This window comes from Paenibacillus sp. FSL R10-2788, assembly GCF_038003885.1.
Classification (GTDB): Bacteria; Bacillota; Bacilli; order Paenibacillales; family Paenibacillaceae; genus Paenibacillus_AQ; species Paenibacillus_AQ odorifer.
Genome location: NZ_JBBOQA010000001.1, coordinates 6,919,017 through 6,973,943, shown reverse-complemented (window position 1 = coordinate 6,973,943; position 54,927 = coordinate 6,919,017). Strand labels below are relative to the sequence as shown.

At 44.0% G+C, this 54,927-nt stretch carries 54 protein-coding genes and 1 tRNA gene (1 of these 55 cut by a window edge); 47 read left to right on the top strand and 8 right to left on the bottom strand.

From position 1 onward, the window contains the following. The first annotated feature begins 675 nt into the window (after nucleotides 1–675). From rpmH to NSQ50_RS30915, 12 genes are all read left to right on the top strand, one after another. Nucleotides 676–810, top strand: coding sequence for a 50S ribosomal protein L34 (rpmH, locus tag NSQ50_RS30970; protein WP_036677745.1), 135 nt, complete (start codon nucleotides 676–678; stop codon nucleotides 808–810). A 289-nt stretch (nucleotides 811–1,099) separates the two neighbouring features. Beyond that, nucleotides 1,100–1,450: a ribonuclease P protein component gene (gene rnpA / locus NSQ50_RS30965; protein ID WP_036677842.1), complete on the top strand. Its 351-nt coding sequence runs from the start codon at nucleotides 1,100–1,102 to the stop codon at nucleotides 1,448–1,450. An 86-nt stretch (nucleotides 1,451–1,536) separates the two neighbouring features. Further along, nucleotides 1,537–2,406 (top strand): YidC/Oxa1 family membrane protein insertase, encoded by an 870-nt coding sequence (locus NSQ50_RS30960; protein ID WP_036677747.1) that lies wholly within the window; start codon nucleotides 1,537–1,539, stop codon nucleotides 2,404–2,406. After that, nucleotides 2,403–3,137: an RNA-binding cell elongation regulator Jag/EloR gene (gene jag / locus NSQ50_RS30955; RefSeq protein WP_036677749.1), complete on the top strand. Its 735-nt coding sequence runs from the start codon at nucleotides 2,403–2,405 to the stop codon at nucleotides 3,135–3,137. The genes NSQ50_RS30960 and jag overlap by 4 nt, the downstream gene beginning before the upstream one ends. Nucleotides 3,138–3,246: 109 nt before the next feature. Then, complete coding sequence (gene mnmE, locus NSQ50_RS30950) at nucleotides 3,247–4,623, top strand: tRNA uridine-5-carboxymethylaminomethyl(34) synthesis GTPase MnmE (RefSeq protein ID WP_076099801.1); 1,377 nt, start codon at nucleotides 3,247–3,249, stop codon at nucleotides 4,621–4,623. 39 nt (nucleotides 4,624–4,662) lie between these two features. Next, nucleotides 4,663–6,549 (top strand): tRNA uridine-5-carboxymethylaminomethyl(34) synthesis enzyme MnmG, encoded by a 1,887-nt coding sequence (gene mnmG, locus NSQ50_RS30945; RefSeq protein ID WP_036677754.1) that lies wholly within the window; start codon nucleotides 4,663–4,665, stop codon nucleotides 6,547–6,549. A 3-nt stretch (nucleotides 6,550–6,552) separates the two neighbouring features. Next, nucleotides 6,553–7,278, top strand: a complete 726-nt coding sequence (gene rsmG, locus NSQ50_RS30940; protein WP_036677757.1) for a 16S rRNA (guanine(527)-N(7))-methyltransferase RsmG — start codon at nucleotides 6,553–6,555, stop codon at nucleotides 7,276–7,278. Nucleotides 7,279–7,691: 413 nt separating this feature from the next. Continuing rightward, entirely contained in the window at nucleotides 7,692–8,507 is an 816-nt protein-coding gene (gene noc, locus NSQ50_RS30935) for a nucleoid occlusion protein (protein WP_036677760.1), read from the top strand. A gap of 178 nt (nucleotides 8,508–8,685) precedes the next feature. Continuing rightward, complete coding sequence (locus NSQ50_RS30930) at nucleotides 8,686–9,447, top strand: ParA family protein (protein ID WP_036677762.1); 762 nt, start codon at nucleotides 8,686–8,688, stop codon at nucleotides 9,445–9,447. Next, a complete protein-coding gene (locus NSQ50_RS30925; RefSeq protein WP_036677764.1) occupies nucleotides 9,440–10,282 on the top strand; it encodes a ParB/RepB/Spo0J family partition protein in 843 nt (280 codons plus the stop codon). Before NSQ50_RS30930 ends, NSQ50_RS30925 begins: the two co-directional genes overlap by 8 nt. Before the next feature lie 197 nt (nucleotides 10,283–10,479). Then, nucleotides 10,480–11,625 carry an aminotransferase class V-fold PLP-dependent enzyme gene (locus tag NSQ50_RS30920; RefSeq protein ID WP_038573968.1) on the top strand — a complete coding sequence of 382 codons (1,146 nt, stop codon included), beginning with the start codon at nucleotides 10,480–10,482 and terminating at the stop codon, nucleotides 11,623–11,625. A gap of 36 nt (nucleotides 11,626–11,661) precedes the next feature. Next, the gene (locus NSQ50_RS30915; protein ID WP_038573966.1) at nucleotides 11,662–12,162 is read left to right on the top strand and encodes a DUF4446 family protein; all 501 of its coding nucleotides are present in this window, start codon (nucleotides 11,662–11,664) and stop codon (nucleotides 12,160–12,162) included. Here NSQ50_RS30915 and yyaC read toward each other — a convergent pair. Next, entirely contained in the window at nucleotides 12,134–12,742 is a 609-nt protein-coding gene (gene yyaC / locus NSQ50_RS30910) for a spore protease YyaC (RefSeq protein ID WP_036677770.1), read from the bottom strand. The genes NSQ50_RS30915 and yyaC overlap by 29 nt on opposite strands. 119 nt (nucleotides 12,743–12,861) lie before the next feature. Here yyaC and NSQ50_RS30905 point away from each other — a divergent pair, with 119 nt between their 5' ends. The 4 genes from NSQ50_RS30905 to NSQ50_RS30890 all read left to right on the top strand — a co-directional run bounded on the left by NSQ50_RS30905 (nucleotide 12,862) and on the right by NSQ50_RS30890 (nucleotide 14,515). Continuing rightward, complete coding sequence (locus NSQ50_RS30905) at nucleotides 12,862–13,107, top strand: DUF3343 domain-containing protein (RefSeq protein ID WP_036677843.1); 246 nt, start codon at nucleotides 12,862–12,864, stop codon at nucleotides 13,105–13,107. Between the two features lie 21 nt (nucleotides 13,108–13,128). Further along, nucleotides 13,129–14,169 carry a mechanosensitive ion channel family protein gene (locus NSQ50_RS30900; protein ID WP_051490990.1) on the top strand — a complete coding sequence of 347 codons (1,041 nt, stop codon included), beginning with the start codon at nucleotides 13,129–13,131 and terminating at the stop codon, nucleotides 14,167–14,169. Continuing rightward, nucleotides 14,169–14,381, top strand: a complete 213-nt coding sequence (locus tag NSQ50_RS30895; protein WP_036677772.1) for a DUF951 domain-containing protein — start codon at nucleotides 14,169–14,171, stop codon at nucleotides 14,379–14,381. The genes NSQ50_RS30900 and NSQ50_RS30895 overlap by 1 nt, the downstream gene beginning before the upstream one ends. Before the next feature lie 43 nt (nucleotides 14,382–14,424). Further along, a tRNA-Ser gene (locus NSQ50_RS30890) sits at nucleotides 14,425–14,515 on the top strand. 368 nt (nucleotides 14,516–14,883) lie between these two features. On the opposite strand, the gene NSQ50_RS30885 is transcribed toward NSQ50_RS30890, so the two are convergent. Further along, nucleotides 14,884–15,081 carry a YjzC family protein gene (locus tag NSQ50_RS30885; protein ID WP_036677774.1) on the bottom strand — a complete coding sequence of 66 codons (198 nt, stop codon included), beginning with the start codon at nucleotides 15,079–15,081 and terminating at the stop codon, nucleotides 14,884–14,886. A 217-nt stretch (nucleotides 15,082–15,298) separates the two neighbouring features. Here NSQ50_RS30885 and rpsF point away from each other — a divergent pair, with 217 nt between their 5' ends. The 21 genes from rpsF (at nucleotide 15,299) to NSQ50_RS30780 (ending at nucleotide 38,919) form a co-directional block, all read left to right on the top strand. Continuing rightward, nucleotides 15,299–15,583 (top strand): 30S ribosomal protein S6, encoded by a 285-nt coding sequence (gene rpsF, locus NSQ50_RS30880; protein ID WP_036677776.1) that lies wholly within the window; start codon nucleotides 15,299–15,301, stop codon nucleotides 15,581–15,583. Between the two features lie 48 nt (nucleotides 15,584–15,631). Next, the gene (gene ssb, locus NSQ50_RS30875; RefSeq protein ID WP_036677780.1) at nucleotides 15,632–16,138 is read left to right on the top strand and encodes a single-stranded DNA-binding protein; all 507 of its coding nucleotides are present in this window, start codon (nucleotides 15,632–15,634) and stop codon (nucleotides 16,136–16,138) included. A 21-nt stretch (nucleotides 16,139–16,159) separates the two neighbouring features. Next, entirely contained in the window at nucleotides 16,160–16,432 is a 273-nt protein-coding gene (gene rpsR, locus NSQ50_RS30870; RefSeq protein ID WP_036651767.1) for a 30S ribosomal protein S18, read from the top strand. Between the two features lie 516 nt (nucleotides 16,433–16,948). Then, on the top strand, nucleotides 16,949–18,898 hold the full coding sequence (locus NSQ50_RS30865; RefSeq protein WP_076222432.1) for an endonuclease MutS2: 1,950 nt from the start codon (nucleotides 16,949–16,951) through the stop codon (nucleotides 18,896–18,898). 193 nt (nucleotides 18,899–19,091) lie between these two features. After that, nucleotides 19,092–20,810, top strand: coding sequence for an oligopeptide ABC transporter substrate-binding protein (opp4A, locus tag NSQ50_RS30860; protein ID WP_036677787.1), 1,719 nt, complete (start codon nucleotides 19,092–19,094; stop codon nucleotides 20,808–20,810). Nucleotides 20,811–20,894: 84 nt separating this feature from the next. Further along, a complete protein-coding gene (locus tag NSQ50_RS30855; protein WP_036677789.1) occupies nucleotides 20,895–21,839 on the top strand; it encodes a D-alanyl-D-alanine carboxypeptidase family protein in 945 nt (314 codons plus the stop codon). A 323-nt stretch (nucleotides 21,840–22,162) separates the two neighbouring features. Next, nucleotides 22,163–23,188: an LCP family protein gene (locus NSQ50_RS30850; RefSeq protein WP_038573960.1), complete on the top strand. Its 1,026-nt coding sequence runs from the start codon at nucleotides 22,163–22,165 to the stop codon at nucleotides 23,186–23,188. A gap of 194 nt (nucleotides 23,189–23,382) precedes the next feature. Further along, the gene (locus NSQ50_RS30845; protein ID WP_036677795.1) at nucleotides 23,383–23,808 is read left to right on the top strand and encodes a CBS domain-containing protein; all 426 of its coding nucleotides are present in this window, start codon (nucleotides 23,383–23,385) and stop codon (nucleotides 23,806–23,808) included. Nucleotides 23,809–24,031: 223 nt separating this feature from the next. Beyond that, the gene (locus tag NSQ50_RS30840) at nucleotides 24,032–24,334 is read left to right on the top strand and encodes a MazG-like family protein (protein WP_170914153.1); all 303 of its coding nucleotides are present in this window, start codon (nucleotides 24,032–24,034) and stop codon (nucleotides 24,332–24,334) included. Nucleotides 24,335–24,340: 6 nt separating this feature from the next. After that, nucleotides 24,341–25,258 carry a DUF2232 domain-containing protein gene (locus NSQ50_RS30835; RefSeq protein WP_036677800.1) on the top strand — a complete coding sequence of 306 codons (918 nt, stop codon included), beginning with the start codon at nucleotides 24,341–24,343 and terminating at the stop codon, nucleotides 25,256–25,258. Between the two features lie 11 nt (nucleotides 25,259–25,269). Then, a complete protein-coding gene (locus NSQ50_RS30830) occupies nucleotides 25,270–27,276 on the top strand; it encodes a DHH family phosphoesterase (RefSeq protein WP_036677802.1) in 2,007 nt (668 codons plus the stop codon). Further along, nucleotides 27,273–27,719: a 50S ribosomal protein L9 gene (gene rplI, locus NSQ50_RS30825; protein ID WP_036677804.1), complete on the top strand. Its 447-nt coding sequence runs from the start codon at nucleotides 27,273–27,275 to the stop codon at nucleotides 27,717–27,719. The genes NSQ50_RS30830 and rplI overlap by 4 nt, the downstream gene beginning before the upstream one ends. Before the next feature lies 1 nt (nucleotide 27,720). Then, entirely contained in the window at nucleotides 27,721–29,082 is a 1,362-nt protein-coding gene (gene dnaB, locus NSQ50_RS30820; RefSeq protein ID WP_036677807.1) for a replicative DNA helicase, read from the top strand. 211 nt (nucleotides 29,083–29,293) lie between these two features. Further along, nucleotides 29,294–30,580, top strand: a complete 1,287-nt coding sequence (locus NSQ50_RS30815; protein ID WP_076105178.1) for an adenylosuccinate synthase — start codon at nucleotides 29,294–29,296, stop codon at nucleotides 30,578–30,580. Nucleotides 30,581–30,770: 190 nt separating this feature from the next. Continuing rightward, on the top strand, nucleotides 30,771–31,415 hold the full coding sequence (locus NSQ50_RS30810) for a hypothetical protein (RefSeq protein WP_076124311.1): 645 nt from the start codon (nucleotides 30,771–30,773) through the stop codon (nucleotides 31,413–31,415). A 316-nt stretch (nucleotides 31,416–31,731) separates the two neighbouring features. Next, nucleotides 31,732–33,279: a M23 family metallopeptidase gene (locus NSQ50_RS30805; protein ID WP_076222431.1), complete on the top strand. Its 1,548-nt coding sequence runs from the start codon at nucleotides 31,732–31,734 to the stop codon at nucleotides 33,277–33,279. 190 nt (nucleotides 33,280–33,469) lie between these two features. Further along, nucleotides 33,470–34,201 (top strand): response regulator YycF, encoded by a 732-nt coding sequence (gene yycF / locus NSQ50_RS30800; RefSeq protein ID WP_076124308.1) that lies wholly within the window; start codon nucleotides 33,470–33,472, stop codon nucleotides 34,199–34,201. Beyond that, entirely contained in the window at nucleotides 34,201–36,030 is a 1,830-nt protein-coding gene (gene walK / locus NSQ50_RS30795; protein ID WP_076222430.1) for a cell wall metabolism sensor histidine kinase WalK, read from the top strand. Before yycF ends, walK begins: the two co-directional genes overlap by 1 nt. After that, a complete protein-coding gene (locus NSQ50_RS30790) occupies nucleotides 36,027–37,319 on the top strand; it encodes a YycH family regulatory protein (protein WP_036677820.1) in 1,293 nt (430 codons plus the stop codon). Before walK ends, NSQ50_RS30790 begins: the two co-directional genes overlap by 4 nt. A 38-nt stretch (nucleotides 37,320–37,357) precedes the next feature. Beyond that, nucleotides 37,358–38,098 (top strand): two-component system regulatory protein YycI, encoded by a 741-nt coding sequence (yycI, locus tag NSQ50_RS30785; RefSeq protein ID WP_036677823.1) that lies wholly within the window; start codon nucleotides 37,358–37,360, stop codon nucleotides 38,096–38,098. Between the two features lie 14 nt (nucleotides 38,099–38,112). Then, complete coding sequence (locus NSQ50_RS30780) at nucleotides 38,113–38,919, top strand: MBL fold metallo-hydrolase (RefSeq protein WP_036677825.1); 807 nt, start codon at nucleotides 38,113–38,115, stop codon at nucleotides 38,917–38,919. On the opposite strand, the gene NSQ50_RS30775 is transcribed toward NSQ50_RS30780, so the two are convergent. Beyond that, nucleotides 38,888–39,094 carry a hypothetical protein gene (locus NSQ50_RS30775; protein ID WP_036677826.1) on the bottom strand — a complete coding sequence of 69 codons (207 nt, stop codon included), beginning with the start codon at nucleotides 39,092–39,094 and terminating at the stop codon, nucleotides 38,888–38,890. The genes NSQ50_RS30780 and NSQ50_RS30775 overlap by 32 nt on opposite strands. 388 nt (nucleotides 39,095–39,482) lie before the next feature. Here NSQ50_RS30775 and NSQ50_RS30770 point away from each other — a divergent pair, with 388 nt between their 5' ends. The 8 genes from NSQ50_RS30770 to NSQ50_RS30735 all read left to right on the top strand — a co-directional run bounded on the left by NSQ50_RS30770 (nucleotide 39,483) and on the right by NSQ50_RS30735 (nucleotide 48,211). Beyond that, nucleotides 39,483–40,730, top strand: coding sequence for a S1C family serine protease (locus NSQ50_RS30770; protein ID WP_036677827.1), 1,248 nt, complete (start codon nucleotides 39,483–39,485; stop codon nucleotides 40,728–40,730). 419 nt (nucleotides 40,731–41,149) lie between these two features. Beyond that, nucleotides 41,150–41,350: a cold-shock protein gene (locus tag NSQ50_RS30765; protein WP_019914582.1), complete on the top strand. Its 201-nt coding sequence runs from the start codon at nucleotides 41,150–41,152 to the stop codon at nucleotides 41,348–41,350. Nucleotides 41,351–41,442: 92 nt separating this feature from the next. Then, nucleotides 41,443–41,670 carry a cold-shock protein gene (locus NSQ50_RS30760; protein ID WP_036677829.1) on the top strand — a complete coding sequence of 76 codons (228 nt, stop codon included), beginning with the start codon at nucleotides 41,443–41,445 and terminating at the stop codon, nucleotides 41,668–41,670. A gap of 222 nt (nucleotides 41,671–41,892) precedes the next feature. Then, on the top strand, nucleotides 41,893–43,296 hold the full coding sequence (locus NSQ50_RS30755; RefSeq protein WP_036677831.1) for a cytochrome ubiquinol oxidase subunit I: 1,404 nt from the start codon (nucleotides 41,893–41,895) through the stop codon (nucleotides 43,294–43,296). Beyond that, nucleotides 43,283–44,299 carry a cytochrome d ubiquinol oxidase subunit II gene (cydB, locus tag NSQ50_RS30750; protein ID WP_038573947.1) on the top strand — a complete coding sequence of 339 codons (1,017 nt, stop codon included), beginning with the start codon at nucleotides 43,283–43,285 and terminating at the stop codon, nucleotides 44,297–44,299. The genes NSQ50_RS30755 and cydB overlap by 14 nt, the downstream gene beginning before the upstream one ends. Further along, complete coding sequence (gene cydD, locus NSQ50_RS30745) at nucleotides 44,299–46,065, top strand: thiol reductant ABC exporter subunit CydD (RefSeq protein ID WP_076143950.1); 1,767 nt, start codon at nucleotides 44,299–44,301, stop codon at nucleotides 46,063–46,065. Before cydB ends, cydD begins: the two co-directional genes overlap by 1 nt. Further along, nucleotides 46,062–47,813, top strand: coding sequence for a thiol reductant ABC exporter subunit CydC (gene cydC / locus NSQ50_RS30740; protein ID WP_076140572.1), 1,752 nt, complete (start codon nucleotides 46,062–46,064; stop codon nucleotides 47,811–47,813). Before cydD ends, cydC begins: the two co-directional genes overlap by 4 nt. Nucleotides 47,814–48,043: 230 nt before the next feature. Further along, entirely contained in the window at nucleotides 48,044–48,211 is a 168-nt protein-coding gene (locus tag NSQ50_RS30735) for a CxxH/CxxC protein (protein WP_063829780.1), read from the top strand. 98 nt (nucleotides 48,212–48,309) lie between these two features. On the opposite strand, the gene NSQ50_RS30730 is transcribed toward NSQ50_RS30735, so the two are convergent. Next, nucleotides 48,310–49,722, bottom strand: coding sequence for an MFS transporter (locus NSQ50_RS30730; protein ID WP_076140574.1), 1,413 nt, complete (start codon nucleotides 49,720–49,722; stop codon nucleotides 48,310–48,312). Between the two features lie 142 nt (nucleotides 49,723–49,864). On the opposite strand from NSQ50_RS30730, the gene NSQ50_RS30725 reads away from it, so the two are divergent. Then, on the top strand, nucleotides 49,865–50,215 hold the full coding sequence (locus NSQ50_RS30725; protein ID WP_038573939.1) for an ArsR/SmtB family transcription factor: 351 nt from the start codon (nucleotides 49,865–49,867) through the stop codon (nucleotides 50,213–50,215). Nucleotides 50,216–50,472: 257 nt separating this feature from the next. Further along, nucleotides 50,473–50,952: a 23S rRNA (pseudouridine(1915)-N(3))-methyltransferase RlmH gene (gene rlmH / locus NSQ50_RS30720; protein ID WP_076222429.1), complete on the top strand. Its 480-nt coding sequence runs from the start codon at nucleotides 50,473–50,475 to the stop codon at nucleotides 50,950–50,952. A 333-nt stretch (nucleotides 50,953–51,285) separates the two neighbouring features. Here rlmH and NSQ50_RS30715 read toward each other — a convergent pair whose 3' ends face one another. The 4 genes from NSQ50_RS30715 to NSQ50_RS30700 form a co-directional block, all read right to left on the bottom strand. Then, nucleotides 51,286–51,837: a VanZ family protein gene (locus NSQ50_RS30715; protein ID WP_076222428.1), complete on the bottom strand. Its 552-nt coding sequence runs from the start codon at nucleotides 51,835–51,837 to the stop codon at nucleotides 51,286–51,288. A 36-nt stretch (nucleotides 51,838–51,873) separates the two neighbouring features. After that, nucleotides 51,874–53,730, bottom strand: a complete 1,857-nt coding sequence (locus NSQ50_RS30710) for an FtsX-like permease family protein (protein WP_076222427.1) — start codon at nucleotides 53,728–53,730, stop codon at nucleotides 51,874–51,876. Then, on the bottom strand, nucleotides 53,720–54,475 hold the full coding sequence (locus tag NSQ50_RS30705) for an ABC transporter ATP-binding protein (protein WP_076222426.1): 756 nt from the start codon (nucleotides 54,473–54,475) through the stop codon (nucleotides 53,720–53,722). Before NSQ50_RS30705 ends, NSQ50_RS30710 begins: the two co-directional genes overlap by 11 nt. 90 nt (nucleotides 54,476–54,565) lie before the next feature. Further along, nucleotides 54,566–54,927 carry the final stretch of a sensor histidine kinase gene (locus tag NSQ50_RS30700; RefSeq protein WP_340949892.1) on the bottom strand. The gene runs 463 nt beyond the window's last position, so 362 of the gene's 825 nt are visible here — the last part of the coding sequence; its start codon lies off the right edge, out of view; the stop codon is at nucleotides 54,566–54,568.

The following is a 54,927-nucleotide window of genomic DNA, read 5'->3' as shown; positions in this document are numbered from 1 at the left end:
AGACTGTCACTCCTTTAAATCTTCCAAATGTGGCATCAGCCATGAAGTGGAAATGTCGAAGAAAATAGGTTGGTGCTGATATTTATCCCCAGTAGGCAATATGAAGAGACAAAAAAATATGGATAAATTTGATTTGTTCACAACTTTATCCACAGCTTGTTGATAATTAAGAGAACAAACAAATCTATTCACATTCAAAAGTAATACCATCATAGCAAAACGCCCCTTATTTTTCAATGAGCAGGGCTATTTTATCCACAAATTCAAGCACTTGTGTACAATTATTAGGAACACCACTACATATTGTTGATAATTTGTTTACGGTTCGACACTTTACGCCAAAGGTTCGATAATTTTATACACAGGTTGTGCTCAACTGTGAGCAGTCGACTTTATTTTTTGATCACAGGTGGATAACTGTCATATCTTGTGGATTACTTTTTTTCTGGGGAGAGTTGTGGATAAACACCTGAGCTTGAGGGGGAGGAACAAGCCGGTTACTAGGTTGACTTTTGCTCATAAAATGTGTTTAAATATATAAAGGTGTTTTCTGTAAGGATATGTCTCGATATATAAAAATGATGATTCTTGTAGATACTGTCCCTACTATAAGGACGGCTTAGTCCGTTTCTGCTTATATGACAGTAATTAAGTTCCTGTAAGGGAGGTGCAATTATGAGACCGACATTTAGACCAAATGTGAGCAAACGTAGTAAGGTTCACGGTTTCCGTAAAAGAATGAGCACGAAAAACGGCCGTAAAGTGCTGGCAGCTCGCCGCTTGAAAGGCAGAAAAGTTTTGAGTGCGTAAGTTAGGCCACTAAGGGACCACTGCGGTGGTCTTTTTTTACTGCTTTTTATTATTATTGCTCTGCAAAAGTCTAGGATCTCGCTTAATGCGCTAGCTACACTTTGCGGGGCTATTTAACGTATATTGAGAAATATTTTGTGAGAAGTTGAAATTATTTTTCCTACTATATATAGAAGCTTAATTTCAGCACAGTGAATGTGGTCGTTTATGGCTGCTTGCAAATGCCTATACTATTAGAAGAAAAAATTCGGAGGGACACTTAAACCGGATTTTTATGAAGGAGATTCCCGTGCACAAAAAGTTACGTTTACGAAACCGTGCCGACTTCAGTCGTGTATACCGCCATGGGAAGTCATTTGCGAATCATCAATTTGTAGTGTATTGGTTTGGCAAAAAAGAGGTAGAACGATTTAGAGTAGGTGTGTCTGTTAGCAAAAAGGTCGGAAACGCGGTTGTCCGTAACCGTATGAGAAGATTAGTTAAGGAAATCGTCCGTCACCATGAACCCGAGATTGCAGGTGGCTTAGACATGGTGTTTATCGTAAGAAAAGGAGCGCTTTCCATGGAGTATGCAGAGCTCGAAAAAAGTGTGCTGCATGTGCTTCGTAAAGCCAAGCTACTCAAGGCTTCCCGCAAATAAAGGGTGCTTAAGAGGCTTGTTTATTTGTATTCATAATTATGGTATGATTTACGGTGGAATGGAATGTTTAAGAGAGGGGTTTTGAAGTGTCTCTAATGAAGACTAGACGAGGAAAATGGTTTCTCCTCATCACGGTAATGGTGTTGTCGTTAGCTGTTCTGTCGGGATGCGCTCCGTCGACTGCTGTTACGCACACTACGGAGGATTTGAAGAATGGAGGCTTCTGGCAAAGTAATGTAGTGTATTATTTCGCCATTGCCTTGGACAAGTTTGCAGATTGGTTTAACGGAGAATATGGTTTAGCCGTACTTGTGATGGTTATTATTGTCCGCACGTTGATTCTTCCGCTTACTATTAAACAGGTGAAGAGCTCGCGTGCAATGCAAGCCATTCAGCCGGAACTCCAAAAGATCCAGAAAAAATATAAAGACACACCTGAAAAGGTGCAGCAAGAAACAATGCGTTTGTTCCAAGAAAACAAGGTTAACCCAATGGCGGGTTGTTTACCGCTGATCGTTCAAATGCCTATCTTTATCGCTCTCTACAACTCGATCTACTATAATCCACATTTGCGGGAGCACACCTTCTTGTGGCTGGAGCTAGGTAAACCGGATCATCTGTTTATCTTACCAGTGCTAGCAGCATTAACAACATTTATTCAAACTAGAATGATGACCAAAATGAATCCAGTGCAACAACAAGGGCCAATGCAGTTCATGATGATGATCTATCCAGTTCTGATCTTCGTTATGTCGTACAACTTCCCTGCAGCCTTGCCACTATACTGGGTGTACAGTAACCTTTACACTATTATTCAGAACTACTTCTTATACCGCAACAATGATAAACACAAATTGGCAATCGCAAGTGCTGTAAAAAGTACAGATGACTCCAGTCCTGCTCCGAAGAGCAAAGGCGGTAACAAGTCATCGAAGGGAGCCAAAAAGTCAAAATGAGCAAAGTCGTCGCAACAGGGAAAACCATTGAAGAAGCTGTAGAACGGGGACTAACCCAGCTTGGAGTTCAAAAGGACCGGGTAACGGTCAACGTACTTGAGCAGCCATCAAGAGGATTCCTGGGATTGATCGGTGCGAAAGGTGCCAAGGTTGAACTAACCTTGATAGCCGAAGCCGCACCGGCATCAGCGGCGAGTGCTCCGTCACTGCCTCAACAGTCAGCAAGAGAGAGCAAACAGGAGGCCATCGGCGGTGTGCCACGCCAAGATTCCGGACAACCGGTGGAGGAAGCTTACCAAGAAGCCGTTCATTTCATTGTGGATGTCGCTAAGAGCATGGGGCTCGAAGTGGAGGTGGAAATCGTCCACACCAAGGAATCCACGATTCTGCAAATTTCCGGTCCAGATTTGGGACTGTTAATTGGCAGAAGAGGACAAACTCTCGATGCTCTACAGTATTTGGCTAATATTGTAGCTAACCGTTATTCCGACAGTTTTATACGGCTTGTGTTAGATGCAGAGAACTTCCGTGAGCGCCGTAAAAAAACGCTTGAAGAGCTGGCTGATCGTTTAGCCGGACGTGTAATTCGCACTCGTAAAGAGGTTGTATTGGAGCCAATGTCTCCTCAGGAGCGCAAGATTATCCACTCCAGGTTACAGGATCATCGGCAAGTGAGTACCCTCAGTAAAGGCGAAGAGCCAAATCGCCGCGTCGTTATAACCTTGAAGTAAAGACTATATGGATGCAATGACTCCTTGACCAATGTAAGGGGTCATTGTTTTTTTAAAAATAAAAGAACGTTTCTATTCAAAAAATATAAGTTTTGGGGTGAAAAACAGCATGCTTAGTGACACCATTGCTGCCGTATCGACGGCATTAGGCGAGGGAGGAATTGCTATTATTCGGGTAAGTGGCCCACAGGCTATTTCCCAAGTGGCACCATTATTTCGCAGCCGAATTCCATTAACTGAAGCGGAATCGCATACCGTTCATTACGGACATATCGTCAGTCCTGATAACGGAGAGAAGATGGAAGAAGTGTTGGTAACCGTTATGAAAGGACCACGTTCTTTTACGACCGAGGATGTAGTAGAGATCAGTGCTCATGGCGGTGTAATTTCTGTAAGAAGAGTGATGGACTTACTTCTGCAGCAGGAGATAAGGTTAGCCGAGCCGGGGGAGTTCACCAAGCGTGCTTTCTTGGGCGGACGTATCGATTTATCGCAGGCTGAGGCTGTTATTGATCTGATTCGCTCTAAGTCTGACCGGGCTTTTTCTGTAGCTTTAAAACAGGTTAGCGGATCCTTATCGGATCGAATTCATGCTTTACGCCACACACTTATTGAGATGCTGGCTCATATTGAAGTGAATATAGATTATCCAGAACATGATGTAGAATCCATGACAGCTGAATTTATTAAAGATAAAAGCAGTGAGGTTATGGAGGGAATAACAAAGCTGCTTAAGACATCTAATGAAGGAAAAATACTTCGTGAAGGGATTACGACAGCTATTGTCGGACGTCCGAACGTTGGTAAATCATCATTGCTAAATGCATTAGCTCGTGAGAATAAAGCGATTGTAACAGATATTCCGGGAACAACACGTGATGTAATAGAAGAATTTATAACGATAAATAATATACCGCTTAAGCTGCTCGATACTGCGGGAATTCGTGAAACGATGGATGTTGTTGAGAAAATTGGGGTGGAGCGCTCCAAAGCGGCAGTTAGTGACGCCGACCTGATTCTACTTGTGCTGAATGCTAATGAAGAGCTGCATGAGGATGAATTGGCATTGATGGAACAAATACACGGTAGACAGTGCCTAGTAATCATGAATAAAATGGACTTACCGTCCAAACTGGATAAGGATAAGTTGCTCTCGTTTTTTGAGGAGTCTAACATTGTACCGATGTCCGTTCTGGAAGAGGAAGGTCTAGACAAACTTGAAGATGCCATTTCGACACTCTTTTTTGGTGGAAAGCTGGAATCGGGTGACTTGACATATGTGAGTAATGTGAGACATATAGCCCTGCTCAAAAAAGCCTATAAATCACTTCAAGATGCATACGATGCTGCAGAACAGTATATACCGATTGATATGATTCAAATCGATGTACGGCTCGCATGGGAACAGCTTGGGGAAATAATTGGCGATACTGCAGCTGACTCTTTGTTAGACCAAATATTCTCACAATTTTGTTTAGGAAAATAAGATTCACGATTTAATATAATTTCAAGGGGGAAACAGGACATGAGTTATGATGGAGGCAACTATGACGTTATCGTCATTGGCGCTGGTCATGCTGGCTGTGAAGCAGCACTGGCTGCAGCCCGGATGGGTTGCAGTACGTTAATGATCACAATTAACCTGGATATGGTTGCATTCATGCCCTGCAATCCGTCCATAGGCGGACCTGCCAAAGGACATGTAGTGCGTGAAATTGATGCGCTTGGCGGAGAAATGGGCCGCAATATAGATAAGACATTCATTCAACTGCGTATGCTGAATACAGGTAAAGGACCAGCAGTACATGCTTTACGTGCACAAGCTGATAAATTCCTTTATCAACATACAATGAAGGAAACTATGGAGAAAACGCCTAATTTGACACTTCGTCAAGGGATGGTTGAGCGTTTAATCGTTGAGGATGGACGTTGTGTAGGTGTAGTTACGAAGACTGGCACCGAATACCATAGTAAGACTGTTATCCTGACAACAGGTACTTACCTGCGCGGTAAAGTGATTATGGGTGAGCTAACATATGAAAGTGGACCTAACAATCAACAGCCATCCGTGAAGCTTTCTGAGAATTTGCGGGAGCTTGGGTTTGAATTGGTGCGTTTTAAAACAGGTACTCCACCACGTGTACATCGTGATACGATCGATTTCTCTAAGACAGAAATTCAACCAGGTGACGATGAACCGAAATTCTTTTCGTTCGAAACGAAATCATCCGATAACGAACAACTTCCTTGTTGGTTAACGTATACCTCTGAGGTTACTCATCAGATTATTAATGATAACCTTCATCGTGCGCCAATGTTCACAGGTATTATCGAAGGAACTGGCCCACGTTATTGCCCTTCTATAGAAGATAAGGTCGTAAGATTCAGTGATAAATCTAAGCATCAGATCTTTTTAGAGCCAGAGGGAAAAAATACATCGGAATACTATGTACAAGGTCTGTCCACTAGTCTTCCTGAGGATGTACAGCTAGCTATCTTACGTTCCATCCCCGGTATGGAAAAGGTAGAGATGATGCGTAACGGCTATGCTATTGAATATGATGCAATGGTTCCTACACAGCTATGGCCATCTCTTGAAACTAAACGTCTTCCAGGTCTGTTCACTGCTGGACAAATCAATGGCACTTCCGGTTATGAGGAAGCAGCAGGCCAAGGGGTTATGGCTGGAATTAATGCAGCACGCAAAGTGCAAGACAAAGAACCCGTAATTCTAGATCGTTCACAGGGATACATTGGTGTACTCATTGATGATCTCGTGACTAAGGGAACGAATGAACCTTACCGTCTGCTTACTTCACGTGCAGAATATCGTTTGTTGCTTCGCCATGACAATGCAGATCTAAGACTTACACCTATCGGTTACGACATTGGTTTGATCACACAGGAGCGTTTCGATAACTTCACAGATAAGAAAGAACGGGTGGAGCGTGAAATTGTTCGTCTGCAAGAAACAAAGGTTAAACCTGTTGATGTAAACCAAGTACTAGCGCAATATGAATCGGCACCTATTGTAGATGGCAGTAATTTGCTAGTTCTGATGCGGCGCCCAGAGCTTGTATATAGTTTTGTTGATCAAGTATCACCATCACCAGAGATGCTGGATGCAGAAATGAAAGAGCAAGTAGAAATCCAAATTAAATATGCCGGATATATAGAAAAACAACTTCAACATGTGGAGCGCCTGCAAAAGATGGAGAAGAAAAAAATTCCAGATGACATTAATTATAATGAAATCCATGGATTAGCGATGGAAGCGCGGCAGAAGCTGACTAAGATTCACCCGATCTCTATCGGGCAGGCTTCTCGGATTGCGGGAGTTACACCTGCTGATATTTCCATTCTTCTTGTATATCTTGAGCATTACAACCGGGTAACCGCGGCGAAAGGATAAGCTATGGATAATACGGAAGTTCAATTCACACAACTATTACAGGAACGAGGCATATCCCTTACAGCAGAACAGTTAGCACAATTTGATCTGTATTATAAGGAACTCGTATCCTGGAATGAAAAAATGAATCTCACGGGTATAACTGAGCGAGAGCAGGTATATACAAAGCATTTCTATGATTCTATTTCATTAGCTTTTTTCCTTGATATTAACGAGGTCACCAATCTCGCAGATATCGGTTCAGGAGCTGGTTTTCCAGGAATTCCACTTAAAATATGTTTTCCTCATTTGAAGCTAACGATTGTTGATTCGCTCAATAAACGAATTTCATTTCTGCAGCATGTAAGTACGACATTGGGATTAACTGATGTACAATTGATCCATGGGCGGGCAGAGGATGTCGCGCGCAAGTTCACTCATCGTGATGCCTATGATTTGGTTACAGCACGTGCGGTAGCAAGACTGTCTTTATTGAATGAATTTTGTCTTCCCTTCACACGCAAAGATGGGGTGTTCGCTGCAATGAAGGGCAGCGATCCTTCAGAGGAATTAAGCGAAGCTAAGTACAGCTTAAAAGAGCTTCGTGCTGAACTCAGCAAAGTGGAGTCGTTCAGCTTACCAGTGGAGGAGTCGGATCGACATATTGTTATGATCCGTAAGACAGGAGCAACACCAGCTAAATATCCAAGAAAAGCGGGAATTCCTGCCAAAACGCCATTGATGAAATAATGTTTCACGTGAAACATTGCCGATACTCAAAGTTCCTTTAGGAGCATTCCCTTTGAACAAAGGGAATGCTCTTTTTTTATGAAGATGATGATAACAAAAATCGATAAATATCAATTTAGATGAAAATTAGATTTATAAGCTGATTTGGTTGTGCACCTGTAAAAATGCAGGAAAAATAGGTCTTTACGGAGAATATGATTATGTAGAGAAAAGTGATAGAATAGCATAGTAGACTTTAATTTTGTATATAACTCCTTCTCTGTACTCTTGTTCGAAAGAAGGAGAGATTATGATGCCTGTTCATTACAGGTAATTCCATAATATCAGAATGTTTTAGATTGCTGTACGATATGCTTTCCGTGAAGAAGGTCAAGAAGATCGTACTATAACGAAATTAGGTGGTTATGAACGGAATGAAAGAACAATTTACCAAGCTATTTGGGTTTAACGAGCGGAGCAGCGGAGAAGAAATCAAACAAATACCAGTTCATGAGGTCGTTAGCAGTCCTTACCAACCACGGACTATATTCGATGATGACAAAATTGATGAGTTATGTCAGACAATTAAAACTCATGGTGTCATTCAGCCTATTGTTGTACGTATGCGAGATTCTATATATGAGATCATCGCAGGTGAACGGCGCTGGCGGGCAGTTAAAAAGCTTGGTTTAGAGACGATCCCTGCTATTGTCCGTGAGTTCAATGATTCGCAGGCTGCATCTATTGCGCTCATAGAAAATCTACAGCGTGAAGGTTTGACCTCCATAGAAGAAGCTGTCGCTTATCAGAAGTTAATTGATCTTCATCAATTAACACAAGAAAGCTTAGCACAACGCTTAGGCAAGAGTCAGTCGACTATAGCGAATAAGATTCGTTTACTCCACTTACCTGAAGAGGTTAAGACAGCATTGATGGAACGTCAGATTTCCGAAAGACATGCGCGTTCACTCTTATCACTGGATAGTGTGGAAATGCAATTAAAAGTTTTGGCAGAGATTATTGCAAAAGGATTAAATGTTAAACAGACGGAAGCTCGTATTGCTTTCTATAAACAAGTCTCACAAACTAAAAAGTCAAAACGGGTCTCCTATACCAAGGATGTTCGTCTAGCTCTTAATACAATTCGTCAATCTATTGATATGGTGTCAGGCTCAGGTATGGAAATCAAAACGTCAGAAAATGACCGTGGTGACCATTACGAGATTGTAATCCAAATCCCCAAAAGATAAATTGTTTCAAAAGCTGAAGGCGGCCTTAAAGTGATTGGCCGCCTTTTGTGTGACTTGAACCAGGATGTATTGCTCAGTCCTGCATTTTAGAGTTTTAGCCTATATAAAGTAACATAGTTTGGCCGTTTGTACTTGCGATCTACGAGAAGATTCTTCCTAACTATTCGAGGTGAAATTAGTGTCCAAGATTATTGCCATAGCAAATCAAAAAGGCGGTGTCGGTAAAACAACATCCTCTGTGAACCTAGGTGCCGGTATGGCTACATTAGGAAAAAGAGTGCTTCTAGTTGATATCGATCCTCAAGGCAACACTACCAGCGGCGTTGGCATCAACAAGGCGGACGTAGCGAATTGTATATATGACATTCTCATTAATGAAGTAAATCCTCTAGAAACGATACTTGAAACTCAAAATGAAGGACTGCACATCATTCCAGCGACTATTCAATTAGCAGGGGCGGAGATCGAATTAGTATCAACGATTTCCAGAGAGTTGAAATTGAAAAAAGCCTTAAATGCGGTTAAAAATAATTATGACTATATCATCATTGATTGTCCTCCATCCCTTGGGATTTTGACGATCAATTCCCTTACAGCTGCTGATTCGGTAATCATTCCGATTCAATGTGAATATTATGCGCTCGAAGGGTTGAGTCAGCTTTTAAACACCGTGCGTCTAGTGCAAAAAAATCTTAATCCGCATTTGAAAATAGAGGGAGTATTATTAACCATGTTGGATGCCCGTACGAATTTAGGGATCCAAGTCATCGAAGAGGTTAAAAAGTATTTTCAGGAAAAAGTTTACAGAACTATCATTCCTCGGAATGTCCGCTTAAGTGAGGCACCGTCTCATGGACAATCCATTATTACTTATGATCCTCGCTCAAAGGGAGCAGAAGTGTATTTAGAGTTGGCAAAGGAAGTGATTTCTTATGAGTAAACGTTTAGGGAAAGGTCTGGATGCTCTGATTCCTTCTTTATCTATTAATGAAGATGATAAGGTAGTAGAAATCCCATTAGCTCAATTGCGAGCTAACCCTTATCAACCACGCAAGGATTTCAATGAAGAAGCAATCCAGGAATTGGCTGAGTCTATCAGACAACATGGCGTGATTCAACCGATCATTGTACGGAGTGTTTTGAAGGGGTATGAAATCATTGCCGGGGAACGCAGATTCCGGGCTTCGCAATATTGTGGTAAACCTACGATTCCAGCAGTCGTAAGAAATCTAAGTGATCAACAGGTTATGGAGATCGCCCTGATTGAGAACTTGCAACGTGAAAATTTAAACGCCATGGAAATCGCAGTTGCTTATCAAGGTTTGATGGATCAATTTTCACTCACACAAGAAGAGCTATCTCTGAAAGTTGGGAAGTCCAGATCACACATCGCTAACTTCCTAAGATTGCTTACTTTACCGGAAGAAGTAAAAGAATATGTTTCACGTGGAACAATGTCTATGGGACATGCGAGAGCTATTGTTGCCTTGAAAGATCCGGAAGTTATTAAACAATTGGCTGAACAATGCGTGGAACAGCAATGGAGCGTAAGAGAGCTTGAAGAAACGGTGAAAAATCTGGATCGAAAGCCGACGAACGGTACAAAGATTAAAGTTGTTAAACGTGATCCCTATATTGATAATGTAGAGGAAGTATTGCGTGAACGGTTTAAAACAACGGTTAAGATAAAACAAGGTAAGGAAAAAGGGAAGATTGAACTGAATTACTACAGTGCGCAGGACTTAGAAAGACTGTTGGAATTATTGGGTAACTAAATGGGTATCTATGCCAAGAACATATCCTGAGCTATCCGTAATCGGATAAGTAGGGGTATGTTTTTTCAAAATATAAGGATGTATAAAGTAGAGCTGAATATTATCCTTATATTTTCTACAGATAAGGTTATTATCAATAAAGGGTGACAACGTTATTTCTTCTTAATGAAAAAGAGTATGAGACGAGGAGCGGGGTTATGGAAGACTTCGTATATTTGGATCATGCGGCTACGTCCTGGCCTAAACCTCCAGAGGTGGCAGCTGCGATGATGAATGCTTTGCAGTCGGGAGCAAATGCTGGTAGAGGAAATTATTCGCTGGCCATGGGAAGCGGACGGGTGTTGGTGAGAGCCCGGAGTTTGCTGGCGGAGTTGTTTGGGGTTTCTAATGCACAAGACATAGCGTTTACCCAAAACACTACGATGTCATTAAATATGGCGATTAGAGGTACGCTCAAAGCAGGGGACCATGTAATCTCCACAATGACTGAACACAATTCTGTGCGGAGACCTTTGGAATATTTACGTAAGTCACTAGGAATAAGTGTTGATTATCTGAAGGTGGATCGGGCGGGTCAATTGGATTTGAAGGAATTGGGCAAAACGTTTCGACCAAACACTAAAATGGTAATTTGTAATCATAGCTCCAACTTACTAGGTAGTATACTTCCCATTGGTGAAATCGGAGATCTAACTAAAGCAAAGGGTGCTATATTTCTAGTGGATGCTGCTCAAAGTGCAGGCTCGCTTGATATTGATGTAAAAAAGATGAATATTGACTTATTAGCTTTTCCTGGGCATAAAGGATTGCTTGGACCACAAGGGACTGGTGGACTCTATATATCACCTGAATTGGATCTCGAGCCCTTAATGCATGGAGGCACAGGCAGTCAATCTGAGAATAGTGAACAACCCTCCGTTCGCCCAGATCGGTATGAAGCGGGAACGCAAAATGCGGTAGGAATTGCTGGTTTACTAGCCGGTGTTCAAAAGGTAAAATCGATAGGGACAACCGTTATCCACGAAAGAGAGTGGAAGCTGACTCAACTGCTGATGGAGGGGTTGTCCCATATTCCAAACATTAAACTATTAGGACCCACATTAGGGGCTCCGAGAACTGGAATTGTGTCGTTTGTAGTGGATGGGGAAGAATCGGCGAATATAGCTCACCGTCTAGATCGTGAGTATAAAATAGCCGTCAGAGCGGGTATGCATTGTACCCCGCTGGCACATAAGGCTGTTGATACACTAGAAAGTGGTGCTGTTCGGGCGAGTGTAGGCGTAGATACAACAGAGCATAATATAAGCAGAATGCTAGCTGCTATGGATGAGTTATATGGCTGATGCCCGCAGCAGATAAATAAAAAGGATGGTCCATTCATGTCTGAAATGAATCAATTAATTAATGAACAGTTGCAGTGGTTTGTGTTTGGTTTCGTAGTAATTATGCTAGTACTGATAGTGACTGTAATCGCCCAGGGAGCTAAGCTGCGGACTATACGGCGCAAATATGAGGCCATGATGGCAGGAAGCGGTGTGGAGGATCTGGAAGGCCTTCTGGTTGATCTGAAGAACCAAAGCGACATGCTGGAAGAAGAACAACGTGAGCAAAAAGCGTTGATAGAAGCTACCCAAGTCAAAATCCGCAGCATGAAGTCAAATATCGCTCTCAAGCGTTATAATGCCTTCGGTGAACGTGGTAATGATTTGAGCTTCTCGGTGGCTATTCTGGATGACAATAGCAGTGGCATTGTATTAACCAGCCTTCATAATCGTGAAAACTCATATATTTACTCCAAGCCTATGCAAAATGGGGAGTCACAATATGCCTTATCGCCGGAAGAGAAAGAAGTTATAACTCTCGCGTTGCAGCAGAAGTAGCATGTAGGTTCCATTGTTTTAAAGCAGAATATAGACTTGTAGCGATAATATCAGATAATCGCATGACTAGACTTAGCCGTGTATTCTGCAATACGAAATACTCCATAAAGCCGCCGACATTAACGATTCCAGTCAAATGGATATCCCCAACCGGCGGCAATTGTTTATTTACGCCAGCTCCTGGTCTGAGGGGGCCTTCAACGACTTGGATGCAGCCAACACTAGTAGAGTGACCTAAGCAGGCATCTATTCCGATGACAAACGGGTTATTATATTTTTCATTAATTAGCGACAAAGTCTCTTCAAGATTGACGGCATGAACCGGTTCCTCAAGGGTACCGTATAAATGAAACAACGGGCTATGAAAACGGGATAATGCAGTACCAACAAGAGGACCGAGAGAATCTCCGGTGGAGCGATCAGTGCCTACACAGATGACGATAATTTGAGTCTCTGGACGCGTGCGTGAAAAGTGAAAAAGTAGCCGATGAGTAATTGCGGAATAGATATCGGGATCTGTATGTGATATTTTTAAACAGGACGTTTCTTGCGCTGCTGTAGCCTTGGATGAGGAGTTCATACCATCTTCCTTTCTAAAGGTGATTCTATTTGTTGGTATCTAGTATATGGATAGAAGAGGGGTTTTATACTACAGCAGCAAGAGATAGGACGATAAACCTATGGAGAGGCTTGACGTATATGCAGGATGAGATGTTAATAGCGTTTGACTCCACCCAGCAGGCGCTTCGTGCTGAAATGCTGCTTGAGTATGCTGAAATAGAAATTGATATATTTCCAACTCCGAAGGAAATCACCGCAGGCTGTGCAATTTCAATTCAGTTTTTTCAAAATGCGCTGGAAGAGGTAAAAAAGATTATAGTTGAGCAAGAAATAGAAATACGCGGCATCTACGGAAAACACAACGAGAACTACATACTGATTTAGGGGTAGGGAGGAGTACATGCGATGAATATGTGGATACTGGAGGCTGATACACCCGGTGCGGATACATTAAAAGATGCCATTCGCTTTAAAGATAAGGTGTGGAATTGGTTTACCGATGCTGATATGTGGGCGGATGTATTATTTGCGGGTCTACGGATTCTTGTTATTTTTCTCTTAACCCGGGTTATTATTAAAATTGTTTCTAATATTATTGATCGTTCGCTTGAGCGTAAAACCGGTGGCAGACTTCTGTCCAACACACGAAGGTTTACTACGGTTGGGGAATTGATGAAAAATGTAGTGACAGTTATCTGTAATTTTGTGATGATCATGCTCGTGCTTTCTGAGTTCCACTTCGATTTGGCACCATTGTTGGCTGGAGCGGGTGTACTTGGTTTAGCAGTAGGTTTTGGGGCACAAAGTTTGGTGAAGGATGTTATTACAGGTTTCTTTATTATTTTAGAGGATCAATTTGCAGTGGGTGATGTGATTCAAACAGGTACCTATAAAGGAACTGTAGAATTAATCGGACTGCGAACAACCAGGCTGTTAAGCACAACTGGAGAAGTATTTATTATCCCGAATGGATTAATCACGAACGTGACCAACTATTCTCTCTCGAATGCATTGGCTGTAGTTGATGTTCCTGTAAAAATGGAGCGCAGCTTGGAGGCCACGCTAGGTTTGATTGGAGAAGCGTTAAAGGGAATAGAAGAGCGTAACTCTAATGTGCTTGCTTATCCTAATGTGCTCGGTATACAGTCCATGAGTACTTCGGAATATGTAATTCGTATAGCGGCTAGCTGTTTACCCAATGCAAAAGAGGTTGCGGAGAGACAGATTCAGAATGATATTAAGCAGGCACTAGAGAAACTAAGCAGTCTAGAGCAGGCTCAAGCTGCTCAAGCCGAAGAGGAAGCTCGTTTGAAGGCAGAAGAAGAAGCAAAGGCTGAAATTGAACTGGGAAAAACAGAAAATGAGCAGGAAGTATCGGATACGCCTGACACTGGATCAAGACGCCAAATCGCAGCTACACAAGAGGGGAAAAAGGGGGAAGGGTAGTGGAACGTAAAGTTTTTCAGCTTGGAGATATTGTACAGATGAAGAAACAGCATCCTTGCGGATCTAATGAGATGGAGATCATTCGTATGGGGATGGATATCCGCATTAAGTGTACAGGATGTCAGCACAGTGTTCTGATTCCCCGGGCGAAATTCGAGAAGAATATGAAGAAGGTACTGCGTTCTGCAGAGGGAAATACAGACAATAATTAAGCTTGCAAATGGCATGTCTGCATGATACAATTATTTTTGCTGCGGAGAGGTACCCAAGAGGCCCAAGGGGGCTGACTCGAAATCAGTTAGGCGTGTCACAGCGTGCGTGGGTTCGAATCCCACCCTCTCCGCCACTTCAGCATAATATAACATTTTAATGAATCCTTCGTTCCTGTAACGGAGGTTTTTTTGTGTCCAATGAGCTGTTTGCAAAAGATCATAACATGCAAAAAGAAGGGCCCTTTCGGGTCCTTCTTTAAGAGGCAGTACATCAATGATGTTGGAATTTCTCTGTATATAGCGACTAAAGTGATTTAGGCGTTGCTGAGGTTACTGCTTTTTAGACAATAACCCACTACTATTCCCAGCTAACAATAGATGCTGAATCAGATATCCTGTGATTGTGTTCGTCTACGACGGCCAACGGAACCACACCTCTCTTTTGTACTGCCTGAGAATAGTATGGTGTAATGTCGGTTTTTTTATACACATTTATTATTAATTAATGTACACGTGCTTTTTCAACCTTTTTCCACTTCCGATTTTTGTTACTGGTCTCGGGGAAGGTGTCCCCTTTTTCCATTTTAATATGCTGTGGATTCTGAATTTCGGTATGGAAGCTTCGCGCTTCACCTACCTCTGTATACATGCCTGGATTGGGGGCTTTGTCGCCTTTTTCATATTCTGTCTTTTCGCCCATCATTATCGCTCCTTCCTTAAGTGCAGATGAATTCACTGATTATTGTGCGCAGGTAGGGTTTTTTTCATGTAAAAAGAGGGTGGAGGGTTGTCCGGTATTAATATTGCTTGCACTCTGCTGCTCGTTTTGGTATATTAATCAGGTGCGAGTCTATGTTTGTGCTCGTTCCTTGCTCCTGACGTGATTAGGGGCCTCAGACCATAAGGAGGTGAAAATTATGCGCAAATATGAAGTGATGTACATTATTCGTCCTGACATTGAACAAGAAGCTGTTCAAGCAGCAGTCGATAAATTCCAAGGCATCATCTCCAATGGCGGGGAAATTACAAAGCACGAAGTGCAAGGTAAACGCCGTCTTGCGTATGAGATCAAGAAATTCCGTGATGGCGTTTATGTTTTGGTTAACTTCAATGCAGAACCTGCAGTAGTTACTGAATTAGAACGTCTTATGAAGATTTCTGACGAAGTTATTCGTTATCTCATTACGAACGACGTTGCTTAAGATCTTGACAAGCTTTGTAATGAATCGCTCTAAAGGAGGGGACCAGAATTGTTGAACCGTATCATTTTGATCGGACGGTTGACCCGTGACCCGGAACTTCGTTATACTCCCGCTGGTGTTGCCGTAACTCAATTTACGCTTGCCGTAGATCGTAACTTTACGGGCCAGAACGGTGAACGTGAGGCAGACTTCATCCCGGTTGTTACCTGGAGACAGCTAGCAGAAACCTGTGCCAATTATTTGCGCAAAGGTCGTCTGACAGCAGTGGAAGGACGCATCCAAGTGCGGAACTATGAGAATAACGAAGGTAAACGTGTATACGTAACTGAAGTTATTGCTGATAATGTTCGTTTCCTGGAATCTTCACAAAGCCGTGAAGGTGGAAATACTTCAAGTGGTGCAAGTAGTATGCCTGAAGAGCCAGCATATGGTGGCGGTGGTAACGCTGGACGCGGAAATAACAACAATAATTTCTCGCGTAACAACAATACTCAAGATCCTTTTTCGGGCGATGGTAAACCGATTGATATATCGGATGATGATTTGCCATTTTAATTAGGAAGGACTGAAAAGAATATGGCTTTTAAACCAAGAGAAGGCGCTGACAACGACAAAAGACCAGCACGTCGTGGTGGACGCAACAAGCGTAAAAAAGTTTGCTTTTTCACTGTGAACAAGATTACTCACATTGATTATAAAGATACTGAACTTCTTAAGAAGTTCATCAGCGAACGTGGAAAGATTTTGCCACGCCGTGTAACAGGTACAAGTGCAAAATACCAACGCGCTCTTACCATTGCTGTAAAACGCTCGCGTCAAATCGCGTTGCTTCCTTACACAACGGAATAGGACGTTTTATAGAAGCAGTCGGGAAACCGGCTGCTTTTTTTGTTGTGAAAAGCCAGCGTGCGGATTACGTTTGACGTTCAATCTGGAATGTGTTAAATTACAGCTATCCTATAATAAAAGGGGAAATATTGATGTTGGTGACCGTTCTTAACTAGCAATTTCATAACACTGGATTAGGAAGGCTTTAGCAGGCTCGTCTTTTGGCGTTTACGTGCTCTATTTGAGTCCGTCTCGCACAGATGTCTGTTGTTCCTAACGGTGGATGATTTAGTTAAGAACACACGAAGCGTCATATGGCCTCTTTACGGCTATTGTTCTCTTTGTAATTAACCGTGCTCTTAGAGCACGGTTTTTTTGTTTTTCGGCCACCCTGGCTTTTATAGGGGGACCTTAAAACGCCAGAGAACAATAGTATAAAAAGAAGGGCAAGGACTGCCATAGTGGCATTCTTTGTCCTTTTTGCGTTAGGGAGATTTTGTTCCAAAAAAATAGTTAGATCAATAAGGAGGATTTGCTGTGAATTTACAAAGTCTAAACACGTTGGAATACGAAATTATTAAAACCGAGCTTAGCCGTCATGCGGTATCTTATGTAGGAAAGAAAACTGTAGAAGAGCTTATGCCTATGACCTATTTGCCTTCCATTCAAAGAGCGATGGAGGAAACGTCTGAAGCTAAAGAGCTGCTGGAGCGGGGGTCCAGTGTACCGATTCCTTCATTAGAGGGGATTGAGTGGATCATGTCACTAATGGGGACTGGATATCTGTACAGTGAGCAAGACTTCACTGCAGTGGCTACATTTCTAAAGAGCTGTAGTCAATTGCGCAAATATATGGCTTCTAAAGAGCAAAGTGCTCCCCGGATTGCTGCTTATGCCTCCTCGCTGCTGGAATTAAATCATGTGCGGGAAGCAATTGACCGCTGTATCCGCTTTGGGGGAATTGATGATGGAGCTAGTAAGGGGTTAGAGCGGGTTCGTAAACGGATTGGCGTAGCTAAAGAACGTCTTCATAAAAAAATTGACGGGATCATGTCGCGCCATCAATCGATTTTGCAAGAGAATATTTATAGTCAGCGTGGTGGACGTTACGTTATCCCCGTAAAGCGGGAGTATCATAAGCAAATAAAGGGATCGGTACTTGATCAATCCACAAGTGGACAGACGGTGTTCATCGAACCAGATGAGATCGCCTCCATGCAGATTGAGCTGGATTTGTTATTAGGAGAAGAGGCACGTGAAGAAGCTGTGATCCTCAGTATGCTGACCAGCATGGTAGAACAGGAACAAACTGCACTGCGCCTAAATATCGAGGTTACAGGCACCTATGATTTTATTTTTGCCAAAGCAAAATATGCACGAACGCTGGGAGCATCTGAGGTTACTCTAAATGATAGGGGTTTTCTAAGGATGAACGGAGGCAGACATCCCATGCTGCAGGGCATGATTCCAATTAGCCTGGAGATAGGGAAGGGATATAAATCCCTAATCATTACAGGTCCAAATACAGGCGGGAAAACGGTGGTGCTCAAGACCCTCGGGCTGCTGACCCTCATGGCTCAATCGGGGTTGTTGATTCCGGTCGAGGAGGGGAGTGAGTTTACGGTCTTTACGGATGTGATCAGTGTAATCGGAGACGGACAAAGTTTGGCCCAATCACTCAGTACATTTTCGGCACAAATGAAGAGTATTGAGGGAATGCTGAGAGATGCCTCTAAAGGGGTGCTGCTGCTCATTGACGAGCTGGCGGCAGGTACAGACCCTGGGGAAGGAATCGCCCTCTCAATCGCCGTTCTGGAAGAGCTGAGCCGTAAAGGGGCGAATATTATCGTCACAACCCACTTTAACGAGCTAAAAGCCTTTGCCGCTGCGACAGCCGGTTTTCAAAATGCACGAATGGAATTCGACAAAGAAACGCTGCAGCCGTTGTATCGTCTGACTATCGGAGAAGCGGGGGAGAGTTATGCTCTGCAAATTGCTAAAAAGCTGGGTATCCAGGATAACGTTATCAAGCGATCGTGGGAGATCGTTGAGGCGCAGCAGCAAAGGCTGCAGAAAGGTGATGGGTCGGCATGGGCAAGTCTTTTTAGCAAAGAGGGAGAGAAAGGGAAGACTGCACCTGTTATAGAGGATTTTGAAAAAGAAGAAAAGTCTGTGGAATCACTGAGCGATAAGGAGAAGCAGACCCAGTATGAAATTGGTGATGCCGTTCTTGTAACTTCACTGGGGCGGATAGGAATTGTTTATGAGAAAAAAGATCACTTAGGAATGGTCGGAGTGATGATCCAGAAGCAAAAAATGCGGATTAATCATAAACGTTTAAAGCCATATCTATCCAAAGATGAGCTGTATCCTGAGGAATATGACTTTGATATAATTTTTGAGAGCAAGGATACCCGTAAAAAGCGTAAATTGATGCAGCGTAAGCATGTCGAAGGCCTGAGAATTACGCATAAGGATGAAGAATAATGTAATAAAAGGATCTGCCTATGAGGTAGGTCCCTCTTTTTTTATAAATACTATGAAATATGCGTAAATTCAAGCAGGAGTATAGGCCTAAAGCTTAGAAGTTATTGTAACCATTCTAAAACTTTGTTACAGTAAATATTTATTCCATAGCTTAAATGTAGATATACGTTCAACTAGAGAAGGGAAGGAACACATGAAGAATAAGAAGATATGCGGGTTCTTGTTAACAATGCTCGTGATGACTACTGTATTGTCAGCATGCAGCAGAGCAGGTACCAGCAGTAATTCATTATCTTTACATCACAATGAGGTGGTCGAAAAGCCACAGACTGGCGGAGTAGTTACTTATGGATACTCATCGCCGTTTATGGGCTTCTTTGAGCCTGCTTTTTATGAAGGTGAAGATGATTTTCATGTGCTGGAGTTTATTACTGAGGCCATGTTTACGATAGATGATGATTTATCAACGGTTCCTAATATCGCCACTTGGCAGGAGTCCGAGGATCATAGAATATTTACCTTTAAAATCAAACCGGGAATCCGTTGGCATAATGGAGATGAACTGACCGTAGAGGACTGGAAATTTGCGATGGAGACTATTGCTAGTCCAGACTACACCGGATCACGTTATTATAGTGTGGAAATGATTCAAGGTGCGGAAGCCTATCATAAAGGTGAGGCGAAGAATATAACAGGTCTTAAGGTTATAGATCCTTATACTTTGAAAATAACAATGACAGCTGCCCGCGTAAATACGATTGATAATCTATGGCCGTATCCGATGAATAAAAAATATTATACTGGAGTCGCTGTTAAGGATATGCCTGAGAGTGATCAGATGCGAAAAAATCCGATAGGGATTGGTCCCTTTGAGGTGAGCCTTATTGAACCTGGCCAGCGGGTGGAGATGAAGCGCTTTGATCAATACTATAAAGGTAAGGCTTTATTGGATGGTGTGTTGTATAAGGTATTTGATGACAAGGAAATCATCAGCCTGTTTGAACAAGGCGTAATTGATATAGAGAATGCCCCACGAGATACTTATGAAAAGTTGAGTAAACTCGATAATATTAATATTTTACAATCAAATGAGCTTGCTTATGAGTATATAGGGTTTAAATTTGGGTATTGGGATAGTGAAGCTGAAAAAATCGTAATGGATAACCCTAAATTTGCGGATAAAAGATTACGTCAGGCGATGTATTATGCACTTGATCGGGAGGGGATCATTCAATCATTTTCTCATGGGTTAGGCAAGCCTATAGAAACTCCGGTTTCCAGTGCAAGCTGGGCGAAGATCCCTGATAGTCAGATTAATACGTATCCCTATGATCCGGAAAAAGCGAAGCAGCTGCTTGATGAGGCTGGTTTTGTAGATGTTGATGGAGATGGGCTGCGTGAGGATCAAAAAGGAGAAAAGTTAGTTATTCATTATGATTCTATGCTAGGCAGTCATTCAGCGGAGTTACGAACTGCTGCTATTCTGGAGGATTGGCGAAATGTGGGACTTGATGTGCAGCTTAATGGTGGGGCGTTAAAAGAGCTCAACACCTTCTACGAAGCAGTGGAGGCTGATGATCCGTCCATTGAGTTGTTTAACGGGGTATGGGGATTAGCTAATGATCCTGATCCTTCAGGTCTCTGGAGAGAGAATGATTTGTGGAACTACCCACGTTGGTCCTCGGAGCGGAATGAAGAATTGATTCGCGATGGCACAAGTATGAAGGCGTATGATAGAGATTATCGACAACAAATCTATTATGAATGGCAGAAGCTAGTGAATGAAGAGGTTCCAATGATCTTTTTTGCGGAAAGAGAAAGCATTACTGCTGTCAATAAACGTCTACAAGGTGTGCGTGTTGATTCTTTGGGCTCCATAATTGAGCCTAATAAATGGTGGATAAAGGACTAAATTAAAAAAAATAAAAAAAATTACGCAAAAAGTGAAATCAAATTGCTGTTTCATTCGTCATATATATTATGGAGGATGACAACGATGAAGAGACGGATATTAATATGGGCTGGTGCAGCTTTGATAGTCGTTGTCTTAATTACGGTGTGGAGGCCTATCGAGTTGGGCTTTAAACCGGATATTGACGCGGGTTCAGCAGTGCTGCTAGATATGGATAGTGGAGACATATGGGTCAATATAAACGGCGATGTGCCTATGCCACCGGCCAGTGTGTCTAAATTAATGACTGAAATGATTGTGCTGGATCACATAACCTCTGGAACCCTTAGGTGGGAGGATAGAGTCCCTATTAGTGCTTACGCCAGTCAAATGGGAGGTATGAGTCTCTCATTAAAACGAGGAGATTTCTATACAGTAAGGGAGCTATTCGAAGGCATCACCATATATTCTGCTAATGATGCTGCAGTTGCATTGGCAGAATATATGGCAGGATCAGAGGATTCTTTTGTACTTATGATGAATGATAGAGCACGTAGTTTAGGTTTATCTCCTAATACGGTATTTACCAACGCCTCTGGATTGTCGAGCAAGGATCTTGGTATCATTCGTCAGCCTACGCATATCGGTGGCCAGACGATGATGACAGCGAGGGATACAGCCAAATTGGCAGCTGCGCTAATCCATAATCATCCTGATGTACTGAATATTTCCGGTCGTACACAGATGCAATTAAAGGATAAAGGGTTATATGTTAGTAATAGCAACCTTATGCTTCCAGGTATGGGCGGCGCTTACGCATACGATGGAGCAGATGGGTTGAAGACTGGATATGATAGCCAGACGGGATATTGTATTGCGGGATCAGCCCAGAGGGAGGGGCACCGGCTTATTGCGGTCGTTATGGGGGCGGAGACTTATGGCAGCCGATTTGAGGGTGCTGCTAAATTGTTCGATTATGGGTTTTTCCGCGGTTTACATTATGGAGAACGGGTAAAACATATTATACATGCCCTTGGGATTCGAAGTTAAATTTGGAGCATCATACCAGTAATTATTACTTGGTATGGTGCTTTTTCCCTATTCATGTCGGTATTTGTTGTTTCTTTTTATCAATTTAGTGATTACAATAGAAATATTGTTTTATCCCATATTATTTTAGAAACACAAAAAAACTTTTTTTCTATAATTTAGAATGACCCGAATTTCCTGAAAGGGGGGACAATAAGATAATGGAATAAGGGACAGTAAATTCGCCGCCGAGAGAAATAAAACCATGACTGCCTGAGAACGATCAGGAGGCATTGTAAATATATGGTACGTGCAATTATTCTACAATAAAGAAGGAATCAAAGATGAAAAAAATAAAGAAAAGATACATTGCGCTAATTGTTCTCGTCGTTATTATAGCGGGAGGTTTTCTCTTTCGAAATTCTTTGGCCGTATTAGCTTTTGACCTCTTTTTGTCCGATCGGGTAGAAAGCAAGCTGAAAGAAGAATCTTACCAGCCACTTAAGGATGAGAATAAGGTTAAGCCAGAGCCGGTTGTATACAAAAGCGATCCATTCTCGCTGATGCTGCTCGGGACTGATCAACGCGACAATGAAACCGCACGTTCGGACACGATGATGTATGCTGTTGTTCGCCCAGAGGATTACAAAATTCTGCTTATTTCTATTCCACGTGATACGTATACCGAGATTATTGGGCATAACGATAATAAAAAAGATAAGATTACCCATGCTTATGCTTTTGGTGGGCAGCAAATGGCTAAGGATACTCTGGAAGCACTGCTGGAGCATGATATTCAGTATTATGCCACCATTAACTTTCAAGGGCTCAAGGATGCCGTTGATGCTATTGGAGGCGTTCCGCTGCCAATCAAGAAGGACATTGTAAACAAGGGTAAGGACCATGAAAAGTTTACGATCGAGGGTGGAAAGTCGAATTATAACGGTCAAGAAGCACTTAACTATACACGCTACCGTGAAGATAGTGACTTTAACCGGACCAAACGCCAACAGGTTTTTATTGATGTTGTAGCTAATAAAATGTTATCGATCAGCCAAATCGGCAATATTCCAAAGCTGCTGGATATTATGGGCGATAATTTTAAGACCGATATAGAGCCTTCAATGATCATTAGTCTGGCCAAGAAATTCATGGGCGGCAAAGACATGGATATCTCAAGCTTTACGGTAATGGGCGAAGGAAAACGTATTGACGGACTTTATTATGATATCGTTGATGAAGAGGATTTGCGTGAAGCTAAGGCGCTGATTGATAATTGGATGAATGCAGGAACACCAGTAGATCAACTGATTGAGCCGGGAAAAGCAAGTAATGCACTCGAGCCCAAAGCAACAGCAGTTACGCAGTAATTCTAATTGGAAAGCTAAACTCATATAAATAAATTGCAGCAGCCATAAACATTCTCATGGCTGCTGCTTACTGTCTTCATGTTATAATGAATTGGAACTATTATTTAGCTGCTACGTATAATCACATTGGCATGGCAGTAAAAGGAAGTTAAAGAACCGTAATTCCTTCGGAACTCTTTGAGGAGGATCAAGAGATGAATATTGCATTTTTTTTACTTCCGAAACAGGAGGTGGCCTGCGTAACGCTCGATTCTACGCTGCGCCAAACGCTTGAGAGGATGGAGTTTCACCGCTATACAGCAGTCCCGATTCTTAACCGTAATGGAGAGTATGCCGGCACGGTAACGGAAGGTGATCTGCTCTGGTACATGAAAGAGTCGGAGGGCAAGGTTTCGTTTGAGAACGCTTCAAAATTTTTGCTGAAGGACGTTCCATTACGTATGAATAACAAGCCGGTCTCGATTGATGCGGATATGGAAGATCTAATTAATTTGGCTAAGGTGCAGAACTTTGTACCTGTGGTCGATGATATGAACCGGTTTATTGGAATTGTTCGCCGGAGTCAAGTCATAGAGTATTGCGAGAAATTTGTAACAAGACAATCACAGGAATCATTATAGTCCCAGTGTATTCGCGGTTATAGAAGCTATCGGAACAAGGCCTGTATTTCCGGCGATAACGGAATGCGGGTCTTTTTTAAAGAAAGCTCCTCTCCAAAAAGAGGCATAGTCAGCATGGATTGAAGCATACTTAAGGGGCGCGGGGCGTCCAGTGTGACACCGAATTTTTTATGCTATAATGGAGAATAAAGCTTTTTGCCGGAGGTAGAGAGACGTGTCCAATGTGCCGAAGGATCTGGATGTAGCCAAGCGCGCCAAGGTAATTGAATGGCTGAAAACCGAAGTGATTGATCAAGTTTCACGGTTATTTAAAGCGTTATGGGAAGGCAGTACTACCCGTGTCGGTGACAGTCTGGCTAGCTTGATTATGAGCTCTTATATTTTGGGCCGCAGACTAGGGATTCCTTATCGTTCTTTAGATGACTTGCTACTGGAGAAGCTTAGAAAGCACAAGCAGGAAGGGCATCAACTGGAAGATTGGTACCAAGATATATCTGCTTTAGAAGAACATATGCGTAAGAGGTGAATACTGTTGAAATTTCGCTGGTCATCTGTGGCTTGGAGCGTAGCATACTTACTTTTGCTGCTTAGTTTAACGACTCCACTCCTCATCATCACTACCCTGTTTATGATTGTTCCGGCAGTAGTGTTGTTTACTACACTGAACACGAGACAATTTGTGCTGCATGTATTGCCGGTGTTGCTGATTGTAGGCTTGATTACACCAATTTATCTGTTGATAGCTGCGTATTTCTTAATACCGGCTCTGGTTATGGGGCGCTGGTATAAAAGACATGCCCCGGCCATGTCTACTGTGATCGCAGGTACGGTTACGATTCTTGCACAGTTCCTGCTGCTTTTGCTGCTGGGTACGGCATTATTTAATTTTGACCTGTCTACCTATGTGAACGATGTATTACAAATGGTTAATTCACCTCTGTCCGAGCTCGGAACTACCAATCCTCTGCTCACTGATATTGGATTTTCAACTGAGGATGTAAACAAGATAAGTCATATGACGGTCCAAATGATCCCTATGACTCTAATCGTAAGCTCCTTCATGATTGCTGTGATTACGCATGCTATTGCCCGCCCGATTCTGAACAGTATGAATTATGCAGTGCCTAAGATGAAGCCTGCACGTGAATGGAGACTTTCGAGATCGTTTATTTGGTACTATCTGATTGGTGTTGTTCTACAGCTCTTCTTCTCAGGGTCGGAGAACAATTTCATCCTCATGATTTCTGCCAATCTTCTGCCATTGCTGCGAATTGGCTTTATGATTCAGGCCATCGGATTTTTCTTCTTCCTGGCGCATGAACGCAAATGGAACAAGATGTCTGCCGTTTTGTTAGCGATACCGGTTATTTTACTGCCGCCGCTGCGCATTATTGGTATTATTGATCTTGCGTTCCCACTGCGGGAGTATGTGACCAAATCGAAACGATAGGGTGAGAGTTCATGCCTAAATTTCTGCAAAGACGCTGGCACGGCTATCATACCGTATGGGCGTTCATGCTGCTGTTGGTCCTTATTATAATTGTCAGTGTCTATAACTGGGCGCTTGGGGTCGCCGGCCTGTTTCTGTCAGGTACTTTATGCTTCTATATGTTGAAAGCGGAGATCTCGTTCCGTCGTAATCTGGTGGAATATATTAATGGGCTGTCTTTCCGCATTAAGCGGGTAGAGGGCGAAGCAGTCAGCATGCTGCCGCTTGGAATCATTCTGTTTAGCGAGGATCGAACGGTGGAATGGAATAACCGCTATGCCGGCGATATTTTCGCACGCAAGTCTTTAGTTGGGGAATCACTGCAAGAATTATTGCCTGATATGCAGTCTTTTTTTACAGGTGCTGCAGCGGGTAAGCGGGAGGTCGGCAAAGAAGGTGTGCTCCATGACACCCGCCTTGAGATCACCGTGGATGAACGATTTTATCAAGCTGTCATTATTCCGAGTGAGCGTATTCTTTACTTGTATGATATCACTGAGCTTGTGGTGTTACGTGAGCGGTATGAGGATGAGAAGCTGGCGATCGGCATAGTGATGATGGATAACCTGGATGAATCCGCTCAAGGAATGGATGATCAACAGCGAACCTCGCTGATTGCTAAGGTGACGAGTGAGATCACTGAATGGAGTAAGCAGTTTGAGGTTTATCTGCGGCGGTTGTCCTCGGAACGTTATCTAATGCTGCTTAATCATCGTAGCCTGCAAGCGTTGGAAGAGAGCCGCTTCGTGATTCTAGATGAAGTCAGAGAAATGACTGCTGATCTCAAGGTACCTATGACACTGAGTATTGGTCTGGCCTTTGGCGCAGACTCTGCAAGTGAATTAGGGGCATTGGCCCAATCCAGTCTAGACATGGCGCTGGGCCGAGGTGGTGATCAGGCGGCTGTAAAAGCAGGCCAACGGTTATCCTTCTACGGTGGCAAGAGTAATGCTGCTGAGAAGCGTACCCGAGTGCGGGCGCGGGTCATTGCGCATGCTTTGCGGGATCTGATGCAGGAGAGCGATCGTGTGCTGATCCTAGGTCATCGGACACCGGATATCGATGCTGTGGGTGCTGCAATCGGCCTGTTAAGGGCTGCGCAGATGTATAATGTAGAGGCTAGCATTGTGATGGAGACTCCAAATCCATCGATAACTAACATGATGGAGCAGATTCGTAAGGATGACGATTTGTATAAGTCATTCATCACAACGGAGCAATCCCTACAGATCATGACAGAGCATACCCTGCTTATTGTTGTGGATACACATAAGGCGTCTATGACGATGGAGCCGCGGCTAGTACAATATGCCAGCAGAATCGTAGTGGTGGATCATCACCGCAGAGGTGAAGAGTTCATTAATGATGCTGTATTGGTATATTTGGAACCTTACGCTTCATCGACCTGTGAGCTGGTGACAGAGCTGCTTCAGTATATCCATGAGAAGGTAAAGATCAGTCCGCTGGATGCTACAATGTTGTTAGCGGGGATCACGGTGGATACAAAGCACTTTGCGCTCCATACGGGTTCGCGTACCTTTGAGGCGGCAGGCTTCCTGCGCCGGAATGGTGCCGATACCGTACTTATTCAGCGCATGCTGAAGGAGGATTTACAGGAGTATATTTCCAAAGCCGAAATTATCAAACATGCGCGAATGGTGTATGACCAAATCGCGCTCGTAGTTACGGCACCAGGCATGAAAATCCCGCAGCTTCTTATTGCTCAGACTGCGGACACGCTGCTTGGGATGACCAACGTAGTCGCTTCATTCGTCATCAGCGAGCGGCCTGACGGCCTGATTGGCATTAGTGCCCGATCACTCGGACGTATGAATGTACAGGTCGTGATGGAGAAATTAGGCGGCGGTGGGCATCTGTCCAATGCCGCAGTACAGCTTGAAGGAACATGTAAAGAAGCAGAAGCCAGATTACTGCAGGTGCTGGCGGAAATCGAATCGAAAGAGGGGTTATTCGAATGAAGGTCATTTTCATAAAAGATGTTAAGGGTCAAGGTAAAAAAGGTCAGGTTAAAGAGGTATCCGAAGGTTATGCTTCCAACTTCTTATTGCCACGTGGATTGGTTCGTCCGGCAACGGAAGGCAACGTGAAGACGCTGGAGAATCAAGCAGCTGCTGAACAACGCCGTAAAGATAACGAAAAAGAAGAAGCACAGCAATTGGGTAAGAAGCTTGACGAGTTAACACTGACAATGAAAGCAAAATCAGGTGAAGGCGGACGTTTATTCGGCGCTATTACAAGCAAACAGATTGCTGAGACACTGGCTTCCACCAAAGGAATTACTATTGATAAGCGCAAGATTGAATTAGGTGAGCCAATTCGCCATATAGGAGTATTTCAAGTAAGCGTAAAATTGCATACTGAAGTAAAGGCCACACTTAAGGTTGAGGTAACGGAGGAGTAACATGGGTGGAGATCTCTTTTTCGATCGGGTTCCCCCGCAGAATCTTGAAGCCGAGCAGGCGGTAATTGGTGCGGTTCTGTTGCAGGATGAAGCGCTCATTACTGCAATGGAACGGGTGAATACTGAAGACTTCTACGATAAAGCGCATCAAATGATTTTTGAGGCGATGGTGCAGCTCGGAGAAGAGAGCCAGCCGATTGATCTTGTTACACTTACGTCCAGACTGCAGGACAAAGGAGAGCTTGAAGATATTGGTGGTGTTAGCTACTTAGCTAAGCTGGCGCATGCCGTGCCTACTGCTGCTAACGTAGAATACTACGCCCAGATTATCGAAGAGAAAGCCATGCTGCGCCGTTTGATTCGCACAGCCACGCAAATTGTGAGCGAAGGTTATACTGGCGGTGAAGATGTAGCCGATATGCTGAGTGATGCAGAGCGGCGTATTCTTGAAATCTCCAACCGGCGGAGCGGCAGTGGATTTATTGCGATCCGCGATGTCTTGATGGAAGTGTTCGACAAGGTTGAGTTGCTTCATCAAAATAAGGGGGGTACCTCAGGTATCCCAACCGGATTTGTGGATTTAGATCATATGACTAACGGATTCCAACGTAACGATCTGATCATTGTTGCGGCTCGTCCATCTGTTGGTAAGACTGCATTCGCCCTGAATATTGCACAGAACGTGGCAGTACGCGCTAAAGAAACTGTTGCGATATTCAGTCTGGAAATGTCAGCGCCACAGCTGGTACAGCGGATGATTTGTGCTGAAGCCAACTTAGATGCCAATATTATGCGTACCGGTGACTTCAAGAGTGATGATGATTGGTCCAAGCTGACGATGGGCATTCAGTCTCTATCTGAAGCGGAGATTTATATCGACGATACACCAGGTATCACGGTAACCGATATTCGTGCAAAGTGCCGGAGACTGAAGAAGGAAAAAGGACTTGGCATGATCGTCATCGACTACTTACAGCTCATTCAGGGCCGCGGTAAAGGCGGAGAGAACCGTCAGCAGGAAGTATCGGATATATCTCGTACATTGAAGCAGATTGCTCGTGAGCTGGATGTTCCGGTTATTGCTCTGTCGCAGTTAAGCCGGGGTGTAGAGCAGCGTCAGGATAAACGTCCAATGATGAGTGACTTGCGTGAATCGGGTTCTATCGAGCAGGATGCCGACATTGTTGCGTTTCTGTATCGTGATGATTATTACAATGCGGATACGGAGAAGAAGAATATTATTGAGATCATTATAGCTAAACAGCGTAATGGTCCCGTAGGTACGGTAGAACTGGTCTTTCTTAAAAATTTCAACAAGTTCGTTAACTACGAGCGAGCACATGCGGAACCCTTTGCTGGTTAAACCTGACATGTATAATTCCCGAACGATTGCACATTTCTTTGTGTAATCGTTCGTTTTATTTGACTTTGAAAAAAACCGCTGTTACACTGAGAATTGTCCTTTAGCGGGTTAAATCTGCTTGGCGTCCGGAGGGCCACGTACATAAGAATGACGTATAGGGCCCATATTATGAAAAATAATGGTGCTAAGTAGCACCTACGGAGGAATGAACATGTCAACGGTAGTCGTCGTGGGAACACAATGGGGAGACGAAGGTAAAGGGAAAATCACTGACTTTCTAGCGGAAAGTGCAGATGTGGTCGCCCGTTATCAAGGGGGCAATAATGCCGGTCACACGATTCTGATTGACGGTGAGAAGTTTAAGCTCAGCTTGATCCCTTCGGGTGTATTTTATAAAGAGAAAACTTGTGTAATTGGTAACGGAATGGTTATTAATCCGGCTGCCTTGATCCAAGAAATTAATTATATTCACGAGAACGGTTTTGACACTAAGAACTTAGTGATCAGTGATCGTGCTCATGTCATTATGCCATACCATATGGTGCTGGATGCTCTCGAAGAAGACCGTAAGGGTCCGAACAAGATTGGTACTACACGTAAAGGTATCGGTCCTTGTTATATGGATAAGGCAGCACGCAACGGTATCCGTATTGCTGACTTGATGGACGCTGAGGAATTCGAACTGAGACTCCGCCCCTTGATGCAAGAGAAGAACCAAGTGATTACGCAGGTCTATGGTGCCGAAGCTCTTAACGTAGAAGAGATTCTGACTCAATACCTGGAATATGCAGAAGTGCTGCGTAATTATGTAACAGACACCTCTGTTATTCTTAATGATGCCATTGATGCGGATCGCAAAGTGTTGTTTGAAGGTGCGCAAGGAGTAATGCTTGATATCGATCAAGGCACGTATCCGTTTGTTACTTCATCCAACCCATCTGCCGGTGGGGTGTGCATAGGTTCTGGTGTGGGACCGTCCAAAATCAAACAGGTTATTGGGGTTGCAAAAGCCTATACCACTCGTGTTGGAGATGGCCCGTTCCCTACAGAGCTGAATGATGCAACAGGTGATTATATCCGTGAAACAGGTCATGAATATGGCACAGTTACCGGACGTGCACGCCGTGTAGGCTGGTTCGACAGTGTAGTTGTGAGTCACGCTCGTCGTGTAAGTGGAATCACAGGGCTATCTCTTAACTCGCTGGATGTACTTAGCGGACTTGAGACTGTGAAGATCTGCACAGGCTACAAATACCGTGGTGAGGTAATTACTCATTACCCTGCTAGCCTCAAAATGCTGGCAGAATGTGAAGCGGTATATGAGGAGCTTCCAGGCTGGAGCGAAGATATTACTTCTGCAAAAACGTTGGATGATCTTCCAGCAAATACACGCAGATATGTTGAACGTGTATCTGAGCTTACAGGTATTCCGATTGCTATCTTCTCAGTGGGTCGTAACCGTGAGCAGACGAATCAAGTATTGCCAATTTATATCTAAAACCTAGTTATACTAAGGAGCCCCGTTAGAGGCTCTTTTTTTTGTTCTGAGGACTATCTCTCTCTCTTTTGGTGCCTAGATTTATACCTAGACGTTTCCCAAGGCCGGTTCTAGTCAATACTGGATGTATAGAAGAACATGTACATGATCTACCAGATAGACTTGAACATAGGTGAGAGGAGAAATGAAGATGAAGATCGTGAAGCGTGCACTTAGCGTATGTCTGATTGTGGTACTTGCCAGCACTCTTTCAATTCTAACAACGGGCGTGGTTGTAAATGCTTATATTCAGTCGGTACTGGCTAGCTTCGATATTAAAGTGAATACTCCCGGTCCGGGATTTGGAGGAATGATTCGGAGCATCATTGGCATGGATAACAAATCTGACTCGGATACAGCCAATAAAGAAGTAACCACAGGGAGTACAGTTAGCAAGGAGACCGACAAAAGCACGGATTCGCCAGCTAAAGGCAAGGGCGAGCCCGTAGATGATAATACTCCGACTGATGCCTTACCAGTTATGGGGCAAGTTACAACCGAAAGTTCAGCTGATAACGGAAGTGGAAGTGTTGGTGACCAACAATTAGTAATGACACCTGAGGCACTCAGTGACTTCAAAGATAATCTTCCATCGGAAGAGAAGGTAAATATATTCAATATTTTGATGTCCAAACTACCACAGGATGAGATGGCAAAAATTTCAACAGCGATGGAGGATGGATTAACAGAAGATGAGGTTAAAGAGCTGCAACAGGTAATTGCAAAATATGTTGATGCAGACGAATATGAGAGCATAATGAAAATGCTTACACCAACTACACAATCTACGCAATAGCTTTTATAATTGTCACTTTATAGACACAAGAAAAAGGTTAAAATTTCATATTTGCGCAAAAAACCCGCGTATTTGGCGGGTTTTTTGTCATGTCTAAAGTTGAAATTTTTCTCTAAGCTATGGTACAGTAAACAAGGACCTCAAGAGGTTAAATTTTTGTAACCTCCTTAACAACCTTTTTATAGGTTCATTAGAAGCAGGAATTAAGCACTAGTATACGCAGAAATTTACATGGACGTAATCTATATAATCGAGGTCGTACAATTAGCTTGGCCGCTTTTGTCGGAAGTAAAAGCGGACTGAAAGGGAGAGTTTCATGAAGGGATTTAAGTTCATGCGTCGGATGGGCAAGCTGCAGGATGGACATCCAGCAGAATCCGAGGCGAATGTTCAACAGAGCCACAATTTCGATCACGACTCCAAACACTTTCAACAAGAGAAAGGTACTCGCAGATTTCGGCGTGCTTGGATTTTGGGATCTGTCGGCCTTGTGCTTCTAGCTACGGTGTTGGTTGGAGCAGAGAAAAAGTATGTAGCCGCTAACACGGTTACCTATTATCAAGTGTTGGTGAAGGGTGAAGAAGTCGGAAGACTTACCGATCAGACGCAGCTTAACCAGCTATATGATAAGAAACAACGAGAATATCAGGAGAAATATCCGAATTCAACCATGGTGCTGCAAACAGAGGGCATAACAATAGAAGAGCAGAAGGCATACAAGCCAGAAGTTGATAGTGAGGCGACACTTACTAAACTAGATGGAATGCTGAAAGCTTATGCGGTAGGCGTGCAATTGATGGTAGATGGCAAGGCCGTTGGCATAGTTAAGGATCAGGAGACTGCTAATGCTGTGCTCGAAGGGGTAAAAAATCATTATGTCCCACAAGCAGAAGTAGCAACGACGGCTAGTAAGCTAACGAGAACAGCTGCTTCCAGCTCATCTGCTGCAAAAGCGAAGGCTCCAGAGCAAGTAGAGTCGGTAGAGATTAGTGAAGATATTTCTATCGTTCCTATCAAAGCAGATCCTAATAAAGTGTTGGATGTGGAGGCAGCGGTCCAGACACTTACCGAAGGCAAAGAGGCGCCTCTTCTTTATACCGTTCAAGAGGGTGATACGATTTCGGGGATTGCCAAACGGTTTGAAATCACCCAAAAAGAGATTTATAGTAACAACCCTAACGTGAAAGAGCTGACGTTGAAGATTGGAGATACACTGAAGCTGAAGGTACCCCAACCAGATGTTACAGTAGTAACTGTGGAAAAAGTGACTGAGCAGATAGTGACTGAGCCGGAAGTGGTTGTGCGTTCGAGCGATCAGCTAGCGGCAGGCAAAAGCAAAGTGGTTCGTCCAGGACAAACTGGACTTAAAGAAATGGAGTATCGGGTAACAAAGGAAAATGGCACGGTTGTTCAAGAAGAATGGTTAGGCCAGACCGTTATAAAAGCCTCGCTGCCAGAAGTTGTTTATCGGGGAACGAAGGTTGTTGGTGAAGGAACAGGCATGTTCAGTTGGCCGGTAAGCGGGGCAACCCTGACAAGTAGCTTCGGTGAGCGTTGGAGCCGTGCCCATAAGGGTATTGATATGGTATCTAGCAATCGGAATATAAAAGCTTCTGATGCCGGGACCGTAATCTTTGCAGGGGTGCAGAATGGATACGGGAATGTAGTTATTGTGGATCATCGCAACGGATACCAGACCTATTATGGTCATTTAAAAAGCATCTCGGTTTCTACAGGCCAACGCTTGGAGCAGGGTGGCAAGATTGGCGTAATGGGCAGCACTGGACGTTCGACGGGTACACATCTGCATTTTGAGATTCGGAAGAATGGCACTGCTGTAAATCCAATGAAGTATTTGCAATAATTCATACTTTATCCTTTAACTGCTCGATTTCAATCGGGCGGTTTTTATTTTTTTAATCTACGAGTGACGGCAAAGCCGTTTCTTTTTGCTGGGCAGGGGGATTGCTTATTTCGTAGGATGTGACGGTTAGACAGGTATGTTAAAATAAAGGAATGATCATTAAGTAAGGATAGGAAGGTGAAGCTGGGACATGCAGATGGGAACGATTCTGGTAGTAGATGATGAACAGCCTATTGCTGATATATTGAAATTTAATTTAGAAAAAGAAGGCTACGAGGTTATTTGTGCTTTTGATGGCAACAGTGCAGTGGAGCTGGCATTGTCCAAAAGGCCCGATCTTATGCTGCTTGATCTTATGCTGCCCGGCAAAGATGGCATGGACGTCTGCCGCGAGGTGCGTTCTGCGCACTTGGACATTCCTATCATTATGCTTACAGCCAAGGACGGAGAGATTGATAAGGTACTTGGCCTGGAGCTTGGTGCTGATGACTATGTGACCAAACCTTTTAGTACACGTGAATTGCTGGCCAGAGTTAAAGCCCAGATGCGGAGACAGCATAAACCGTCACCACAGGGGATGGCGAGTGAACCAGCAGAGAATAAGCAGGGCATTTATCATTTTGATCTGTTTATAGATACAGATATGTATATGGTCTATAAGGGCGGGGAGCCGCTTGACTTGACCCATCGTGAATATGAGCTGCTCTACTATATGATCAAACATGCCGGTAAGGTGATGACTCGGGAGCATTTGCTGCAGGCAGTGTGGGGATTTGAGTATTTCGGTGATGTGCGGACCGTTGACGTGACGATCCGTCGTCTAAGAGAGAAAATTGAGGAGAACCCCAGCAAGCCCGAATATATTTATACTCGGCGTGGACTCGGCTATTTGATGCATAGCCCTAAAAATGGAGGACTGTGATGAAGTGGCGGTCCTTTATCCGGACAATTCAGGCAAAACTTATTATTATTTACGTGTTGCTGATTCTGATAGCTATGCAGTTGATCGGGGTTTATTTTGTCAGCTCGATGAAGAACTCGTTAACAGATAATTTCACCAAGGACCTTAAAGCACGTGCTGAGATGTTGTCTATCCTGACTGCTGATAAATTTGGTAGTGAGGCTGGAACCGCAGATGAGGAAACCGCTGTGGAAAGTCTGCGCGGGATGGTCAATAATCTGTACATTAACGGGGCTGAGATTCAAGTACTGGATGCCAGCGGCAAAATCATCACCACTTCCGTTCCCTCGCAGAATGACTATGTCGGGCAGCGTAACACCCAGACAGTTGTGAATCGGGCCTTGCAGGGCATCAGTGATAACGAGGAATATATTATTGCTGATGATAATGTGCGTAAAAAGGTTGTGGCTAAGCCTGTGCTCTCGGGTGACAAGGTAGTGGGAGCAATCTATATTGCTGCTGACATGAAGGATCTGTACGCCACGATGGGCCGGATCAATAGTGTATTTATCTCAGGATTGCTGTTAGCTCTAGCGTTAACGGTTGTTTTATGCGTCATTCTGGCGCACACCATCACGCAGCCTATTAAGGAAATGACGAGGCATGCTACGGCTGTCGCTGAAGGCCGATTCAATCGTAAAATGCCCGTATTGGGCAATGATGAAATTGGACAACTCAGTCAGGCGTTCAATTATATGACCGGTAGATTGCGTGAGGCACTCTCGCAGAATGAAGAGGAGAAGGAGAAGCTTACCTCTATTCTGACGAACATGAGTGATGGTGTTGTGGCTACAGATGAGAACGGAGTAGTGATTCTGATGAATCGGCGGGCAGCACTGATGCTCGGAAATGAAGGCCCGTTGCCGGAAGGCGCTCCTCTAGATAAACTGTTGGGCTTAGATTACGAACAAAGCGGATCTCTGGCTAAAGGTAATGCCCAATCTGCAATGCTTCATCTGACCCATATGGGTGGAGAAGATTCTAATATCGTAAGAGTGACGTTTACTCCCATTCATCGTCGTGAGGGTGGCATTGCCGGCACAATTGCTGTGCTGCAGGATGTCACCGAACAGGAGAATCTGGAGGAATCACGCCGGGAGTTCGTGGCGAACGTTTCGCATGAGCTAAGAACACCACTTACCACTATTAAAAGCTATGTTGAAGCACTGGATGATGGAGCACTTGAAGATCCGCAGCTGGCGGTTCGATTTGTTGGGGTTATTCGCAACGAAACCGAACGGATGATCCGTCTGGTTACGGATTTGCTGCATCTTTCCCGTCTGGATTCCAAGGAAGCTCTTCTTCGAATTCAGCAGACGGATATTACCGAGATGCTGGAGGATGTGGCGGATCGTTTTTCTTTTCAAATTCGGCAGAAGCGTATCGATATAAGTACAAGGGTCCGCAAAGATGTTACCACGGCGTGGCTTGATCGCGATCAAATCGATCAGGTCTTGGGGAATTTGGTCTCCAATGCGCTAAAATATACGCCAGAAGGCGGTAAGATTGAACTGGAAGCGTTGAAGAATGAGGATGGAATGCTCTCCATATCTGTACGTGATTCGGGGATAGGGATTCCGAAAAAGGATATCGAGCGGATCTTCGAACGATTTTATCGCGTGGATAAGGCACGTTCGCGGAACATGGGAGGCACCGGACTTGGCCTTTCCATTGCCCGGGAAATTGTGAAGGCACATGGAGGCTCCATTTCCCTGCAATCCGAGCTAAATGAAGGTTCAAAGGTAACCTTTACCCTGCCTTTGAACGAGCAAAGGGGGAGTGAGGCATGAAGGAACGAATCAAATCATGCATTCTAGCCTTGCTCGTGCTCGGAAGCCTGGTTGAAAGCTATTATTTGATCTACCGTTTGCCTGGTGCTGATTCAGCAGTGCTTTCTGAGAACCTGTATGTGAAGACAGATAATATGGGTCCGGAAGAGAAGGTAGAGAACCTGTTATACCCTGACAAAATGATCATCCATATGGGAGAAGGCAAACATACGCTTTTTTATCCGGATTCTACGTTCTATAGCTTGATCATGAATCGCTTAAAAGGTCGTGGCTTCGAAAGCTTCCAGCGGCATTCGGTACAGGATTATGATTGGGATAAGATCCGCAATGAGAATCCTGGGATTGAGCTTTCATTCGGAGCGGGCATTCCGGTAACGTTATTGCAGCGGGTGATGCAGTTATCGCCAGATTCCCTTTTTGAAGGAGAAAGCATTGATCGCATTTGGATCTATAACATTAAGAATGATTCCAAGGCCCATGCTATTTTCTTCAGTACGAGAGGCGACATCATATACGAAGCGGCAAAAGCGGATTTAACGGTTCAGGATGTGCAGCAGCATGTTGATTTCGGTAAGAATTGGACGCCTTACAAGACCGTAAGCGGGGATTATTATGTGCCAGACAGTAAGATTTCTCTGGTTCAGGTAGACATGCCTTCCGGGATGTACACCATAGAGCAAATGCAGAGTAATCTTTTCTTCGATGTTGGAAGCACTAGATATATTCGGGAGAAGAACGGCTCGGAGATTTATACGGATAGCAAACGGAGCCTTCAGGTGGACCAGGGTAAGAACTGGATGAGCTATAGTGACCCTGCAGCGCTTCCAGCTGGAGAAAGTACCCCTGCCAAGGATGCTTTGGAAGCTGTAGAATTTGTGAACCAGCATGGCGGATGGAATGGGACTTACCGTTTGGAGGCTACAGAGGAAGGCAGACAGGAGAGAAAGGTCTCTTTTCAACAATATTATGGCTCCTATCCGTACGGCTCCTATCCGATTATGAGCAATTCATCATTACAGTATGGTGTAATAAATCTGGAACTGCAGCAGGGAACAGTATCCTCTTATGAACGTTCTCTAATCTATATAGATGAAAGTAAGGCCGTAAAAAAGGTAGTGGAGCTATCTGGAGGTGCGGATCTGGAGTATAGGTTGTCTCTGGTCAGTAAAACTTCGGCAGTGAAGGATTTAACGCCTGCTTATGTGCCTGAGGTGAAGGAAGATCATCTGGAGCTGATACCTGTCTGGAAAGTTACACTTAGTGATGGCAGTGTTCTTACTTTAAATTAATGGACAAGTGGTTCATATAACAATTAGGAGGTTCGGGTATGGATTGGGGAAGAGCTAAAAATGTACTGATTTGCGCCTTTTTAGGTCTGAATCTGCTGCTATGTTACCAGCTGTGGGTCGATTTGCGCGATCAGGTTAGTGCTAATCTTGATTTTACTTCCCTGTCTGCTGAGACCCAAGCCGTAATGGAGCAGAAAGGGATTCGTGTATTGTGTCCCATTCCGGCTTCTACCCCGCAGCTTCCTAACATTACTTATCGTTATTCTGCTGAAGAGCAGACTGAACCACCAATTAAATTAGATGTACCTATAGACAGCAAGCTGATCTATTCTTCCTTCTCAGAGCTTAGCAAGGCGCTTGAGGATAAGATTCCTGATATTTCCAATTATCGCTTTGATTCACAGGAAAGTGAGGTTGGGAAGTTTGTTCTTCATCCGCTGGTTCAAAATCAGTGGTCGTTGTTCCGTGTTAGGCTAGAGTTGATTAACAGTGATCAAAAAATCGTAGCTTACCGCTGGCCGAAGATTGAAATAGGGACAAGCAGCAGCGATAAAGAACAGAAGGTGCTTCCAGCATCGCAAGCACTTAGTAGCTTGATAGAGAAGTATTTTCCGGCAGATTCCGTAGTGAAGGAGATTGAGCTGGGGTATTACGGTGAGCTGTTCAACTCGGAAAGTCAGGTAGCTTCGCCGATGTGGCGGTTTATGCTGGAGAACGGCAATGCCTATTATGTGGATGCTATTAGTGCGGACATCATCAGTCCTAAGACAACAGAGTAGAAGGAGTAAGGAAAATGGGGATTTCATTTACAGTACTGTCCAGTGGTTCTACCGGCAATGTAACGGTGGTACGAAACGGGGAGACAACACTTATGATTGACGCAGGTTTTAGTGCCAAGCGGATCGATGAGCTGTTGGCCATGCGTGAACTAACGGGTAATGATATAGACGGGATTCTAGTTACACACGAACATTCCGATCATATCAAGGGACTCGGGGCCATGGCCCGTAAATACGATCTTCCGATTTATGCGAACACCAATACCTGGGGAGCTATCGAGAAGGGAATTGGTAAAATACCGGAGTATAACCGTATGATCATGGAGTCTGGCCAGCACAAGGATTTCGGCAGTATGCGAGTAGAATCCTTTGCGATTTCTCATGATGCAGCGGAGCCAGTGGGTTACAATTTTTATGATGGAAAAGAGAAGTTATGTGTAGCTACAGACCTGGGCTATGTTAGTGATAAGGTAAGAGATGCAATTTCAGATGCAGATGTATTGGTGCTGGAGGCGAATCATGATATCGAATTGCTGAGAATGGGACGTTATCCGTGGAATACGAAACGGCGCATCCTAGGCGACATGGGTCACCTTTCCAATGAGGCAGCTGGAGCTGCGCTTAGCGAAATTCTTACAGGGCGGACCAAACGGACCTATTTGGCGCATTTAAGCCGGGATCACAATATGATGGATTTGGCAAAAATGTCGGTACGCGGCGCAATGGAGGATCGGGGCTGTTTTTTCAAAGATAGTGAGTTCAGACTGTGTGATACGTATTATGATCAACCTACGCCATGGGATAAGCTGAGCCAGTCATAAGCTGATCAAGTTCAGCGGTCTTGCGATCTAATTCTTGGCGGGAGATTAGGCCTTTTTCAATCATCAATTCGATCATTGCGCTAAAGGCAAGGGTCATGTGGTAGTGTTCATCCTTTAAGTCACCAAGCTTACCGATAAACTCGACTAAATCCATACTTGTTGAAAAAGAACTCATAATTAATCCTCCTTTAATAGTGTGAATATATAGTGTAATTAGAACTGAAAACTGTAAAAAATTCGCAGGTGTTTTAGCTGAGGAAAATCCCGAATTGCAGGTTGCCTGTGATACAATTAAAAGCGTGATGAGCAAAGCTAAAATTTTAGGGACACTTCTATTTTATTGTAGTCTTTTAAGTTGCAAAATATTCCTAATAGAGAAGATATATTAAAAGATTATCATAATCTAACGATTGATCGAAACTCTTGTGGGGTTAATGGATAAAGTGAAACTTTTTAGTGATATTTGGAGTCTAATGGTTACAGAGGTTTGGTTCGGACGTGGTTGCTATAGGTTCAGGTCTTAACAACAGTGAACGCTTGGCAATAGAAGGGGGAGATTTTCGGTGGGATTGTTTGATGATGATTTCTATTCAACTAAAGTTTCGCGGTCCAGAGGGGATGAAGCATCAAAGGGATCGTTTGCTAACCGTAGACATTCTGTACGCAGATCGCGTAAAGGGCTATCTACCTGGCAAATATCCGCCGTTTGCTCCTTAGTCAGCGCTGTGGTGGCAGTTCTGTTATTCAGTATGTTTACAGGCCAGATGAGTCATGAGACTGCTCAAAAGCCGGTTGTAACAACTGGAAATGTTGCCCCAAGCAGTAGTGATCCATTTGACCGGATTATTCAAGCTGCTGCCACGGTTCGCCCTGCAGTAGTAAGTATTATCAATCATAAAGAAGATAATGAAGAATTAAACATTCTGGATGAGTCCGCACTAGGCTCAGGAGTGATCTATAAAAAGACAGGAAATAAAGCATTTATCATTACCAATAATCATGTCATCGAAGACTCCGGTAATCTCGAGGTAGTTACAGTGAACGGAGAGACCCGTAAGGCAACACTCGTTGGAACGGATAAAGTAAGCGACATTGCGGTACTCTCTATTGATGCCAAAGGAATCGATACCATCGCGCAGCTCGGTGATTCCTCTAAGCTTCGTCTAGGTGAAACGGTCATTGCTATCGGTAATCCGCTAGGACTTGGTGATACATTGACCTCGGGGATTGTTAGCTATACTGAACGGATGGTTCCCGTATCCCTTAATCAGGATGGAGTATATGACTGGGAACAAGAAGTGATACAGACTGATGCGGCGATTAATGAAGGAAATAGTGGCGGCGCGTTAGTGGATCTCGATGGCAAGGTCATTGGAATTAACACGATGAAGATTTCAGATACGGGTGTAGAGGGTCTGGGTTTTGCAATTCCTGCGAATCATGTGATAGATATCGCTAATGAGCTGGCTGAAAAAGGGCATATTGCCCGTTCGTACTTGGGTGTATATTCAGTTGATTTGAACAATCCGTACGTTCCACTAGCAGAAGATCAACGCAATGAATTGAACCTGCCGAACAGTGTTAAGGATGGAGTAGTTGTTCTAGAAGCCGTTGGCCCTGCGAAGGAAGCTGGACTGCAATTCAATGATGTCATTACCAAATTTAATGATCAATCCATCATATCTACCCTTTCTCTTCGCAAGTACTTATATAATCATACGAAGATCGGTGATGATCTGAAAATTACTTACTATCGAAACGGCGAGGCCAAACAGGCAACAGTTAAACTTCTTGAAAAACCACAGGAATAATATGCTGGAAGTCGGTATATAATGATATAGCAGTTACGACAAGTAGAGCGGACTACCCCTTCGATTCCGAGGGGGTACCTTCTTGAAAAAGCGGATAAAAGTAACGTTTTTGGGAAAGCTATTTTTCTAAAACCATGATAATTATGCCAGAAAAAGGATCTATTTAGGGAATAAACACTAAGTGGCAGCCCTTACATTGGAAGGTAATACTTATTAGGGCAAAACCGGATATATTCGGATGCTTGCTTGCCTTTGCTAATCAGGTGTGGTAATATGATATCAATCATACATTTAGTCCCTAATTCTCGCATTGAAAAGGGCTGTCATATTTGGTAATACAACCTTTTTCAATGTGTGAATTTTTTCTTTGTTTGAAGATAAAAAGAACATATTAATTTAAATTTGTGGAGGTAACACACATGCAAACAGGTACAGTTAAATGGTTCAACGCAGAAAAAGGATTCGGATTTATCGAAGTTGAAGGCGGAAGCGACGTATTCGTTCACTTCAGCGCAATCACTGGCGACGGCTTCAAAACTTTGGACGAAGGCCAACGCGTTGAATTCAACGTTGTTCAAGGCAACCGTGGACCACAAGCCGAAAACGTTGTAAAACTGTAATAATAGAAGAAACCGTCCCAGCTTGTGAAAGTTGGGACGGTCTTTTTATATCTAGTTACTCACTATTGACTTACAGGATGGGAGGAACGGCAATGAACTACCGGAAGAAACCTTTGGAAGAAATACCGGAAGAAAATACCGCAATTTGGGCATGTACCAATGAGGGATGCAACGGATGGATGAGGGATAATTTCGCATTTGAACATGCGCCTTCTTGCCGTCTATGTGACTCTCCAATGGTTCGCAGCACGAAGATGCTACCCCAATTGCTTAATTCGAATGGCGATCTCAAATCGCTGAAGAAGGGTATTTCCATCTAACCAATACCTAAATGAGTCAAGCATTTAATAGAACGACGAACCACTCAAGACGGGTAAACCGTCTTATTTTTTTTGCTTTCTTTATGCTAAATTGTGATCTTTGTCACAAATCATTTGAATTTCACCGTTAAATGACTATCTTTATGTGACATTTATCACAAAAAGAAGCTTAAATTTTTGACAGAATATAATTAACGAAAAGGGGAGAAGGAAGGGACAAATATGGATACAGTAATGCTGTCGCGTATACAATTTGCGTCGACGACAATATTCCACTATTTCTTTGTACCGGTATCAATCGGACTAGCGCTCTTGATTGCAATCATGGAGACAATGTACGTTAGAAAAGGTAATGAAGAGTACAAAAAAATGGCGCAGTTCTGGGGAAAGCTATTCCTCATCAATTTTGCAGTAGGGGTAGTTACAGGGATATTGCAGGAATTTCAGTTCGGGATGAACTGGTCCGATTATTCACGTTTTGTGGGTGATGTATTCGGGGCTCCACTTGCAGTTGAGGCATTGGCAGCCTTTTTCCTGGAGTCTACTTTTATTGGGATATGGATATTCGGCTGGGATAAGGTATCCAAGCGAGTACATTTACTGTCCATCTGGCTGGTAGCATTCGGTACGATGTTATCTGCATTCTGGATTCTAGCGGCTAACTCTTTTATGCAGCATCCTGTGGGTTTTGAGATAAATAATGGACGTGCAGAAATGAATGATTTCTTCGCGCTTATTACGAACGGACAATTGCTGGTTGAATTCCCACATACAGTACTGGCTGCTTATGCAACAGGTGCTTTTCTTGTAACAGGTATTAGTGCTTATAAAATATTGAAGAAACAAGAGGTTTCTTTCTTTAAGAAGTCTTTTCAGATTGCAGCTATCGTAGGGATTATTTCTTCTATTGGTGTAGCTGTTGCTGGTCACGCCCAAGCGCAATATTTGGTTGAAACTCAACCAATGAAAATGGCAGCTTCCGAAGGACTGTGGGGTAAGAGTGGTGACCCGGCACCTTGGACCGTATGGGCAAACATTGATCCAGAGAATCAAATCAGTACTGGAGAATTTCAAATTCCTTATATGCTGAGTTTCCTTTCATACAGTAAATTTTCCGGTGAAGTTAAAGGTATGCTTGAGCTGCAAGCGGAGTATGAGCAAACCTATGGCCCCGGTGACTATATTCCACCTGTACGTACGACATTCTGGAGTTTCCGGATCATGGTTCTAGCAGGAACGTTAATGATTGTATTGGGAATGTACGCTATGTACTTAATGTGGCGCAAAAAAATGGACCGTCCGAACACTTGGTTTATGCGGTTCATGTTATGGGGCTTGCTGCTTCCTCCGATTGCGAATACAGCCGGTTGGGTCATGACCGAATTCGGGCGTCAGCCATGGACGGTATTCGGACTGATGACAACGGAAGACAGTGTGTCGCCTAATATTACAAGTGGTCAAGTTCTGTTCTCCGTGATTTCTTTTACAACGATTTATTTAATTCTAGGATTAGTGTTGGTCGGATTGTTTATTAAAGTGATTAAAAAAGGTCCTTATGCGATGGATAACGATCACGGCGATTCGAATGATCCATATAACGAGGAGGGTTCCCATGATATCTCTTAATGAATTGTGGTTTGTGCTGATTGCAGTTCTGTTTATAGGGTTCTTCTTCCTGGAGGGTTTCGATTTCGGCGTAGGGATGGAAACACAAATTCTCGCTAAAAATGATACAGAGCGCCGTGTTCTGATTAACTCGATCGGACCTTTCTGGGATGGGAATGAGGTATGGCTTATCACAGCTGCGGGTGCAATGTTTGCGGCTTTCCCGGAGTGGTATGCAACGCTGTTTAGTGGATTCTATATTCCTTTTGTATTTGCCTTATTAGCTCTGATAGCGCGTGGTGTCGCTTTTGAATTCAGAGGTAAACGTGATTCATTAGCTTGGAAAAGAACTTGGGATGCCTGTATCTTTATCGGCAGCTTCCTTCCACCATTCCTCTTGGCTGTAGTGTTTGCAAGCTTTATCAAAGGGTTGCCTATTGATGGGGATATGCAAATGTATGCAGGGTTCACAGATATCGTGAATGTGTACACTGTAGTAGCAGGGCTTACTGTTGTCCTTCTGTGCCTGGTGCATGGTCTCATGTTCACAACGCTGCGTACAGTGGGTGATCTACAGGCTCGCGCTCGCAAGTTGGCACAAAAATTGCTGATACCACTCGCAGCTTTATTTACTGCTTTTGTGATTATGACTTATAATATGACGGATATTTTCGAGCAACGTGGAACGGTTCTTATGATTATTGTAGCCCTGGGAGTTATCGCCTTTGTACTGTCCGGTTACTTCATGACGAAGAAGAAGGACGGCTACGCTTTTGGAATGACAGGAGCGGTAATGGCGCTTTCGGTAACTTCTATCTTTGTAGGATTGTTCCCGCGTGTTATGATTAGTTCAATTGATCAAGCTTTTAATTTGACGATCACTAATGCGGCTTCGGGCCATTACTCTTTGAAGGTAATGACGATTGTGGCACTGACCATCCTTCCGTTCGTATTGGGATATCAAATTTGGAGTTACTTTGTCTTTCATAAACGGGTTCACGAGAAGGAGCATCTTGAATACTAATGGATAAAAACTTGCTTGGGTATAAAGGAGTTAAGCCAGTCTTTCTGATTGTAGGCTTCCTTACCCTGGTGCAAAGCTTGTCCATACTTCTGCTGGCTAAATCGCTGGCAGAAGTCATCTCTGCGCTATTTGCGGGAGAACCTCTGAAGGAACAATGGGGCACTGCGCTATTGTTCCTTCTTGCATTTCTTGTGCGCCATGCTTGTGCTATGCTGATGAGCCGTGTCTCTTACCGCTTCGCGGAAGCAACGGGCAGCACTATGCGGAGGGAAATGATGGACAAGCTCTTCCAGCTTGGCCCTAGAATGGTGGGCGGGCGTGGAACCGGGGATCTTGTTACACTAGTGCTGGAAGGCGTAACTAAATTCCGCACGTATCTGGAAGCAATCATTCCTAGAATGGTAGGGATGTCTGTTACACCGGTCTTGGTGCTTATTTACGTCTTTACGATGGACACTACGAGCGGGATTATTCTTACGGTAACTATGCCGATTATTATTGTTTTTATGATTTTGATTGGGATGACGGCCCGTAAGCAAATGGATCGGCAGTTGAAATCATATCGCACATTATCTAATCATTTTGTAGACTCACTACGTGGGCTAGAAACATTAAAATTTCTAGGACGAAGTCGTAGTCATAGCGACAGCATTGCTACGGTCAGCGATCGTTATCGCTCGGCGACCATGCGTACGCTGCGAGTGGCCTTTTTGTCATCGTTCGCCCTGGATTTCTTCACTATGCTGTCTGTAGCATCTGTAGCGGTAAGTCTTGGTTTACGGCTTGTAAATGAACAGATGACATTGGTTACGGGCTTAACGATTCTAATCTTGGCTCCGGAATATTTCCTGCCTGTCAGATTGGTGGGTTCAGATTTCCATGCTACTTTGGATGGGAAAGAAGCCGCTGAAGCAATGAAGAGCATTATAGATCAAGATGAGGTGAAGGCTGAAGTAATCGGCCCTAACGGTAGTCTATCTGTCGGTTCTGCAGCAAAAACATCGGAACAAATATTCACTTGGCATGAGAATAGCGTGCTCACATTAAATGACGTTAGCGTGAAGTATGAGGAAGCAGGGCTTTCTTCGCTGGAAGCGCTGAACCTGCAATTTAAAGGAGCTAGCAAAATTGGGATTATCGGAGAGAGCGGGGCCGGTAAATCTACTTTAGTGGATATATTAGGGGGCTTCTTACACCCTACCTCAGGAAGTATCACGGTTAACAGTACAACGGTTAGTGCATTAACGGATGAGGCTTGGCGAAAACAGACCTCATATATCCCGCAGCGTCCGTATATTTTTAGCGGCACGTTAGCGGATAATATACGTTTTTATTACCCTGAGGCTTCTATGGAAGCTGTTGCCGCGGCAGTGAAAGCTACTGGTTTATCGGGGCTGGTGGATACTCTTCCGCATGGTTTAGATGAGATGATTGGTGGCGGCGGCCGTTCGTTCAGCGGTGGCCAGGAGCAACGGGTGGCATTAGCCCGGGCACTGCTTAGCAGCCGTCCAATTATGCTTCTAGATGAGCCAACGGCGCATCTGGATATTGAAACGGAATATGAGCTGAAGGAGACGATGGTGCCTCTTTTTGAAGGAAAGCTGGTCTTTCTGGCTACCCATCGCCTACACTGGATGCTAGATATGGACATTATTGTAGTAATGAAGCAAGGCCAAGTGGCAGAAATCGGTACCCATCAGGAGTTACTTGCCCGCAAGGGTGCGTATTATGAGTTGATTGGGTCGCAATTGGAGGGAATCCATTGAAACGTGAAGGATGGTTTGCTCCCTATGTATCGTCGTATTTTTGGCGTTTTGTGCTAATTATTGTGCTTGGGGCGTTGACGATATTTACAGCCTCTTCATTGATGTATACTTCAGGATTTCTGATCTCAAAAGCGTCTACACCGGTCGAAAATATCCTGATGATCTACGTGCCGATTGTTGGTGTACGTACGTTCGGAACAAGCCGAGCAGTCATTCACTACGTGGAACGGCTGATTGGGCATGACACCATTTTACGGATTCTTTCTAAAATGCGTGTGCGCCTGTACAATATTTTGGAGCCACAGGCCTTGTTCCTGTCGTCGCGTTTCCGTACTGGGGATATTCTCGGGATGTTAGCTGATGACATCGAATATTTGCAAAATGTATATCTGAGAACTGTATTTCCAAGTGTTATTGCTTTATTGATCTACGGGGTTGCGGTGATTGCGTTGGGCACCTTTGATATCGGTTTTGCGTTATTAATGGCTTTGTATATTTTGGTGTTGGTCGTGGTATTGCCGCTTATATCTTTGTTGTTCACCCAGAAACGTCAACGTGAAGTGAAGGTAGAGCGTAATCGCCTCTATCAAAAGCTGACTGACGCCGTTCTCGGTATGGGCGATTGGGTCATTAGTGGACGGCAAAGCCAGTTCGTGGAGACCTATGAAGCAGATGAGAAAAAAGTGGCCAAAACGGATGCAGCGCTGCGCAGCTGGGCGCGTCTACGTGCGTTCATCGGGCAAGCAGTTGTTGGAGTTGGCGTGCTTTCGATGTTATATTGGGCCGCCGGGGAGTATGCGGATGGTGCTATTGCAGGTACGTTGATTGCGGCGTTTGTATTGGTTGTTTTTCCTGTGGCAGATGCTTTTTTGCCAGTATCCGAAGCTGTGGAGAAAATCCCGCAGTACCGTAACTCGCTGGAGCGGTTGTCTGGAGTGGTTGGAGAAGAGCATAATATAGTTTCCGAACAGGCATCTGTAGTTGATGTTCTACCTCAGGCCATAAAAAGTGCTCATATCCAGCTCGAAAATGTGGGTTACCGCTATGGATCAGAGGATAACTGGTCGGTTCGTGATCTCAGCCTCGACATCCCACAAGGCAAAAAAATTGCCATCATCGGCCGTAGTGGGGCAGGGAAATCGACGTTGTTAAAGGCTATTCAAGGGGTTATCCAACCTTCTGCAGGTTCGGCTATGATTAATGGAATCGCGGCGGCTGCCTATGGCGATAATATTCCTTCTATTATTGCGGTGCTAAATCAAAGCCCACACTTATTTGATACTACGGTAGCGAACAATATTCGCATGGGTGATCCGAAGGCTTCCGAACAAGCGATTAAAGAAGCTGGCGCATTAGCCAAAATGGATACGCTGATCTCCTCGTTACCAGAGGGATACAATACCTTTGTCCGTGAAGCGGGGCAACGTTTCTCCGGTGGAGAGCGTCAGCGGATAGCGTTAGCTCGTATTTTGCTGCAAAATACACCTGTCGTCATTCTTGACGAACCGACCGTAGGGCTGGACCCAAGCACGGAACGTGATCTTTTGCAGACGATGTTTGAAGCTATGGACGGTAAATCTCTGATCTGGGTAACGCATCATTTGGTTGGTGCAGAGCAGATGGATGAAGTGATTTTTATGGAAAATGGCTCGGTAGAAATGCGTGGAACCCATGCGGAGCTGATGGAAAAAGAACCACGTTACCGCAGATTGTATGAGCTGGATCGTCCAGTGGAGTTTCTAGGGTAAGATGGAGAGTTGGTAGATAACATTTATAGAAATTAGAGAGATATTAGTGAAGAGATTCCTTTTGCCCGTTTGGGGTGAGAGGAATCTTTTTTTTCGGTAGGGCAAGAATATAGACAATGGATGAACAGATTGCTGGAATGGATAGATAGGAGTTCCATTTTCGTGGGAAGTATGGTAGAACAATAGAAGGAGTATAGGCCGCAGCGGCACAGAAAGGGATGCTTGGTTGAATGTATGTAGTATGTAAAGAACATGTAGAGTTAGCCATCGACAAATTTGTGGACGAGTATGAGGATGCACCTGATATTGTGGACTTGAAGGAGACCGAGTTCTCGGACTGGGACCCGCCGGCCAAATGTGCGGAATGTGAGAAGAATGCGGAATATTTAGTGGTCTAAAGGACTGTTAAAATTTATTAAAAACACCTTGCAGTCCCGGAAATGGGCCGCAGGGTGTTTTTTTGCATGAAATAATATATGTGTTAGCCGATTAGGTCTTATGCATCTGCTGCATCTACTATGTCGGTCAGCGAGCTACTTCGGTTGCCTCGGCGGTAGAGAATAGCTGAGATGATGGCGATCAATGCTGCAATAGAGAGTCCCCAGTAGATATTGGAGTAGGCTGCAGAAAGCGGCAGTCCGCGCTGCCATTCTAGTGCGCTTGCGGCCATAGCCACGCTGAAGGCGCCGCTGAAGAATTGCAGCAGCTGGAACAGGCCCATCCCGGAGCCAATTTGTGAAGAAGGCAGAATCCGAGAGATTTCATTGGATACACTACTGGACAGTGTCGTGAAGGCCAGACTCATAATCATATAGATGAACATGACGGCAATCCATGACCGCCCAGCAAAGAAAGCGAATAGGATGGTAGCGGTCAATACGAGCAATGGTGCAAAACGCAAAATCCCCGCATTGCCATAACGGTCAATGATTCGCCCGACGGAGCGGGAGACAAAGATGGCGAGCAGCGAACCCGGAAAGATCACAAGCCCGGCATGGCTTGCGCTGAAGCCGAAACGGTGAGTCAGAATCTGCGGCAGCAGGAATAACGTGGCAAAGCTGCATAGGTAGGAGGCAACTCCGATCAGAGCCAACACGAGATATGAGCGGTTACGGAAAAGATCCGGCATCACGAATGGATCAGGTGTGCTGCGGATACGGCCAACAAATAAAGCAATGGCGACAATTCCGGCGATCAAGGCAATCCACAACCCGCTGGTCAGGAACAGCAGCAGCCCGGTCGTGCCGACGCCCAAGAACAGCCCGCCAAGCACATCAAAGGAGCCACGGGTGGGTACTTCTTTGGGCAGCAGGATAAGGAACAGCGGCACTAGAAGCAGAATAGCTGCCGTTACAGAGAATAGCCAAATCCAGCCGAGATATTCGACGATGGCTCCGCCCGCGACCGGCCCAAGCCCTAGACCCAGCGAGACGGCTGACATAATTGTCGCCATTGCTTTGCCGCGGCGGGCTTGCGGGATATAGCGGGTAAACAGGACAAGCGACAAGGACATTACTGCGCCCGCGCCTGAGGCCTGGAGAATGCGTACGATAAGCAGGAAGATAAAGTTAGTGCTGAAAAAGCCGGCAACAGCCGCGAGGCCCAGCGTCAACAAGCCTATAACCAACAGACGGCGAATCGGCAGAAAATCAGAAAGCCGGCTGTACGTGATTGAGGCAATCGAGAACATAATGGAATACCCGGTGACAATCCAAGAAGCGGACGCAGCCGTAATCCCGAAGGCTTCGGTCACATCAGGCAGCGCCAGATTGAACATAGCCGTATTCATGATTACGAGAACCACAGCGACACTGAACAGCAGGGTCAGCAGGCCTTCTCGTGGAAGAGGCGCTTCCGGAACGGAGGCTTCATGATCCGCATTCGCGGAGAGGTTATTTACAGAAGTCATGTGCGAAGCACTCCTTTTATTATTGTTTAATAGTTCGATTACTTACGAACAATTGAAATATAGCATGCGTTGATATAAAATGCAATTAGGAACACCAATATTTTTTTCGCATTCATCGTACGACAAAAGGGGATAATCATCCGTGAAAATACTATTTCATCCGGACCGCAAGGACATTCAGCTTGCCTCCGTATTGTATGCACTCAGCGATCCGATTCGCTTACATATCGTATCGGATATTCACTTAAATGGAGAACAGGCTTGCAACGGCTTCAACGTCCCGATCGCAAAATCCACTATGTCTCACCATGCCCGTACTTTGCGCGAGTCAGGAGTTGTTTTTACACGAGTTCAAGGAACACAGCGCATGTTGTCCCTGCGGACTGAGGATCTTAATGCACGTTTCCCAGGCTTGCTGGACTCTATATTGAGCGCTTATGAAGCTGGGGGGAAACCGGATTTAGTGATGGAGGAGCAGGAAGAAAGTAAGTAGGGATGGATTGAACCTGCTGAGGACGAGGAATACATGAAATTCTAGATTCAGGCAATCTAGGAATACGTGGGATCAGGAGATCCATAGATTGCATGAAAAATAGGACATTTAGGGACTGCGCAAGAGTAGGCCGTTTTAATTGTCGTTTCTTTTCCACCAAATATGTGATAGAACAGAAGGTACTTACTAAAACTACAAGGGACGCCCAGTGCGCGTCCTTTTGCTATTTCTATAGAGGATTATGACAGGAGGCACTTATGCTTATTCAAATTATTGGCGTAGGAAAATTGAAGGAAAAGTACTTGATCGATGGCATCGCGGAGTATGCAAAACGGCTGACACCATACCTGAAGTTTCAGGTCATTGAGGTGGCAGATGAAAAAGCACCCGATTCTCTAAGCGAAGCAGAGGTCGTGCAGGTAAAGGGACGCGAGGGCGAACGCATCCTCGCGCAGATTAAGAGCGAGGCGCATGTCATTGCGCTCGCGATCGACGGCAAGCTGTGGAGCTCGGAAGAGCTTGCCGCAGAAATTGACCGGCTCGGCACCTACGGGACGAGCCATGTCGTGTTCGTCATCGGAGGGAGCCACGGGCTCTCCGACGAGGTCATGCGCCGCGCGCAGCAGCGCATGAGCTTCGGGCGCATGACGCTGCCACATCAGCTCATGCGCCTGGTGCTGGTGGAGCAGGTGTATCGCGCGGTGAAGATCAATCGGGGGGAACCGTATCATCGATAGTGGTAAAGCGGAGGGTCGAGTTGAAGGTGGAAGCAGCGATGCTCAATCTGCAGATTGGAGCTTAAAAACACTCCACACATGTGGAGTGCTCAATATTGATGATACTCAATAATAGTTGAGATGTGGCAGTATTGCTCAAATGCATTGTTTTAAATGATTGTATACACTAAGGCACGCTATTAAGATAGCGGACAGCTATATTATTCAATGAGTCCTTTGATATTAGATTTTAAAGGGAAGTTCTTGCGGCCACTGAAAACAATTAGGATGAATAACATCGTCCTTCTCTTTGCCCGGCTCAAATAGGCCTCTTAATGTGGGACGTTGTCAGCGCTACAGATTAAACTTAGCCGCGAAGCGTTGAATAGCATTCGCTTGCATCAACTTGTTCATGATAAGGAAGCCAAGCACTCCCCCGAGGGTATTGGCGATAATGTCGTTAATGTCCGTACTTCTGCTGCTGCCAAGAGTGATCCCGATAACCATTTGTATAACTTCAATGGAGAGGCTCAAGATTAGTACCAACTTTGCCGCTTTTTTAGTGTTATCGTATTTACGATTCAAGAGAGGCAGATACATTCCCAGCGGCACTAGCATGATGATATTCAAAATAAATGTTTTTATATCGATTGTTAATATAGGGATGAAATTAATATGTTTATACCAAGGCGTTTGGTTCGCGTATAGGCCAATATTGACATCAATCGGGAAGAGTACTAAATGGAAGACAGCTAGTAAATAGAAGCCAAACGTGACGAGTAAGGTATATTGCAGAGCTGTAAACCTCTTGATCTTCAATTTAGTCAAGCCCAACAGAGTGACCAGAAATATAAGAAACAGCGGTGCCAAGACATAATAAGATTCAATTGTATATTGGATAGACATCAGCTCGGATTCTCCTTTCAGCTCGTGAATGAACGTTTAGTCGATGATTAGTTCATTTTTTATTTCAATTAAGTAGTTTCTTCGTATAAATACGTAGTAAAACAGCTGCAGGATCAAAAAGCTGCCCATGATTAAAAAGGCGGCGGTTCCGACTTCTATCTTAAATATACGATTTAGCGTGCTCAGTGCGACTGAGGAATGAATACATGCAACGATATAGGGCAGCATGAACAAGATTCCCATCTCGATTGTGGTTATCCTTTTAATTTCTTTGAAGGTTAAGCCAACCTTATTTAACTGCTTATATTTTTTCTTATCGGTTTCCACATCGTTAAAAAATTTGTTGTAGATAAAACTGCCTGAAGTCACGAAGAAGATCATTCCAATAAATATGGACAAGAACATGATCGTACCATAAGCACTTTTTTCTGTCTCGAAAATATGCGACTTGGATAAGAATAAACCGTTAGGATTACCTCCATACTTGGCTTCATATTCATCATAGACGACATAAGTGTCAGACCAGTCCTCGACATGGAAGGTATATTGAATCCCTTCATCGCTTTCAATGAGATCATATAGCGTATCGGCAACGACATATAGGGTTGATGCTTGGTCTTGCATGATCTTCGCCTGTATTTCATCGGTTACCCGGATGGGATTTCCTTCAATCGTCATGCGATTGATATCGTTGCCAAATTCGGCAGAGGCCATTACTTTGATCGACTCATGCTCTTGAATCGAAGCAGTTCGGAGGTCTAATTGTTCGGCCAGTTGGTTATAGACACTCATCTTCATCAGGGTATAAGAAATTCCTTCCGCATCGGTAACCGATTTGTTAGCGATGGTTATTGGGGTATAGGAAGAACCGCCTTCCTTCAGCTGCTGATCAATAAAATTGATTTCCTCATGGACGGTCAGGTTTTCGCCAATTGTTTGATAAGTAAAGGCAAGAGGATATCTCTCTTCGATATTGCCTAATGTATTATCCCAGAAGGCATAACAAGTTCCGATCGATATGAATGCTGCTGTGGATGTGATCGATATGATGAAAAACACTCTAGCATTATCTTTCATGCGATAGAACAAATTGGATACCCAGATCAAATTCGTGTGCTTCAAATAAAAAATCCTGTTCTTTTTGAGGAAGGCGATAAAAAAAACACTGAACTGCGAAAACAGGAAGAAGGTGGATATGACAACCATTACCATAACCAATAAGATGATTTTTTCTAAATTTTCAATATTACTGGTAAAGGATATATAGTAAGCTACGAGCAGCAGCACAGCACTCAAGATAGCTAAAAGCACGGATGGCTTAGGCGCGAGCCTTGGAGCCATTGTTCCTTTGAGCAAGTGGAGGATGTCCTTCTCCTTGATAATCCATGAAGTGAAGAAAGATACCAAGACACATAGAAGGATAAAGGCAACCGAGGTTATCAGAATAGCCTTAATTGGAAAATAATACGGCAGAGCTTGAATCCTAAACATTTTCTCGATCATAATTAAAAAGAGTTTTGAGAAAACTAATCCTGTTACAATTCCGCAGACGGTTGCTGAAATGCTGATCAACAAATTTTCGATAAATATCATCTTTAAAATCTGCTTTTTCGATGTGCCGATCATATATAAAATTCCAAATTCTTTATACCGGCTCTTCAGAAATACGCTAATGGAATAAAACACGAAGAAAAAAAGAAAGAAATAAGTGATGATTTCTGCTGCGTAAAGGGATATCTCAATATAGGATTTGAATGCCCCTTTATCGGGGTGAAAGATAAACATGGTAAAGGAGAAAAATAAAGCGACAGAAATGCAAGTGCTCAGGAAATAAGCAAAATAGGCTTTCCCATTGCGCGTTACATTTTTTATGGCGAATTGCTTAAAATTCACACGAAGCACCTCCCAACAGAGAAAGTACGTCGATGATCTGTTGATAAAACTGCTGCCTGCTGCTGCCTTTATATATTTCGTTATAGATGCTGCCGTCTTTAATAAATAAGATCCGGTTGCAATAACTGGCTGCTAAGGGATCATGAGTCACCATCATAGTAGTAACCTGTTCCTCTTGATTGATTTTCTCGAACAATTCCATTACGATCCTCGATGCGTTGGAGTCCAAATTTCCTGTAGGTTCGTCTGCAAGAAGGAGGGATGGCTTATGGATGATGGCTCTGGCAATAGCCGTTCTTTGAGCTTCTCCTCCGGAGACTTCAAAGGTTCTCTTGCTCAGCAGATGCTCGATGCCAAGGATCTTGGCGACTTTCGTCAGCCTTCTGTCTTGCTCCTTAACAGGTACACCGTCTAGGGCCAAGGGCAAGATTATATTCTCACCAAGTGTCAGGGTATCAAGCAAATTAAAGTCTTGGAAAACAAAGCCCAGTTCCCTTCGTCTAAAGAGAGCAAGCTTATCCCCATTTAAGCTTAATGGATTATTACCCTTAATATAAATTTCACCTGATGTGGGTTGATCGACCGTGGAGATCATATTCAACAAGGTTGTTTTGCCGCTGCCCGAAGGTCCCATAACCCCTACCAATTCACCGGCTTCAATTGAAAAGCTGATATGATTCAAAGCGCTGAACATCACTTGTTTGCCATAAGATTTGCTTAATTGACTGACCTTTAACATTTCCATAACGATATCTTCCCCTCTATGGTTAATCGCGATATCCTCTATAGTAATCGGTCGAGTCCCATTGAGCGATTCATCTTCATTACACGATTCTTACATGGATGTAAGGTTGTCAAATCGAACAATGACCTTTGTACCTCGATTCACTTCTGACTGAATTTGAATATTGTGATGCAAGTTCTCGCAGACCTTTTTGGCGATATATAGTCCCATTCCTGTAGATTTCCCCCGCACTCTTCCATTTGCGCCAGTGAAGAAGGGATCGAACACTCTTCGAATATCTTTAGGATGAATTCCGATGCCTTCATCTGTGACCTCCAGAACAACTTCATTCTCTCTCCGATAAGCGGAGATGCTCACATATTTCCCTTTTCCTTTGGAATACTTGATGCCGTTTGTGATCAGCTGTTCAATGATGAATTTGAGCCATTTTACATCCGTGTAGACCTCAATGG

What these genes read in the sequence shown, in the direction of transcription:
- rpmH (WP_036677745.1), top strand. Translation starts at nt 676, where the DNA reads ATGAGACCGACATTTAGACCAAATGTGAGCAAACGTAGTAAGGTTCAC.
- jag (WP_036677749.1), top strand. Translation starts at nt 2,403, where the DNA reads ATGAGCAAAGTCGTCGCAACAGGGAAAACCATTGAAGAAGCTGTAGAA.
- mnmE (WP_076099801.1), top strand. Translation starts at nt 3,247, where the DNA reads ATGCTTAGTGACACCATTGCTGCCGTATCGACGGCATTAGGCGAGGGA.
- mnmG (WP_036677754.1), top strand. Translation starts at nt 4,663, where the DNA reads ATGAGTTATGATGGAGGCAACTATGACGTTATCGTCATTGGCGCTGGT.
- rsmG (WP_036677757.1), top strand. Translation starts at nt 6,553, where the DNA reads ATGGATAATACGGAAGTTCAATTCACACAACTATTACAGGAACGAGGC.
- noc (WP_036677760.1), top strand. Translation starts at nt 7,692, where the DNA reads ATGAAAGAACAATTTACCAAGCTATTTGGGTTTAACGAGCGGAGCAGC.
- NSQ50_RS30925 (WP_036677764.1), top strand. Translation starts at nt 9,440, where the DNA reads ATGAGTAAACGTTTAGGGAAAGGTCTGGATGCTCTGATTCCTTCTTTA.
- NSQ50_RS30920 (WP_038573968.1), top strand. Translation starts at nt 10,480, where the DNA reads ATGGAAGACTTCGTATATTTGGATCATGCGGCTACGTCCTGGCCTAAA.
- NSQ50_RS30915 (WP_038573966.1), top strand. Translation starts at nt 11,662, where the DNA reads ATGTCTGAAATGAATCAATTAATTAATGAACAGTTGCAGTGGTTTGTG.
- yyaC (WP_036677770.1), bottom strand. Translation starts at nt 12,742, where the DNA reads ATGAACTCCTCATCCAAGGCTACAGCAGCGCAAGAAACGTCCTGTTTA.
- NSQ50_RS30905 (WP_036677843.1), top strand. Translation starts at nt 12,862, where the DNA reads ATGCAGGATGAGATGTTAATAGCGTTTGACTCCACCCAGCAGGCGCTT.
- NSQ50_RS30900 (WP_051490990.1), top strand. Translation starts at nt 13,129, where the DNA reads ATGAATATGTGGATACTGGAGGCTGATACACCCGGTGCGGATACATTA.
- NSQ50_RS30885 (WP_036677774.1), bottom strand. Translation starts at nt 15,081, where the DNA reads ATGGGCGAAAAGACAGAATATGAAAAAGGCGACAAAGCCCCCAATCCA.
- rpsF (WP_036677776.1), top strand. Translation starts at nt 15,299, where the DNA reads ATGCGCAAATATGAAGTGATGTACATTATTCGTCCTGACATTGAACAA.
- rpsR (WP_036651767.1), top strand. Translation starts at nt 16,160, where the DNA reads ATGGCTTTTAAACCAAGAGAAGGCGCTGACAACGACAAAAGACCAGCA.
- opp4A (WP_036677787.1), top strand. Translation starts at nt 19,092, where the DNA reads ATGAAGAATAAGAAGATATGCGGGTTCTTGTTAACAATGCTCGTGATG.
- NSQ50_RS30855 (WP_036677789.1), top strand. Translation starts at nt 20,895, where the DNA reads ATGAAGAGACGGATATTAATATGGGCTGGTGCAGCTTTGATAGTCGTT.
- NSQ50_RS30850 (WP_038573960.1), top strand. Translation starts at nt 22,163, where the DNA reads ATGAAAAAAATAAAGAAAAGATACATTGCGCTAATTGTTCTCGTCGTT.
- NSQ50_RS30845 (WP_036677795.1), top strand. Translation starts at nt 23,383, where the DNA reads ATGAATATTGCATTTTTTTTACTTCCGAAACAGGAGGTGGCCTGCGTA.
- NSQ50_RS30830 (WP_036677802.1), top strand. Translation starts at nt 25,270, where the DNA reads ATGCCTAAATTTCTGCAAAGACGCTGGCACGGCTATCATACCGTATGG.
- rplI (WP_036677804.1), top strand. Translation starts at nt 27,273, where the DNA reads ATGAAGGTCATTTTCATAAAAGATGTTAAGGGTCAAGGTAAAAAAGGT.
- dnaB (WP_036677807.1), top strand. Translation starts at nt 27,721, where the DNA reads ATGGGTGGAGATCTCTTTTTCGATCGGGTTCCCCCGCAGAATCTTGAA.
- NSQ50_RS30815 (WP_076105178.1), top strand. Translation starts at nt 29,294, where the DNA reads ATGTCAACGGTAGTCGTCGTGGGAACACAATGGGGAGACGAAGGTAAA.
- NSQ50_RS30810 (WP_076124311.1), top strand. Translation starts at nt 30,771, where the DNA reads ATGAAGATCGTGAAGCGTGCACTTAGCGTATGTCTGATTGTGGTACTT.
- NSQ50_RS30805 (WP_076222431.1), top strand. Translation starts at nt 31,732, where the DNA reads ATGAAGGGATTTAAGTTCATGCGTCGGATGGGCAAGCTGCAGGATGGA.
- yycF (WP_076124308.1), top strand. Translation starts at nt 33,470, where the DNA reads ATGCAGATGGGAACGATTCTGGTAGTAGATGATGAACAGCCTATTGCT.
- walK (WP_076222430.1), top strand. Translation starts at nt 34,201, where the DNA reads ATGAAGTGGCGGTCCTTTATCCGGACAATTCAGGCAAAACTTATTATT.
- NSQ50_RS30790 (WP_036677820.1), top strand. Translation starts at nt 36,027, where the DNA reads ATGAAGGAACGAATCAAATCATGCATTCTAGCCTTGCTCGTGCTCGGA.
- yycI (WP_036677823.1), top strand. Translation starts at nt 37,358, where the DNA reads ATGGATTGGGGAAGAGCTAAAAATGTACTGATTTGCGCCTTTTTAGGT.
- NSQ50_RS30780 (WP_036677825.1), top strand. Translation starts at nt 38,113, where the DNA reads ATGGGGATTTCATTTACAGTACTGTCCAGTGGTTCTACCGGCAATGTA.
- NSQ50_RS30775 (WP_036677826.1), bottom strand. Translation starts at nt 39,094, where the DNA reads ATGAGTTCTTTTTCAACAAGTATGGATTTAGTCGAGTTTATCGGTAAG.
- NSQ50_RS30765 (WP_019914582.1), top strand. Translation starts at nt 41,150, where the DNA reads ATGCAAACAGGTACAGTTAAATGGTTCAACGCAGAAAAAGGATTCGGA.
- NSQ50_RS30760 (WP_036677829.1), top strand. Translation starts at nt 41,443, where the DNA reads ATGAACTACCGGAAGAAACCTTTGGAAGAAATACCGGAAGAAAATACC.
- NSQ50_RS30755 (WP_036677831.1), top strand. Translation starts at nt 41,893, where the DNA reads ATGGATACAGTAATGCTGTCGCGTATACAATTTGCGTCGACGACAATA.
- cydB (WP_038573947.1), top strand. Translation starts at nt 43,283, where the DNA reads ATGATATCTCTTAATGAATTGTGGTTTGTGCTGATTGCAGTTCTGTTT.
- cydD (WP_076143950.1), top strand. Translation starts at nt 44,299, where the DNA reads ATGGATAAAAACTTGCTTGGGTATAAAGGAGTTAAGCCAGTCTTTCTG.
- NSQ50_RS30735 (WP_063829780.1), top strand. Translation starts at nt 48,044, where the DNA reads ATGTATGTAGTATGTAAAGAACATGTAGAGTTAGCCATCGACAAATTT.
- NSQ50_RS30730 (WP_076140574.1), bottom strand. Translation starts at nt 49,722, where the DNA reads ATGACTTCTGTAAATAACCTCTCCGCGAATGCGGATCATGAAGCCTCC.
- rlmH (WP_076222429.1), top strand. Translation starts at nt 50,473, where the DNA reads ATGCTTATTCAAATTATTGGCGTAGGAAAATTGAAGGAAAAGTACTTG.
- NSQ50_RS30715 (WP_076222428.1), bottom strand. Translation starts at nt 51,837, where the DNA reads ATGTCTATCCAATATACAATTGAATCTTATTATGTCTTGGCACCGCTG.
- NSQ50_RS30705 (WP_076222426.1), bottom strand. Translation starts at nt 54,475, where the DNA reads ATGGAAATGTTAAAGGTCAGTCAATTAAGCAAATCTTATGGCAAACAA.